This window comes from Burkholderia sp. Ax-1719 (assembly GCF_011753055.1).
GTDB lineage: Bacteria > Pseudomonadota > Gammaproteobacteria > Burkholderiales > Burkholderiaceae > Paraburkholderia.
On sequence record NZ_VWWJ01000004.1, the window covers coordinates 346,029 to 403,699 of the forward strand.

Here is a 57,671-nt window from a genome sequence, read left to right on the forward strand (position 1 = left end):
TGGCTTGCACCGTTGTAGTCATCCGTGAACGGGATGCCTTGTGCTTCGGCGGCAGCAATAAAGCTGGCGTAGAGCGGATTGTGATAATTCGGATTGCTGACCGTAATCGGCCCGCTCCGGCCACGGAAGGCATCGTCGCCGTTTCCAAGTCGACGCTCGGAACGCTGGAAATAGGGCAACACGTCCTCGAAGCTCCAGCCCGGATTCCCGAGTGCGGACCACGCGTCGTAGTCTTGCGGCTGGCAGCGGTTGTAGACCATGCCGTTGATCGAACTGGAACCGCCCAGCACCTTACCTTGCACCAGCGGCACGCGCCGGCCGCCGATCCCCGGAACCGGCGCGCTATGAAATCCCCAGGTCAGGCGAGGGTTGGATACGGAATGGATGAAGCCCGCAGGCACGTGAATCATGATGTTGCGATCGGCGGGACCGGCTTCCAGGACGCACACGCTGTGACCGGCCTCGGCCAGTCTCAGCGCGATGACGCAGCCCGCGCTGCCCGCACCCACAATCACATAGTCGAACGTTTCCATTGTTGTTTTCCTTGGCTGCACACGAGGTTGCGGATGGGCGCTCAATCGGCCATGTTGAAGTTCACGGTTTTGAGTTCAGTGAAGGCTTCGATCGAAGCCCAGCCGCCTTCACGCCCGATCCCAGACCGATGGATGCCGCCCATCGGCGCGTGCGGTGAACTGGCGTAGCCATTGATGCCCACCGAGCCCGTGCGCATCGACCGCGCTACGCGCAGAGCGCGTTTGATGTCGTGGGTGTAGACGCAGCCCGCGAGGCCGAACGCGCTGTCGTTGGCGATGCGGATGGCGTCCTCTTCGGTGTCAAACGGAATGACCGTGAGCACCGGGCCAAAAATTTCCTCCTGGGCGATCCGCATGGCGTTGTCGTCGACGAGAAACAAGGCCGGGTTGACCCAGTTGCCCGCGTCCCATTCGCCGCCTGGCCGATCGCCACCATGCAGGAGTTGCGCGCCTTCTTCCCGCCCGATGCGCACATAGTCGAGCACGCGTTCCATCTGTCGGCGCGACACAAGCGGAGCCGAGGTGGTATGAGGATCGAAGGGATCGCCGAAGCGCACTTCCTTGAGTTGCTCGGCAGCAGCATGCAGGAAGGCATCCAGGACCGAGCGATGCACCACGGCGCGAGAGGGCGTCGAGCAGACTTGCCCCGAAAGAAAGGTCGAGCACAAACCCATCAAGGTCCTGGCCGTGGCGACGATGTCCGCATCGGGGAACACCAGCGCGGCGCTCTTGCCGCCTAGTTCCAGCGAGAGACGTTTCATGTTGCCGCCACTGGCGTGCAGGATGGCTTCGCCAACGCTGGGGCTGCCGGTGAAACTGACCTTGTCGATGCCGGGATGACCTGCGAGCGCCGCGCCGGTGGCTCCATCGCCCGTGACGAGGTTGATCACGCCTCGTGGCAGATCGCTTTCGTGGAGGATTTTCGCGAGGCGCGTCACGGCGATGTTGGTCAACTCCGATGGCTTGATCACGACGGTGCAGCCACAGGCCAGCGCCGGCGCTACCTTCAGCGCGAAAGTCAGAAGCGGCCCGTTGAAAGGCAGGATTGCGGCGACCACGCCAACGGGATCGCGAAACGTCATGTAGTCCATCGGCGCGCTGCTAAAACGCGGGTAGGTTTCGCCATTGATCTTGTCGGTCCAGCCCGCGAAATGATCGAATATGCTCGCGGCCGCCGATGGGGAAAGCCGGGCGCTGCGGCTCAAGTGATAGGGGATGCCGTTATCGAGTGTTTGTAGCGCTGCCAGCTCGGCCTCTTCGGCGAATATCCGCTCGATGATCGGCTGCAGCAGCCGACGGCGATCCGCCGCCGGGATACGTGGCCACGGACCCTGATCGAATGCTCGGCGCGCCGCGACGACGGCGCGATCGACTTCCGCCTCAGTGGCGCTCGCGAACGACGTCATGACTTCCTGCGTCGCCGGATGCAATTGCTCGAAGCGCGGTCCGTCGCCATCGAGCCATTGACCATCGATCAGTAACTGACCGGGCTGGACGCCGGATTTGTCGCGCATGGGCAAAAGGCTGAAGGGCATGACTGTGTCTCCAATAGTGCGCGGGATGAGCTCGCGCGCGGCGCTCAGGCCGTTGAATTTGTCTGTTATGGGCTGAAAAGAGGCGATGGCTTGCGGTGGTCAGCAAATTCGCAGAGAGAATGTAGAGACCGTGATCAAGACGTACAATGCGAGCCAATCTTGATTTCATTCGCGAACGTCTTGGCCGGCAATGGATCCTCTTTCCCAAATCCTGACGCTACTGCGTCCGCGTAGCACCCGGACGGCGGCGTTGGATGTCGCCGGTCCGTGGTCCTTGTTGTTTCCGCCGGATGACGGCGTCAAGTTCTGCGCGGTCGAATATGGGAACTGCTGGATCAGGACGGACACGGATACGCAGTGGCAGCCATTGACGCCGGGAGACTGCTATCTCGTCAGCCAGGGGCGCGCATTCGTGCTGGCCAGCGACCCGAGCCTCGCACCGGTCGAAGCGGCCACGCAGATCACGCTTGGACACAGGGGGTTGAAGTCGATCGGGGGCGGTGGAGACTATCTGATCGTCAGTTGCCTGTTCGAGTTCTCCGACGATCAGGTGGCGAGGCTGCTGCATCCCTTGCCGGGAATATTCAGGGTTCCTGCGGATAGTGAGCAGGCCAATTTCCTGCGCCGCGCCATGGGACGTTTGGCGACGGAGCTGAAGTCGCCCCGTCCGGGTACGGACCTGGTCGCGGAGCATCTTGGGCATTTGATGCTGGTGGAAATGCTTCGTCTGTTTATCGACATGCCGCATTCGACGCTGACGCCCGGCTGGTTGCAGGCCGCCTCGGACCCCCAGATTGCAAAAGCCATCCGGGCCATGCACGACGCCCCAGGCGACCCGTGGCAGTTGGCGCGGCTGGCGGGCATAGCGGGGATGTCTCGTGCCGTTTTCGCGCAACGTTTCAAGCAGTTGATGGGAACGCCTGTGATCGAATACCTGACCCGCTGGCGCATGTTGCTGGCCGGAGAGAGGCTGCACACGACGAACGACAGCATCGCCTCGATCGCCGCCGAGGCCGGTTATGCATCGGAGTACGCGTTCAGTACCGCATTCGCACGGGTAATGGGCTGTCCGCCGGGGCGCTACCGGCGCGAAGCGAGGCAGCCGCCAGCGTGATGGGCGGATATCCGCCGATTCGCCAGAGTCGAATCGGTACTTCGATTTTTCGCCATTGGTCGGGGACGGAGCGCGCGGTAAGCTGAAAAGCCCTTGTCAGGAGGCTTGTCATCATGCGCGAAACCCAAGGCCCGCTGAGCGGTGTGCGGATCGTAGAACTCGGCGGTGTGGGCCCTGTACCGTTCTGCTGCATGTTGCTGTCGGACCTTGGTGCGGAGGTGATCCGCATCGATCGTCCGCCCGGCTATGACGGCGGCGTGCCTGGCGACCCACGTTTCAATCTGCTCAATCGCGGCCGCCGCAGCGTTTCGCTCGATTTGAAGCGTCCCGATGCGGCCGCCGCGGTGCTGAAACTGGTCGGCAAAGCCGATGCGCTGGTCGAAGGCTTTCGACCCGGCGTAGCCGAAAAGCTCGGGCTCGGCCCCGATGCGTGCCTCGCCGCCAATCCGGCGCTGGTCTACGGCCGCATGACGGGCTGGGGACAGGATGGCCCGCTCGCCCAGGCGCCGGGGCACGACATCAACTACATCTCGCTCACGGGCGTGCTGCACGCAATCGGTCCCGCCGAAGGGCCGCCCGCCATTCCCCTGAACCTCGCTGGCGACTTCGGCGGCGGCTCGCTTTACCTTGCGCTCGGCCTGGTGTCGGCGATGCTGGAAAGCCGCCGCTCGGGCAAGGGACAAGTGGTCGATGCCGCGATGGTCGATGGATCGGCTTCGCTGATGACGCTGTGCTACGGCCTGCTGGCGAGCGGCTACTGGAAGGATCAGCGGGCGAGCAACCGGCTCGACTCGGGCGCGCCCTGGTACAACGTGTACGAAACGAAGGACGGACGCTGGCTGAGCGTGGGTTCGAACGAAGCGCGCTTCTGGCGCAATACGCTTGACGTGCTGGGCCTGGCGCACGCCGATATGCCCGATCAGCACGACACTTCGCGCTGGCCGGAGATGCACGCGCAACTCGCCGAGGTCTTTCGCACACGCACGCGCGACGAATGGTGCGCGCTAGCCGAAGGACGCGAGGTGTGCTTCGCGCCGGTATTGTCGATGACAGAAGCGCCGATGCATCCGCATCTGCGTGCGCGCGGCACCTTTGTCGAGCGCGATGGCGTCATCCAGCCCGCTCCCGCACCGCGCTTCAGCCGGACGCCGGGCGCGATCCAATCTGCGCCGGCCAGACCCGGTGAACACACGGAAGAAGCCTTACTTGAGTGGGGATTCAGTGCCGCCGAACTCGATGCCTTGCGCGAGGCGCGCGTCATCGTGTGAGTTGTCGTAATCAAACTCGGTCCTGTGCATTCTATATAAATCGGATTCCTTATCAAATTGATCGACATTCGAAAACTTCGAACTGGTGTTTCGCAATTGATCAGTTGGATCGAGAAAAGCGTGGCCCTAATCTATCTACAGTGATGCCCGGCAAGAACAACGAGGCAAGCACACTAACTGGAGCGAAGACAAATGCAATCGAACTTTCTGGACGAATCGCAGACGATGTGGCTCGACACCGTCAACCGGTTCATGGACAACGAAATTACCGTCGAATACGTGCGCAAGTGCGACATGAATCGCGATTATCCGTACGAGGCTTACGAGAAGATCGCGAATCAAGGCTGGCTTGGCATCCTGATTCCCGAAGAGGAAGGCGGTTCGGGCGGCGATATTTTCGATTATTCGCTGATGGCCGAAGGGCTCGGCAAATTTGGTTTCGACTTCGCGTGCTCGGTGCTGGTGCCGACGTTCACGGCGATGAACATCATCAAGTTCGGTACGCCGCAACAGAAGAAGCAATATGTGCAGCCGTTCATCGACGGCAAGATCCGCTTTTCGGTGTCGATCTCGGAACCCGATGCAGGTTCGGACGCCGCCAATACCAAGACGCGCGCACGCCGTGACAGCAACGGCGACTGGATCGTCAGCGGCCAGAAGCTCTGGTGCAGCGGCGCGGCGGCGAAGAACACCGTGATCGCGATGCTGGTGCGCACGAGCACGGACGACAAGCACAAGGGGTTGTCCGTGCTGCTGATCCCGAACGACACGCCGGGCATGGTCATCAACAAACTGCCGACGCTCTCGCGCCACGCCACGGGCACCACCGAAATCTTTCTCGACGAAGTGCGTGTGCCGGGCGATGCGCTGCTCGGCGAAGAAGGCCAGGGCTGGAAGATCATCACGGAGCACCTCGAACTCGAACGCTGCGCCGTGGCGGCCGCTTACACGGGCAACGCGCAACAGGCCGTGGCGACGGCGTCGCGCTACGCGCACGAGCGTATCCAGTTCGATCATCAACTGTTCGACTTCCAGGTGATTCGTCACATGCTGGCCGACTGCCAGACCAAGGTCGATGCAGCGCGTCTGCTCTGCTATCGCGCCGCGCAAATGGCGGCGAAGCATGTGCCGTGCAGCCGGGAAGTGTCGATGGCGAAACTGTACGGCTCCGAAACGCTCAAGGAGTGCGCGCTCGCGGGCATGCAGATTCTGGGCGGCTACGCGAACCTGCCTGAGGCGGACATGGAGCGCTATCTGCGCGAAAGCATCCAGTCGACGATTGGCGGTGGCACCTCGCAGATCCAGCGCACGATTATCGCGAAGTCGATGCGCCAGTAACGCGCGCGATTCCGTATCGAAACACGCACGAGGCGGATGAAATACGCCGTCTCGCACACGACATTTCAGGAGACATGGCAATGAGCGCAATCAATAACAGCATCAACATTCCGCTGGACGAACTGGAAGTCGGCCACAAATTCCGTTCGCCTGGCCGCACCGTGACCGAAACCGACGTGGTGACGTTCTGCATGTTCACCGGCAACTGGATCGAGATTCACTCGAACAAGGAGTACGCGGAGAAAACCCGCTGGGGCGAGCGTATCGTGCAGGGCATGCTGACATTTACGCTGATTTCGGGGCTGCTGCAATTTGGCCCGGCGATTCAGGCGAATTACGGCGTGGACAAGATGCGCTTCCTCAGTCCGGTGAAGATTGGCGACACGGTCTATGCCACTGCCGAAGTGATCGCGAAGAAAGACAAGGACGACAAATTTGGCGTGGGCACGATGCTGATCCAGGCCTTCAACCAGCGTGGCGAAGTCGTGCAGCGCAGCGAATGGAGCCTGCTGATGCTGCGTCGTCGCGCCGATCTCGAAGCGCTGATCGCCGAAGCGCAGCCTGATTTCAAGGCCTGAGGAGCGCCGGTATGAGTTCCCGTATGAGTCCCGAACCGGTAGCCGCGATCGTTGGCATGGGCGATGCGTACGCGTCGCTCGTGAACAGGAAGGATCCGTTGCAACTGGCTGCGGAAGCAACGCTCAATGCGCTCGCCGACGCGGGCATTCGCAAGGATCAGGTCGATGCGGTGTTCACGGGCCGTTCGCCGTGGGCCGACAAGCGTTCGCAGTGGAGCAACATCTTCATCTCGCACATGCAGATGCCGGTGACGATCACCAGCGAGCTGACGATGCATGGCGCGGGGCTAACGTCCACGCTGGCCATCGCTGCGCAGATGATCGCGGCAGGGCGCGCGCAATACGTGCTGTGCCTGCAGAGCGACGCAACCGAGTTGTTCGTCGACGCGGTTGCCATGGGCGCGGAAGCCGATGCCGATCCGCAGTTCGAGATTCCCTACGGCCCGACGATTCCCGCGCTCTACGCGCAAGCTGCGCAGCGCTATTTCCACGAGTTCGGCATCAGCGAAGCGGATCTCGCCGATGTCGCCGTCGCGAACCAGCGTTGGGGCCGTCATCATCCGCATGCCGCCAAAGCGAAATTCGGCGAAATCGATCGTGCCAAGGTGCTGTCGTCGCCCTATGTAGCGACGCCGCTGCGCCGCTGGATGTGCTCGACGTGGGGCGGCGGCACGGGCGGCGCGCTCGTGGTCACCTCGCCGGAGAACGCTCGCAATGCACGCAATCCTGTCTACCTGATGGGCTATGGATCGGCGACCACGCACGAATACCTCACCGATCGCATGAACATGCGGGAGTGCCGTTACGAAGCGCTCGGCGCGTTTCCCAACCTCACGACGACGGCGACCGCCGAAGCGGCGCGGCAGGCCTATGCGATGTCAGGCCTCGCGCCCACCGATATCGACATGGCGCAGATTTCAGTCAACTTCGCGCATATGGGGCCGATTGTGATGGAAGACCTGGGCTTCGCGAAGAAGGGGCGCGGCATCGATCTCTATCGCGAAGGTCGAACCGGCGTTGATGGCGATCTGCCCACAGATACCAACGGGGGCTGGCTATCGTTCGGACAGCCAGGCATCTCGTGCAATATGGACAGCATCGTCGAGGCGGTGCGCCAGTTGCGCGGCGATGCGCTGGGGCTCGCGCCCGCGCGTCGACCGAAAACCGTGCTCGTGCAAGGGGCGGGCGGGATGCTGGCGGCCGGCGCGGTCCTGCTGTTGTCGTCCGCAACATGACATCCGATTGAGAGCATTCCATGACAGACACGCATTCGCTCAATAGCTGGCCGCAGCCTTATCGCCTGCCGGACGCCGCACCGTACTGGGCGGCCTTGTCGGAAGATCGACTGACCTACCAGCACTGCAATGATTGCGCACAGGCCGTGTGGCCAGCGCATTCCTTCTGCACGCACTGCGGTTCTCGCTCGCTCGACTGGCGGCAATCCAGCGGCGGGGGTTCCGTATGGTCGTTCAGCACGGTGATGCGCGGGCCGACGCCGGTGTGGGCGGCGATCGTTCCGTACACCGTCGGCTTTATCCAGATGGACGAGGGCTATTTCCTGTTCTCGCAAATTGAGGCGGACCCGGAGGCGATCGCCATCGGCCAGCGCGTAACGGTGCGTTTTACGCAGCGTGGCGAACAGAAACTACCGCTGTTCGTGCCAGCCGACCGATAGGAACGCCGCAGCAAGCCGGCCCCTAAGGGGCCGGTCGAGGGCCGGTAAAAAAACGGAGGAGACACCGTGAGACACACTGGCGGCATACGCCACGGCGGGAGGCATCATGGCCGGACCGCTTGAAGGCGTTCGCATTCTCGATCTGACGTCCAATTTCATGGGGCCGTACGCTTCGCTGCTGCTGGCCGATATGGGCGCGGACGTCTGCAAGATCGAATCGCGTGAAGGCGATACCACGCGCAATATCGGCCCGTCCCGGCATCCCGGCATGGGACCGATCTTCCTGCATCTGAATCGCAACAAGCGCAGCATCGTGCTCGACCTCAAGCATCCGGAGGGCATCGGCGCGCTGCGGCACATGGTGCAGCAAGCCGATGTGCTGCTGTACAGCATGCGCCCGCACACCATGACGAAGCTCGGCATTGCCTATGAGCATGTTCGCGAACTCAACCCGCGCATCATTTATTGCGGTGCATTTGGCTTTGGACAGAATGGCCCTTATGCAACGCGTCCCGCCTACGACGATCTGATTCAGGCAGCAGTGGGCATGCCGGTGCTGCAAAGCCGTAAATCAGGGCCGCCCGATTATGTGGCGACGGCGGTTGCGGATCGCGTCGTCGGCATGGCGACCAGCAATGCGGTGGCCATGGCGCTCTACCGGCGCGAGAAAAGCGGCGTCGGCCAGCAGGTTTTCGTGCCGATGCTGGAGACTTTCGCGCATTTCGTATTGGGCGATCATCTTTACGGCCATACCTTCGTGCCGCCCATCGGCGACTGGGGCTACGCGCGCATGATGAATCCCGACCGCCGGCCGTACCGTACGCTTGACGGCTATATCGGCGTGAATGTCTATGCCGATCATCACTGGAAGCGCTTCTTCGTATTGTCTGGCCACGCTGAAATGGCCGACGATCCGCGTTTCGCCACGATTGCCGGGCGCACGGAAAATATCGCGTACCTATACGGTTTTCTTGCGAAGGTCTTTGAAACCCGGACCTCGGCGCAGTGGGTGGAATTGCTGGGCGAGGCGGATATTCCCGTTATCGAAATGAATACGCCCGAAACACTGATCGACGATCCGCATATGAAAGCCGTGGGTTTTTTCGCCGAAGAAGAGCATCCGTCGGAAGGCCTGATCAGAACGCTGGGGATTGCCCAGCAATGGAGTGAGAGCACACCCGAACTGCGCTATCCCGCGCCTCGTCTGGGCGAACAGACGGCACAACTGCTCGCCGAATACGGCTACAGCGCAGACCAGATTGCCGCAATGCTTCGTTCCGGCGGGGCATGGACGCCCGATTCCGCATTCGATTCAAGGGAGAACAACCATGTTGCGTGATTTGCCATTGGACGGCGTGGTGGTGGTGGAGTTGAGTGACAGCGCATCGGCGCCGTTCAGCGGGCGCATACTCGCGGCGCTGGGCGCGCAGGTCTGGAAGGTGGAACGCCCCGCTGGCGATTCGGCGCGAGGCTGGGGGCCGAGCAAATGGAAAGGCACGGGCGCTGCGTATCATGCGCTCAACCGCGGCAAGCGCACGATCTGCATCGATATTAAGGACAAGGATCAGCTCGCGACGCTGCACCGCCTGATTGCCGAGCACGCAGACGTCTTCATTCATAACCTGCGACCCGGCTCAAGCGCGGCTTATGGACTCGACGCGGACAGTCTGCGTGTCACCAAGCCCGAACTGGTCTATTGCGAAGTGGGCGCATTCGGCCACGCGGGGCCGATGAATACGCTGCCGGGATACGACCCGCTCATGCAGGCGTTTTCGGGGATCATGAGCATCACGGGCGAAGAGGACCAGTCGCCCGTGCGCGCGGGCGTGTCGATCGTCGACTTCGGCACCGGCATGTGGGCGGTGATCGGCATTCTTGCAGCGCTGTATCGCAGGCAGATCAAGCATTGCGGCGCAACGGTGCAGGGTTCGCTGCTGGAAACGGCGATTGCGTGGATGACGGTCGGCATCGCCAATTACAGTGCGGATGGCGAAGAGGGCAGCCGCCACGGCTCGGGCGTCGCGTTCATCGTGCCGCATCGGGCGTACGCGGCGGCTGACGGGCATCTGATCGTGAGCGCGGCCAACGATGCGCTGTTTGCGAAGCTCTGCGCGGCGCTCGATCATCCCGAATGGGCGAACGACGATCGTTTTGCCACGAATGCAGGCCGCTTGAAGAACCGCGTGGAAATCGACCGCCTGATTGGCGAACGCCTTGCGACGCAGCCTCGCACAATCTGGCAAGCGCGCCTGCAGGCGGCGGGTGTGCCCGTCGCGCCGATCCAGACGACCGCAGAAGTCGTCGGACACGAGCAGACGCGCGCGCTTGGCATTATTGAAACGCCATCCGATGACGAGATCGGACTCGTTGGCTTGCCGCTTTCGTTCGACGGCAAGCGTCCGCCGCCCCTGCACGCCGCACGTGATATTGGCGCCGATAACGATCAGCTCGAACGTTTGCTGGATTTGCCGCATTGAGCTCGCCATAAAGCGCAAGATGAAGCGCTCGTAACAAACGCCAAACCAGGCGCGATCCCGAGGGCGGAAAAGGGGCGAGGCGGTGTACGATAAACCGCTTCGCCCCGCGCAATTTCGCATCGCGGGCAAGAAGCGCGGACAAGACGCGCGAGCAAGAGAGGAGACATGAGCACCTTCAACCGGCTGCATCTGATACGGCAGGTCGATCTGTTCACGCTGAAGCTTTTTGTTTCGGCGGTGGAGGAACAGCAGATCGGGCTCGCCGCCATTCGCGAGAATATCGCGGCGTCCACGGCGACCAAGCGCATCCAGGATCTCGAAGACATCGCCGGCATCAAACTGCTTGAGCGCGGCCCGAAAGGTGTCGTGCCGAGCCCGGCGGGCGCGGTGCTCGTACGCTATATCCGGCGCATCTTCGAGAATCTCGACGATATGCGCGCCGAAGTCGCGTCGTTCACCGAAGGCATGCGCGGCCAGCTTGCCATCGCGTCGGCGCGCACGATTATCGTGCCGTTCATCGCGCGCGAACTGGGCGAATTCAAGCGTGAATATCCGCTCGTGGATCTGGTGGTGCATGAACTCGAAAACGCCGATATCGTTCAGGCCGTCGCGCGCGGCGAGGCCGATGTTGGCGTGTTCGCTGCATCGCACGATCTCGATCTGGGCTGTGTCGATGTCACGCCTTATCGCACTGATCGGCTGATTGCCGTCGTGCCTCATGGTCACCGGTTGAGCACGCGTTCGAGTGTGACTTTCAGCGATCTGCTGCCGGAAAATATCATTACGATTAACGCCATGCATGGCGCGCTGCGGGTTGCGGCACGGCGTCTGGGCGGGGAATTCGAACCGGCGTTCACCGTGAGCAGCGCGGGCGTGGCGGTGAGCCTTGTCGAAGCCGGTTTGGGGGTGACGATTCAGCCCGAATGTCTGGTCAGCCACGAACTGTTCGGACGCGTCACGGTGATGGAATTCGCCGAATCGTGGGCGGTGCGCCATATTCACATCGCCACCGCGCGCGGTCGTGAAATCGATCCGCTTGCTTCAGCGCTGATACGGCAGTTGCTGGATCGCCCGCGCGACGAAGCGGCGGTTTGAACCGGAGAGGTTCAAACTCGCCGCTGATCGCTGTTAAAGAGGCATCAGCCAGGTTTTAGATAGGCGTGTCGGCCACGCCGCCGTCGGCCCGCAGCGCAGCGCCGGTGGTGGCGGAAGCCTGTGTGGAGCAGGCATAGACCACGAGGTTGGCCACTTCTTCCACCGATGCAAAGCGTTGGCTGATCGACGAAGGCCGCAGCGCCTTTACAAGCTCCGCACCTTGTTCTTCGATGGTTTTGCCGGTGCGGCTGATTTCGGCCTGCAGAAAGGTGTTGACGCCTTCGCTAAGCGTCGGGCCAGGCAAGACTGCGTTCACCGTGACACCGGTTCCCGACATGCGTTTGGCCAGCCCGCGCGATACGCTGAGGAGCGCGGTCTTGGTCATCCCATAGTGCAACATGTCCGGAGGTGTGCTGATGGCGCATTCGGAGCTGATAAACACCACCCGTCCCCAGTTGCGCTCGCGCATGGCAGGTAGATACGCGCGCGCCAGACGCACGCCAGCCATGATATTCAGGTCGAAAAACTTCTGCCACGTTTCGTCGGTGATTTCGAAGAAGTCGGCGGTTTCGTAGATGGCGGCGTTATTGACGAGGATATCGCAATGCGGCTGTTGGGCAACGAGGCTGGCGCAGCCCGCTGCCGTCGACAGGTCGGCCACCACGCCGCGCACCTTCGCGCACGGTACCGCCGCTTCTAGCGAAACGACTGCGGCCTGCACGCGGGCCTCCACCAGATCATTGATCACCACGGCGGCCCCGGCCTGAGCGAGTTGCTTTGCGATGGCGAAGCCAATGCCTTGCGCCGCGCCCGTCACGACTGCGGTTTTGTCGTTTAAAACGATTTGCATGATGTCTCCATGAGTTCGGTTGTTGTTATTGCAGGCGTCTGCATGAAATCGATGGCTTTCTCACGCAGATGAAGCGCACCCAGGCACGGAGTTTAGGCATTGGAAAGTGCGGCGACCATGCTTGAACGTCCGACTTTCTTTTTCGATCGAACATGATTAATTAATATGGAATGCAGATCAATGCGAAATTTGCGATGTACGGAACAACACGCATCGTCAATTGACTTGTGATGTCGTGCGTCGCAAGCTGGCCGATACACAATGAAAATGGAGACACCTCATGCAGGTTCGTCGCGATTCCGGCGATAAGTTATCGGCCAATGTGCAGGCGGACGCTACCGGGTCGATTGCCCGCCATGTCGCCAGCGTCGCCAATGGACGTTTGAGCGAAGTCGATACGGAAGCGATGCGCCGGCTGTTTCTCGACAATTTCATCGTGTCGCTCTGGGGCAGCACGCGGCCCTGGACGCAGCAGATCACGCGCTGGACACGGCGTTTTGCCGGGACGGGCGCGAGTCCCGTGCTCGGCGGCGACTGGTCCGCTGACGCATCCGTCGCCGCGCTCGTGCATGGCACGGCCGCACACAGCTACGAACTCGACGATACCCATAACGAAACGCTCAGCCATCCGGGCGCGGCGGTCATTCCCGCGGCGCTGGCGGTCGCCGCGCAGACGGATGCTTCGCAGGAAAAGCTGTTTCGCGCGGTGACCGCCGGTTACGAAGCGATGGCGCTGATCGGGAGCGCGGCCGGCGGTCTTGAGACCGTGCACCGGGGATTCCATCCCACCGCAATTTACGGCGCGTTCGGGGCGGCTACGGCCAGCCTCGCCCTGCATGCCTATGCGCGCGGCACGCCCGTCAAGGTGGATCAACTGGTGCGCGCGTGGGGACATGCGCTATCGCAGGCGAGCGGCTCAATGCAGTTTTCTACCGAAGCCGTGGGCGGAGAAGTCAAGCGCGTTCACGCCGGCATGGCAGCGCGCAATGGCGTACTGGCGGCGGAGTTTTCGATGATGGAGGCCGTCACCGCGCCGCAACGCGTGATCGAGGGGCAGTATGGCGTTGCGGCGTTGTTCGGCGGTCCGCTACGAACGGTCGAGCCGACGCGCGAGTTGCAGATTCATGCGATCAGTTTGAAGCCGTATGCGTGTTGTCGACTTTTTCATTCGACCATTGATGCGCTGGCAGAGCTGACCGATAACTTCACGATGTCCACGGAAGGCATTCGCGAAATCGTCGTAAGCGGACCGCAACTCATCGCAGATCAGCACATGCTAGCTGAGCCCGTTTCGTCGATGGCCGCGCAATACAGTTGCCCGTACATCGTGGGTGCGACGCTGCGTTATGGTCCGTATCGCTACGATGCCTATGACGAAACGCTGCTGGCGGACCCCGAAATTCGTCGTATCGCACGACTCGTTCGCTTCGAATTGAGCGAAGCGCTGACGCAATACTATCCCGCGCGTTTCGCAACTGGCGTTGAGTTTCGCATGCAAGACGGCACGGCACGTTCGAGCGTGGTGATCGACAGCGTGGGAACGCCCGCCAGGCCATTGAGCATCGAGCAGATTCTCGCGAAGGGCGATGGCCTGGTCGCGCACGGCTTCACGGCATCGGTCAGAAGTCGCCTCGCGGCATTGCTCTGGAACAACGCCAACGATAGTCGCGCACTCGCGCAGACCTTCGCTTACGCATGAATACCTATGACTGAATCACTCAAACCTGCCTCAACGGACAACATCACTCGCGAGCCGATCCATACGCGTCATATCCGATTCGATTGCTTTCGGCGCAGCGATGGTTTATTCGAAGTCGCCGGTACGGTGGAGGACTGCAAGCCGTTCGATTTCGCACCGCCAAGCGGACCGCGCGTGGTGCCTGCGAATGAGCCGATTCATGACATCGGTGTATGCGTGGTGATCGATCTGGATCTGGTGATACATGCGGTATCGACTTTCATGCGCGCATACCCATACCGCGATTGCGTGGGCGGCGGCGAATCCTTGCAGGCGCTGGTCGGCCTGCGAATCGGCGCGGGGTGGAGCGGTGAGGTACGCAAGCGTCTGCCAGCCGGGGAAACCTGCACGCATTTGCGGGAAATCCTTATTCCGCTGGCGACGGCGGCAATCCAGGCGCTCAACCCGCTGCGCGCTCAGTCGCTGATGGACGCAACCGACGCAAACGGCAAGCCGCTCAAGATCGATAGCTGCTATGCCTACGGCGCTTCGCGTGAACTCGTTTTACAACGCTGGCCAGCCTTTCATAAGGAGACGAAATAAATGGAAACCGTGAATCTCGATCTTGACCGAAAAATCCAGTGGTTGATCGACGTCGAGGAAATCAGAACGTTGATGTCGAAGTATTGCCACGGAATCGACAAGCGCGAAGAAGACACGTTTATGAGCATCTGGGCGGCGGACGGCGTCTATGAATTGCCGCGCGGGCAGACCTCGGGGCTGGAAGGCATCCGGCAATTGCTCTACAAGGTATGGCGTGAAGTGCCGAAGTGCCATCACCACATTACGAATCCGCTAGTCGAGGTTCACGGAGACACGGCAACCGCCAGGTCCGATGTGATTTACTATCGCGAGACTTCAGACGGCCTGCTGCAATTGCTGTCGGGCACATATTCATTCAGGTTCGCGAAGCGCGCGGGAGAATGGAAAACGACTTATCTCGCGTTTTCGAGTTTCGACACGATAAGTCCCGTCTTTGCGCAGACCGCGAGGGCCTGATTTTCCACGCTCGCTCTTTCTTTAACTGGCCGCTCGCGCCAGATGCGCGGCGCCCAGCAGAAAGCTCTGAAAGCCGAGGCAACTCACAACCTGCATGACCTGTAGCACCTGGGCGGGCGTTGCGCCGTAACGCAGCGCATTGCGGGTATGAATGCGCACGCCCGGCTCGAACAGGTGAGTGGTGGAGACGTCGATCGCGACGTACAGCAGTTCTTTCACGACCGGCGCCAGCGTGCCATGACGCCAGGGTGTGGACGAAAACGCCGTATAGCCTTCGAAAAACGCCGGTGAACTGCGGACCATCGTCTCCAGCTGGTCGCTCCAGTAGCCGCGTGCTGCGGTGAATTCCGCTTTGACTTTTTCGAATTGCGCGTTGAGCGGAAATAGCGCGTCAACCGAATGTCCCGCCGCCGTGGCTTCTTCGATCAGCGCGGGCACACCCACCATGTACGCGTGAATGCCCAGCACCGAGGCAATCTGCAAGGTCTCGGCTATCTCCTTGCGCGTCGCACCGTGACTTAACGCGCCTTCGATGTGCAGCGCGGTTGCCTCGGCGTTCAAGTGCGTCACGCTTGCGCTCGCGGCGATCATCACCAGATCGCACAGTTTGCGATCGAGATGCCCGCCTTCCAGCGCCGCCCGAGCCATGACGAGGTAATCGCCGAAGAACGGGGCATTTTCCTGCAATGCCTGCTGGCAGGCGTCGCTCCAGAATCCGTGCAGGCGTTCAAATTCGGCTTTGAGTGCGGATTGGTCGGACATAAGAAACTCCATCGGAATGCCTGCAGCGTAGATGGCGCTCTTATGCGCGAGAAGCCATGCGCTATGCGCCATCCGTACTTTGGAATGGCTGTGTTGGCTTGGGCAGAAGATTCGCGTCGCGCGGGTAATCGTCTGCGCCGTCGAAAGGCGAGTCCGATGATTGCCGCCGATATTGCGTCGGTGAACAGGCCATGTTGCGCTTGAATGCCGTGCTGAAAGAGCTTTCGGATTCGTAGCCTAAAGAGAACGCAATCGACGCAATATTTTCTCTGCCGCCGCGCAAGCGGTCAGCAGCGAGCAGCATGCGCCACCGTGTGAGGTAGTCCATGGCTGTGCTGCCCACCAGTGCCTTGAAGCGCTGCGCGAAAGCCGTGCGCGAAATGCCGGCAATGCGCGCGAGCATTTCCAGCGTCCAGCGGCGCGCCGGTTCGGCGTGAATGGCTGCAATTGCAGGGCTGATCTGGCGGTCGGTCATCGCCAGAAACCAGCCTTGCGGCAGTTCGCTGGAGGTTGCCAGAAACAGCCGCAACACCTGCACCAGCATCAGATGCGCAAGATGCGTCGACATCAGGGTGCCGCCTGGCTGTGGATCGCGTAATTCACTCGCCCATTGATCGAGCGACCAGCGCAGAATGCCTGCCTGACTGGAGGCACTGGGAATATTGATGATCGGCGGCAGTGCGTCGAACAATACTTCCGCATGGCGACCCGAAAAGGCAAAGCGGCCGCTGATGAGAAACACTTCGCCGCCGCCGTTGTGCACGGCCACGCCGTCGCGCGCGGCCGCCTGCTGGATGTGTTCGCCGCCTTCTTTCGGCAGCGAGGGATCGGAGGACAGCACGAAGCGACACCCGCTGTTGAGGAGGAAACAGTCGCCTTCCTCGAAATGAATCGGATGTTCCATGCCTTCCGTGGCGCCCCAACAGGCGCCGCGTATCACCGCCGTAAATTTGATGCCCTCGTGGGGCGGGAAATCAAACGACCAGTCTCCCGCAGCGTCAAAACCCGCGTAGAACTGGCTGCGCGGTCGTAGCAGCGAAAGCACGTCCGAAAGAGGATCCATCGTCGTCCTTGTACGATCGGAAAGCAAAGCAGCACTCTAAAGCATAGTTCGTGCTGCGTTCAAGGCGGCGTCCGGCGTTCCAGTGTACGGAAAAGGCCATCAGCCGGAATTGACCGTGCAGGCGCACGGCGGCATTGTTCAAACAGTCCTTGCCGTGCGACGGGCATTGCTTCCATTGCGCGGCTTCGCACTGCAGATCAACAACATAACGGAGACACGCCATGCACGTTCCCAATGCCGGTTCGCCGGCAACCAGGAGCTGACGCACGATGCCGCTCGACCCTGAAATTGCCGCTGTCCTGCAGAGTCTTGAAGCGTCGCCGCCGATGGAGAGCGTTTCGCTCGAAGCGCTGCGCGCGGGGCTCACGTATCCGCCGCTCGAACGCCGTACTTCGGTGGGCGAAGTGGTCGATATCGAAGTACCGCTCGCGGGACGTCTGCTGGCGGCGCGGCTGTATCGCCCCGCGACCTTGCGAAGCCGCGGTGTGACCGTGTTTTTCCACGGTGGTGGCTTTGTGATTGGCAACCTCGATACGCACGATCACGTGTGCCGCGATCTCTGCGCTGGAAGCGGGGCCGCCGTGATCGCGGTTGATTATCGGCTCGCGCCCGAGCATCCATTTCCGGCTGCCGTGGACGACTGCCTGGACGCCGTACGCTGGATTGCAGAACACGGCCCGCTGTTCGATATCGACCCTGAGCGCATGGTGGTCGCGGGTGACAGTGCAGGTGGCAACCTGGCGGCCGTGACCGCGCTGCGGATTCGCGATGAGGGCGGCCCGGCCTTGCGGGCACAGGTGCTGATCTATCCAGTGACGGCCTACCATACGCCGCCCACGCGCTCGTACATCGAAAACCAGTCGGGTTACGCGCTTACCCGCGCCGCCATGATCCGCTTCTGGAGCGACTACCTCACGGACGAGCGCGAGACGCGCCATCCGCATGCGTGTCCGCTGCGCGCAAATTCGCTGGCGCGGCTTCCGCGCACGCTGATCGTCACGGCGGAGTTCGACCCATTGCGCGACGAAGGCGAGGCTTACGCCAATCGCCTGTTCGATGCAGGCGTGCCGGTGATGCATTGGCGCTATGACGGCATGATTCACGGCTTTTTCCGCATGGGGCTGGTGTGCGCGAAAGCGAAGGAAGGTGTGCTGCGCTCGGCGGCTTGGATTGTCGATGCGATGGCGCGATAACGCCGCAGACGGATAAGTCGATTCGAGGAAAACAACATGGACAACGCTATTAACGTGAAAAACATCGGCTTTCTAGGGCTCGGACAGATGGGCGCGCCGATGGCCGAACGCCTGCTCGGGCATTCGTTCCGGCTGCATGTGTACGATCCCTCGCCGGGCGCGTTGGCGCCGTTCGTGGCGGGTGGCGCGGTGATCCACGATTCGCCGCGTTCGGTGGCCGACGCGGCCAGCATCGTATTCGCCTGCCTGCCGTCGAGGGAAGTCTCGCTCGCGGTGGCGCTTGGTGAAAAGGGCGTCGTGCACGGCTCGGCGATCCGCATCTATGCGGAAATGTCCACCATCGGCCAGGACGTGATCGAGCAGATCGGCCTTGCGCTCGCGGAGAAGCATATCGGCATGGTCGATGCACCGATCTCCGGCGGCGCGCCCGCAGCGCGCGCCGGGACGCTCGCGATGCTGGTGTCGGGTGAGCCTGCACTCGTGGAGCAGGTGTCGCCGCTGCTGTCGATCATCGGCAAGGAAGTGTTCGTAATGGGCGACCGGCCCGGCATGGCGCAGGTCATGAAGATCGTCAATAACGTGATCATGGCGACCAATATGGTGGTCTGCGCAGAAGGTCTTGCGATGGGCGCAAAAGCCGGTCTCGACGCCGATATGATGATGCGTCTGCTCGATGCTGGCACGGCGCAAAGTTTTGCCTGCACGAAGATGCTGAGCCGCGCGGTGGCCGGGACCTTCGATTACGGCGCGGCGGTGGCGATCATCGAGAAAGACATGTCGCTAGGTCTTGCCGAGGCGCAGTTGCTGAACGTTGCGTTGCCAACGATCGCACGCGCGCGCGACGTCTGGCAATCGGCCTACGAAGCAGGGCACGCAAGAGAGGACTTCACCTCGATCCTGAAGTTCGTCGCCGAAGAAAATGGCACGCAGGTACGCGGGCGCGGCGCTTGAAGCAGCGAGAGAATAACAAAAACGGGGCATCGTCGCCGATGCCCCGTTTGCATGATGCAACGTCAGCTCACGCTGATCGGATTTTTCATCGCGCCAGGAAACGCCGTATCTTCGGCGCGCGCACGCAAACCCGCGAGGTCCTTGTTGCGTGATGCCACGGTCGCATCCCACAGATCGTAGGCATCCGCACCCAGCATCAGGCGCAGCGGCGGCGTCGCGCTTTCGACCACGTCGATCATCAACTGGGCCGCCTTGACCGGATCGCCAGCCTGCATGCCCGCCTGGGTCTCGAAGTACTGGTGCATCGGCGCAGTGAGCGCTGCGTAGATATCGAGGCTCTGTTCTGGCTGCATGTTGACGTCGCCCGCGAACTCGGTGCGAAACGCGCCGGGCTCAACCAGGGTCACGCGAATACCGAACGGCTTGACCTCGTGATGCAGCGCTTCCGTGAGACCTTCGAGCGCGAACTTCGAGGCGCTGTACAGACCGCAGATCGGGAACGAGACCAGACCGGCGATACTCGTCAGATTCAGGATGTGGCCCGAGCCTTGTGCGCGCATCTGCGGCAGCACTTCGCGAGAGAGTTCGGCGGCGGCGAAGAAGTTGAGTTCCATCTGTTCGCGCAGTTGCGCGGACGTGAATTCCTCGACCGCGCCGCACGAGCCACGGCCCGCGATATTGGCCAGTACGTCGATGCGGCCAAAGCGCTCGATGGCCGTTTTCAACGCACTGGCGCGTGCGGCCGGATCGGTCACGTCGAGCGACACCGGCAGCGCGCGGTCTTCGTGGCCCGCTGCAATGGCTTCGAGCGGTGCGAGGCGGCGTGCGGCGAGCACCGCGCGATCGCCGTTGGCCAGAACCGCTTCCGCCAGTGCGCGACCAAAACCCGACGATGCGCCGGTGATGAACCATACCTTGCTCATGAAAAAACCTCTGATGTTTCGTTGACAGGCGCGGGCGGCGCGTAAGGCGTCCAGATCGACGCCAGGCGCGCCAGCCCGATGCGAGCCATCTTATGCCGCGCGGTGTGAACGATCCATGCGAGACAGTGCGTGGTTCTTTGTGGATCGTACAAAACCCGCGTATTCATCAGATGTTTGATGCATGTGCCGGATCACGCAGAAGAGCTGGCGAGTTCCTGATCGAGCACGATGGTCTTGGATTCGAGAAACGCCTCCAGCCCCTCCACGCCACCTTCGCGCCCGATTCCCGATTGCTTGAAGCCGCCGAAGCCAATCGAGAAATCGGTGCGCGACGCGTTGTGGCCCACGCTGCCCGTACGCAGTTGCCGCGCGACACTGAGGGCGTGCTGGGCGTCGGCGGTGAACACCACGGCGTTAAGACCGAAGATCGAGTCGTTAGCGAGTTCGATGGCGTGCGCTTCGCTGTCCGCCGCAATCACCGACAGCACCGGGCCGAATATCTCCTCCTGCGCGATGGTCGAGCGGTTGTCGACGTTGCCAAACACCGTGGGTTCGAAAAAGAAGCCGCGCGAGAGATGCTGCGGGCGCTGGCCACCGGCGGCCAGCGTACAGCCCTCCGCGATGCCTTTCGCGACGTAGCGCTCGACCGTTTCGCGCTGGCGAGCGGTGGCAAGCGGGCCGATGGTCGTAGCGTCGTCGAACGGGTCGCCCGGCACCATCGCGCGCGCGGCGGCGCTCAAGGCTTCCACCATGGCGTCGTGTTTCGCGCGCGGCACGATGATGCGCGTCAGGCTGTGGCACACCTGCCCGCTCAGGTAACCGAAGTACGACTTGCCGAGCACCTGGGCAGCGGCGTCGATATCGTAATCGTCGAGCACGAGCGCGGCCGATTTGCCGCCCAGTTCCAGCGTGACGCGCGCGATCCGTCCCGCGGCCGCCGCGCTGATGCTGCGCCCCGCGGCGGTAGAGCCGGTAAACGTGATCTTGTCGACGTCGGGGTTACGCACCATCAGTTCCGACACCTCGCGATCCGTGGTCACCACGTTGACCACGCCGGGTGGCAGCCCAATCTCGTCGCAGACCTGCGCGAACAGATACGCCGATGTGGGCGCTTCCGGTGAGGGCTTGATGATGACGGTGCAGCCGGCGAGCAAGGCCGGCGCAACCTTGTAGGCGATCAGCGCGGCAGGGCCGTTCCACGGCACGATCGCCAGCACCACGCCCGCCGCTTCCTTGACGCAATAGGCCTGATGCCCGCTGCCCGAGCGGCGCGGCTCGACAAACGGGTAGGTGTCGGCCATTGCGGCGTACTGGCGAAATGCCGCCCCAAGAAACTGGCCGATGCGGGGTTGGGCGATGCGTTGCAGGATGCCCGATTCGATGCTCCAGCCGCGCGCGAATTCGTCGTTGGCCGCTTCCAGACGCTGCGCGATTTCGTTCAGGTAGACGGCGCGTTCTGCGGGCGTCATGCGCGGCCAGGGCCCATGATCGAAGGCGCGCCGCGCTGCATCGATCGCGCGTGCGGCGGTGGCGGCGTCGGCGCGTGCCACGCGTGCAGCGACGCACTCGGTGCTGCAGTCGAGCACCTCGAAGGTTGGCGCGGAAAGCGTGGACGCAGACGGCGTCCACTGGCCGTCGATATAGAAACAGTCGGGGTGATCGAGCGCAATGGTCCTGGCGTTGTCTTGCATGAGGGATGCCTTGTGTGATGAATCGATCAGGAGTTCAAACAGAAATGGCGCGAGGCGGAACGGCATCCGCGCGGATCATATCGGCGCATTTCTCACCGATCATGATGCACGCCGCGTTGGTATTGCCAGCCACGATCCGCGGCATGATGGACGCGTCGGCGACGCGCAGGCGGCCTACGCCGCGCACGCGCAAGCGCGGGTCGACCACGGCTTCCCGGTCGACGCCCATGCGGCAAGTGCCGACCTGATGCCAGCCGCTGTTGCCATTGGTCTTGAGGTGCGCGAGCCATTGCTCGTCGGTGGTGACGGTGGGGCCGGGCGCGAGTTCGTGGATGATGCGCGCGGCGAGCGGCGCGGTTTCGGCAATGCGCCGCAGCATCCTCAGGCCCGCAAGCGAGCGGCGGATATCGCCGGCATCGCTCAGATAGTTCGGATGGAATGCCGGGGCCTGCAACGGGTCGGGCGACTTCAGCGTCATATGGCCGCGCGAATCGGGCGTGAGCAAAACCATCGACCCGCCGATGGCCGGAAACGCGTCGACTACCGGCTCGCCCGCCGCGTCGAATTTGAACGTCATCGGACTTACCGTCAGTTGCAAGTCCGCCTCCGGCCGTCCGGCTTCGCTACGCGCATAGGCGGTCACGGGCGACGCACCGAGCGCGAGGTAGCCGCCGCCGGTGAGCAGATAGCGCGCGCCTTCAAGGTACTTGCGCAGCCCGCGAAGCCGATGGTTGTACGAGCTTTCCGGCGTGACGCGCCACGCGAGCGAGCCAAACCAGTGATCCTGCAGGTTGCGTCCCACCTCCGGCAAATCGACCGTTGCGGCGATGCCGTGCTGCTGCAGTTGCGCGCCATCGCCGATTCCCGAAAGCATCAGCAGATGCGGCGACGCCAGCGCGCCGCCCGACACAATCACCTCTCGCGCGGCGGCGATCCTGCGTTGCTGGCCGTTTTCGAGCACGTCAATGCCGATGGCCTCGCCGTGTTCCAGCGCCACGCGCAATACGCGCACGCCGGTGCGCACGGTCAGGTTGCGCCGATGGCGAACGGGTTCGATAAACGCGTTGTACGAGGTGTGGCGACGACCGTCGCGGATCGTGTATTGCCGGTAGGCAACGCCTTCGTGCGGCGGACCGTTGAGGTCTTCACTGCGCGGAATGCCGACCTTCTGCGCGGCGGCGATGAAATCATCGGCACTTGGATGGGTGACGGCTGCATCGCTCACATGCAAGGGACCCTGCGCGCCGTGATAGTCGCTCGCGCCGCGCTGGTTGGTCTCCGAGCGGATGAAATACGGCAGCACATCGGCCCAGCCCCAACCTTCATTGCCGAGCGCGGCCCAATGGTCGAAGTCGGCGGGCTGGCCGCGCATGTAGATCATGCCGTTGATCGCACTGCTGCCGCCCAGGCCTTTGCCGCGCGGCCAGTACACGCTGCGCCCGCCCAGCGTCGGCACGGGTTCGGTGTTGAACGCCCAGTTGAAGCGCTTGTCCATGAACAGCTTGCCGCCGCCCGCCGGCGTGCGCACCCAGAAGTTGTCGGTACTCGGGCCGGCTTCGACGAGCAGGACCGTGACGGCGGGATCTTCGGTCAGGCGGCTGGCCACCACGCAGCCGGACGAGCCCGCGCCCACCACGATGTAGTCGTAGATTTCCATGAGATGCGTGGGTTAGCGGGATTTGGGGATCAGCGGCACGACGGTCGCGGCGACGATGGCGGGCAGCGCGAAGGCGTAGAAGTTCCAGTGCAAGGCGAGATTTGCGCCGACGATCCAGCCGCCGATCATCGGCCCCAGAATCGAGCCGAAGCGCCCGATGGCCTGCGCGCCGCCAAGCGCCGATCCCCGGCACGCCGTGGGGAAGTGCGCGGCAATATAGCCGTAGATCAGGCTGCTGGTGCCGATCGAACCCAGGCCCGCGCCGAACACCGCGAGCATCAGCCACGATGGATCGAGCTTCTGGCTCAGCGCGATCAGCGACAGGCCGCCAATCACGAGAAACGGAAACATCACCTGTCGCGAGCCCAGGCGATCGGCCAGCAGCGCGCCGCCCAGCATGCCCACGACCGCGCCGAACTGCATCACCAGCAGAAACTGTAGGGACGAACCGAGCGGATAGCCCGCCGAGCGCATCAACTGAGGCAGCCACGCGTTGAGCCCGTAGACGATCAACTGAACGCAGAAGGTCATGAAAGCGAGCAGAAGCGCCGTGGCGCGGAATTCGCGCGAGAGCACCAGACGGTAGCCTCTCGTGGCCTGGGCGGCGTCGAGCGAGGCGGGCTTGGCCTGCTTTTCCTGCAGGATCTGCTCGAAGTCGAGCGCATAGCGCGCGGCGAGTTTGCGCGCCTCGTCAGTGCGCCCGCGTTCGACGAGGAAATCCACCGATTCGGGCAAGGCGAAGTACATCACGGGGAGGATCACCGCATAGAACGCGCCGAGCGCGTACAACAGGCGCCATCCGTGCTCGCGGATCAAGGCGATGGCCAGCAGGGCGCACACGATGCCGCCCATCGAGTAGCCGGTCAGCGTCAGTGCGTTGTAGAGCTGGCGTCGGCTTTTAGGCGCGTATTCGACCGATAGCGCGACAGCGGACGGCACGACGCCGCCCATGCCGATGCCGGTGACGAAGCGGGCCGCGCCCAGGAAAGTCGGCGACGTCGCGAGCGCGCAGACGATGGAGCCCACCGAAAACCATAGGACTCCTGCCATCAGCAGGCGGCGGCGACCGATGCGGTCGGTCATCGGGCCTGCTGCTGCCAGCCCGACCATCAGTCCCACCAGCGTCCAGCTGCCGATCATGCCCGCAGCGGCGGGGCTCAAATGCCAGCCCGGTTCATTCAGCAGATGGGGGACGGTGGCTCCATACACGATGAGATCGTAGCCGTCGGCCACGAGTGTCAGGAAACATAGAAGAATGACGAATAGACGGCTTCGGACCGGCGGCGTGGCTTGACTCACAGTGTCTCCTTAACTTTGTCGTAGGGTTCTTTTCCGGGCGGACCTTTCACAGCGAGTGCGCCGTCGACGAATCAGGAGCAAAGGCGTTGTTTTAATCAGACCAGCACGACTGGAACCTTGCTCGCATTCGTGACGGACAGGGTAAAAGCATGTCCATGGCGAGCCAATTGAGCGTTTCCGAAGCCGCGATTCGACGCCGGCGAATCGGGCGGAGTGAGTACATTAATATTGGCAGTGCTGATGATAGGAAATGGAATGCGCTTACGCATTCCATGCACGAGCTTACGGTTCGTAGCGAACGTTGCTGAGTAGGTGTTCGAGTTCGGGCGCCGCTTCCTTGAGCGCCGGCACGACGCGCGCCCGGATGGAGTCGAGATCCGGTTCGGAGTGGATCGCGCCGCAGCTCAACGACATCGGCGTCGAATCAGCGCCAACCTTGACCGGCAGCGCAATGCCCCAGGCGCTGCGCTGGAATGCCCCATACGACATGCAGACACCGTTATCGCGGAGGTCAGCGAAGGCTGTTTCCATGCCGCTCTGCATGGTTTCGCGCTGCGCGCCCGCCGCTTCGAGCAGGCGCGCGATATAGGGCTGCCTCGCATGTTCCGGCAGACCCCAGAGCCACGCCCGGCCGATTGCGGTCAAGCCCATCGGCAGCAAGGAGCCAACGCCTAGCCGTAGCGTCGCGATACCCGAGCTCGCCCGATGCGCGATATACAGCATGTCGAGCCCGTCGGGCGCAGCCAGCGCGACGGAGACGTCGAGCCGGTCGGCGAGCCGCTGCATCAAGGGTTGCGCGAGCCGCGTGATGGGATTGGTTTCCAGATACGCATGACCGATGCCGAACACGCCCGTCGCGAGTTCGAAACGCGATCCGCCCGCGACGCGGCGCAGGTAGCCGAGCTGGATCAAGGTGGACGTCAGGCGCGATATCGCGGATTTGGACATCCCCGTGCGTTGCGCGAGTTCGCCGTTGGTCAGCGGCGCGCGGTCGGCGTGAAAGGCGCGCAATAGTTGGAGACCGCGATCCAGCGTCAGCGTGACGTGCGCGGCCTCGGGCGCCTGGTCCGTGGTTTGATGCGAAGAATGCGACATCGTTTTCCCATGCGTTCAGATACGCTCCGTTGCGTTCAACCCCGTTTCGGCACGCGCTCGCGCAGCGTCTGCGCAATCGCCACCAGCCGCGGCCCCAACTCCCGTTCGAGCCTCGCCTGCGCGAGGCGCGCCGTGCGACCAACGCAGCCGAGCACCCACGGCGGCCGATCGGGCAGCAGCAAGGGCGCGGCGACGCACGCCAGCTCCGGCTCCCAGTCGCCATGCAGCATGCCGAAGCCCAGCTCGCGCACCTGGGCGATCTTTTCGTTCATGCGGCGCTCGATGATGGGGCGGTTTTCATCGGGCTGCCGTTCGAGTTCGCCCAGCAGAAAACTGCGCTCCGATTCAGGCAGCGCGGCCAGTAGCGCCCAGCCCATCAGCGAATAGGCGATGTGCATGCGCATGCCCGGTTGCAGTTGCAGATCGAGCACCGCGCGGCTGCCGATCTGCGTATCCAGGATGAGAATGTCGAAACGGTCGCGTGTGCCGAGCAGTACGTAGGCGTCGCTGGCTTCGGCGAGCTTGCGCATTTCGACGCTCGCGAGGCGCTGGAGATCGGGATCGGAAATGGCCGCGTAACCCAGCGCGAGCGATGCGGGCGCCAGCGAATACTTGCGGCTGGCCTTGTCGTGATGCAGGTAGCCGAGCGCAACCAGCGAGCGCAGCAGGCGCAACACGGTGGGGGCGGGAATGCCGGTCGCCTGGGCGATTTCCAGATTGCCGAGCCACGCCTTGCCGGGGCCGAACACCGACAGGATCGACAGTCCGCGTGCGAGCGGCGTCACCATTGCGCTGCTGGGCGCGCGTTCGCCGCGTTGCGGCTTCGGCCATAAGGTGTCAAGGCCATGCGGGCCGTTGCTGGACCTCGCGTCGACATGCGTCGGCAGGCTTCTACCGGGTTGCATGCGTGTCTCCATCTGTTTGTGCGAACCGCGGCCGTGTCCGGACGGGTGAGGGCGCGTGTACATGTTTCAAGCCGAATCCTACTACCATCGCGCCCTTCGCGACGTCGAGGCCTGCAACGGGCCGTCATCGACGTACCCGATCGCGCAGTCGTTCGCAGATGAAGCGGATGCCGCTGCGGCTGCCGGGCAGCAGGCCGACCATCATCAGAAAGCCATGCATCTGCCCCGGCGCACGCAGATGATGAACGGGCACGCCGGCCTGGGCGAGGCGCTGTGCGTAGGCCTCGCCTTCGTCGCGCAGTACGTCGTGTTCCGCCGTCACGACGATGGCTTCCGGCAGGCCGGAACAATCGGCTTCGCGCAGCGGCGAGGCCAGATTCGACTGCCTCGCGGCATCGGCAGGCGCGTAATGGTTCCAGTAGGCCATCATCGCGTCACGAGTCGTCAGAAGCTGATTGTCGGGCGCAACGTATGACGGGCGGTCGAAGTCACAGTCCGTTACGGGATAGACGAGCAGTTGTCCGGCGAGCGGCAGGCTGCGCTCGCGGCGGGCGAGTAACGTGACCGCGATGGCGAGGTTCGCTCCCGCGCTGTCGCCACCGACGAACACCGGCAACTGCGCGCCGAGCAGGGCGCGTTGCTGGCTGGCGAGCCACTGCGCGGCTTGCCAGGCATCGTGCACCGGTCCCGGGAACGGATGTTCCGGCGCTTTCCGGTATTCGACGAGCGCGACCGCGACGCCCGCACCCGCAGCGATTTCCCGGCACAAAGGCGTGAACTCGTCGATGCCGCCCACGACCCAGCCGCCGCCGTGAAAGTACACCAGCAGCGCTTGCGGGTTTTCTTGCGGCACGAACAGACGCGCACGAAGCAGGCCGCCATCGACAGGGATGTCGAGCGCAATACTCGCACGCACCTCCGCGCCCGCAGAGAGCAGCGACGTGATGCGGGAGAACGCGGCGCGCGCCTCTTCGGGCGACATCAGATGACGCGGCTTCGATGCCGATGCTGCGGCAGCTTCGACGAACGCGCGGGTTTCGGCGTCAAGGCTCATGCCGACAAACCCGCGAGCACGTGCTCCACGCCGCCGAACAGATTCCAGCCCATCGTCGCGGTCGCGCCTGCATCCACGACGATGTTCGCGCCGGTGATCGCGGAGGCCGCATCCGAGAGCAGAAAAGCAATCGGCCCAGCCAGTTCGGCGGGTTTGATAACGCGTCCCAGTGCGGTCTGCTGCGCCATGACAGCGGGATCGCGTTCGCCGCGCGCATAGCTGGCTTCGATCACCGGCGTGCAGACCGGGCCCGGCGAAACCGCGTTCACACGCACGCCTTGCCGCCCGAAGTAGACGGCAAGCGATCCCGCTAGATTGATCATCGCGGCTTTCGACGGACCGTAGACGAGGTGCGGTGTCGGCATCATGCCGGCCAGCGAAGACAGCATCACGATGCTGCCGTGTCCGCGCGCGGCCATGCGCAGCCCGATCGAGCGGCACACCGCATATGCACCGCGCGCGTTGATGTCCATGATGCGATCCCAGACCGGCAGGTCGGCCTGCTGCGGACCTTGTGCGGGCGGGATCACACCGGCTGCGAACACCAGACCGTCGATGGGGCCGCAATCGCGCTCGATAGCCGCGATGCACGAGTCGATTACGTCGATCTCGCTGACGTCGAGCGGATACGCGCGCCCGGCCACCTCAGTAGCGACACGCTCGGCGGCGGCCAGATCCCGGTCGACGACGATCGGGTTCCAGTGCGAGGCGAGCGCGGCGCAGCAAGCCGCGCCAATGCCGCCTGCGCCGCCGACCACGACCACGTTTTTACGTGATGCCATTGTTGTCTCCGTTAGATGTTGTTTTGAAGGTATTGCGTCGTATCCGGCGCTTCAGTTCAAGCCGATCTCCGTTCGGACCGCGAACACGGGATCGAGCCGATCGCGACGGCCAAGCGTCCATGCCGGGTTGAGCGCGTTGTCGTTGGCATCAACGGCCTCCGACTGAATCGCGTCGAAAACGGTGCGTCGCTGGGCGATCCGCCACTCGTCGCTGCGCTTTTCGAAGCGGTCGACATAGCGGCCGAATACTTCGACGCGGCTGTTGCCTGCGCTGTCGCCGAGGCGGGCGGCCAGCATCGCGCGGTGCGCGTCGGCCTGCGGCGCGAGTTCCAGACGCGCGACGAAATATGTCTCGACTGCCGCGACGCTGGCGGACGCGAACTCGATGAGGCAATTGCCCAGAAAGTGCGTGGATTTCAGCAGGCTCGGCGCATCGTGCCGTTCTCTCACCCACGCAATGAAATCGTCTCGTGTGCCTTTGAAATCGGCGTGATCGTCGTGGCCATCCTCGAAGAACGCGGCGCGCACGAGCGCCCAGTCGCGGCGGTCGACACCTCGTGCGTAACGCAACAACGCGTCGCGAATCAGGTCCTTGTCGATCAGAAGTTGCAGGGCGGCAGACACGGTGTGGTTCTCCTCTCGTTTGACGGCGTCAACGATGCAGAGCCGCCCAGGGGCGTGTCAACGCGCCTCGCGCGCCTATGCCGTACTTTGAAATCGCCCATGGTCGCTTGCGAGCCGCCGTCAGGCCGATTTCAATGTACGGCAAGGCATCGCCATCGCCGTTGATGCGCATGACCGCGCCGTCATTCAATAAGTCCCTGCAAAGAGCAAATCCGAACAGCAAACACTTTCCAGGAGACAACTCATGAACCAACCACACATGGACGCGGACGTGCTGGACGCTGTCGTCATCGGTGCAGGTTTTGGCGGACTGTATGCGATCAAACGGCTCACCGACGCGGGCTTCAAGATCCAGGCATTCGAATCCGGCGACGGCGTCGGCGGCACCTGGTACTGGAATCGCTACCCCGGCGCGCGCGTCGACCTCGAATGCTGGGACTACTCGTATTCGTTTTCTCCCGAGCTTCAGGACGATTGGGACTGGCCCGAGCGCTATCCGACTTCTGCGGAACTGCTGCGCTACCTGAATCACGTCGCCGATCGCTTCGATCTGCGTCGGCACGTGCGCTTCAATACGCGCGTGGAATCGGCGGCATTCGATGAAACGCGCAATCTCTGGCGCGTAACGACATCGGACGGCGCGGTCACGTACGCACGCTTTTTCGTTCCCGCGACGGGTGTGCTTTCGGTGCCGAAGCCGCCCGAAATTCCCGGCATCGACAGCTTCGCCGGGGAAAGCCATCACACCGGCCGCTGGCCGCATCACGAGCTGGACTTCAGCAACAAGCGGGTGGGGGTGATCGGCACGGGGTCGTCGGGCATTCAGGTGATTCAGGCGCTGGCGGGCAAGTGCAAGCACCTCACGGTGTTCCAGCGCACCGCGGTCTACGTGGTGCCCGCGAAGAATCACCCGCTCACGCCGGAGATGCGCGCTCGCGTGCGCGCAACGTATCCCGAACGACGGGCGATCAGCCGCCTCACGCGCTTTGGCGTCGCGGTGGCGTTTCCGGTGGAGTCCGCGCTCGACGCGACGCCTGAGGAGCGCCTGAAGAAATACGAGAACGCGTGGGAAAACAGTCAGTTGCTGGGCTTTCGCATGTGCTACGGCGACATCCTCTCGAACGAGGCATCGAACGAAACCGTGGCCGAGTTCATTCGCGACAAGATCCGCGCAACGGTGAAAGACCCGGCGACCGCCGAAAAACTGCTGCCGCGCGGCTTCCCCTTCGGCACCAAGCGGCCTTGCCTGGGCGACACCTACTACAGCGTCTACAACCGTGACGACGTCACGCTCGTCGATCTTAAGGCCACGCCAATCGAATATGTCGAGCCGCAAGGCGTGGTCACCAGCGAGGGCCTGCACGAACTGGACGTGCTGATCTACGCAACCGGCTATGACGCGCTGACCGGCGCGCTCACGCATATCGACGTGCGCGGCGTCAACGGCCGCGCGCTGACCGGCAAATGGGCGAGCGGTGCAAAGACGTATCTGGGCCTGATGACGAGCGGCTTCCCGAACCTGTTCACGGTCACCGGGCCGGGCAGTCCCGGGCCGCTGGCCAATATGTCGATGAGCATCGAGCAGCACGTCGATTGGATCACGCGATGCATGGTCGATCTGCGCGATGCGGGCGTCGAGCGCATCGATGCGCAGCCGCAGGCCGAAGAAGACTGGATGCAGCACGTCCAGGACGTGGTGGCGAAGACGCTCTATCTGAAGGCGAATTCGTGGTACGTCGGCGCCAATGTGCCGGGCAAGCCGCAGGTGTTCCTGCCGTATCTGGGCGGACATGGCGCCTATCGCAAGAAGTGCGACGACGTCGCTGCCGCCGGCTATCCGGGCTTCGTATTGACGCAAGCCGACGCGCCGATCGGCACCGCACAACAGGAGGCCGCATGAGCGCGAACCATGGACGTCTTGCGGGCAAGGTTGCCTTCATCACGGGCGCGGGAGCCGGGATCGGGCGCGCGGCGGCAGAACTGTTCGCCAGCGAAGGGGCGAAGGTCGTGGTGGCCGAGTTCGATGCGCAAAGCGGGCAGGCGAGCGTCGACGCCATTCGCGCCGCAGGCGGCACGGCGACCTTCGTACGAACCGACGTCACGAGCGAGGACAGTGTGCGTGACGCCATCGCGGCGGCGCTTGAATTCGGCGGCCGTATCGACGTGCTGTACAACAACGCGGGCGGCTCGACCGCGGTCGATGCGCAGGTGACGGACTGCCCGCCTGACGAATTCTGGCGGGCGATCAAGCTCGACCTGTTTGGCACGTGGATCACCTGCAAGTATGGAATCGCCGCAATGATGAAAAGCGGCGGCGGGTCGGTGATCAACAGCAGCTCGGTGTTCGCGCTGGTCGGCACGCGCGGCAAGGACGCCTACACGGCCGCGAAGGGCGGCATCTCGGCGATCACGCGCTCGATGGCGGTCGAATACGCGCCGCATCGCATACGTGTGAACGCGGTTGCGCCCGCCGTGACGGTGACGGCGCGCGTGGCGGGACTGCTGGCATCGCAGCCCGACGTCATCAACAAGACCGGCGAGCGCCAGTTGCTGGGCCTGATCGACCCGAAGGAAGTGGCGCACACGGCGCTCTATCTGGCCTGCGACGAATCGAAAACCACGACGGGACAGATCTTCCCGATCGATGGAGGATTCTCGATCTCGTAACGGTGAGCGGCCGTCCAGCCAGGCCTTGCGTGCTGGACGGTCGACTACGGTTTGCACCCTCCGCGCGCACGGCCACGCGATTTCAAAGTACGGAACACATGCGCGTAAACCCTTGCTCCGTCGTGGCCGTGCTTTTAATGTCGGGCTGTTCTCCAGTCAGATTGTCATTCCGATGTATTCCGCAGTCGCAGTGTTCTCCCTCCACGCCGATCCGCTCGCCCGCCAACGCGCTTCCTCGTCTTTGCCCGCAGTCCCTGCATCATGAAATTCACGCTTGCCCGCGTGCGCGGGATCACGCTCAGGCACTGGCGCAGCGATCTGCTGCCGTGGGCGATCGCGTTGGCCGTGGCGATCGATTATTTCGACAACACGATTTTCTCGTTTTTCACGAGCTATATCGCAGGCGGCATCAACGCCTCACCCGACGAACTGGTCTGGTCGTCGACCGCCTATGCGACCACGTCTGTGCTTGGCATCGTGCAGCAGCAATGGCTGATCGAGCGTCTTGGCTTCCGGCGTTACCTGAGCGGCTGTCTGTTGATGTTCGCGCTGGGCTCGCTGGCGGCGTCGCTGAGCGAATCGTCGCTGGAACTCGCCATGGCGCGCGGATTTCAGGGCTATTTCATCGGCCCGATGCTGGGCACCTGCCGCATCTTGCTGCAAACCGGCTTCACGCCGCAGCAGCGCGCTCCGGCCACGCGTCTGTTCCTGACCCTGATCCTGCTCGCCAGCGCGCTTGCGCCGCTGGCGGGCGGCTATCTGGTTGGCTACTTCGACTGGCGAGCGCTGTTCACGTGCTCGACCGTGGGCGGTGTCGTGCTTGCGGCGTTTGCGTTTCTGGTGGTGCCGCACATTGGCAGACGCCGTCGCGCCGAGCAGCGTAGCGCGACGCATTTGTGGCCGTATCTGCTGTTTGCAGTGGCATTGGGCGGGCTGCAGATCGTCGCGCAACAGGTGCGTTTCGAATTGTTCAGCACCACGCCGATGTTGCCGCTGCTGACGGTGACTGGGCTGGCGGCCATCGGCTGGTTCGCCTGGCATCAGTGGCACGATCCTCATCCGCTCGTGCGTCTGAATGCGCTACGCGAAGGGCCCTACCGGCTTGGCATCGTGCTTTACGCGTTCTACTACTTCATCAGCAACGCGATGGGCTATCTGGTTTCGCGGCTGCTGCAAAGCGGCCTTGGCTATCCCGTGGAGAACGCAGGTCGTATCGTTGGCTTCACCTCGCTTGCGGCCATTCCGGTGGCGTTTGCCTACTTCCGGTATTCGCAACGGATCCGGCGCAAATGGCTGATCGTGCCGGGCTTCGCGATGGCGGCCTGTGTGGGCCTGTGGGTGCTCAATCTGCCACCCGACGTCAGCACCGGCTGGCTGTTGCCGCCGCTCGTGCTGCGCGGCTGCCTGCTGATGTTTATCGCGTTGCCGACCGCCGGCGCGGCATTCCAGATTTTCTCGAACGATGAATTCACCCACGGCTACCGCTTCAAGAATATCGTCAAGCAACTGGCTTATTCGCTGTCGACGGCGACTGTCATAATCCTTGAGCAGCATCGTACGGCCGTGCATCAAACGCGCCTTGTAGAATTCGCCAGTCCGTATAACCCCGTGTTCCAGAACTCACTTGATACGATGACGCATGCGTTCGAGGCGCAAGGACTGGGGGCAGGCGAGGCGCGTGGTCTCTCGCTCGGCCAGTTGGCGACCATGGTGGCGCACCAGGCCAGTTTTCTGAGCGTACTGGACGGCTTCGAGATGATCGTGGGGCTTGCGCTGATAGGTGGCGTCGTCGCTCTGATGCAACGACAGATCCGCTAACTGGCGGTCACGGGTGAATTAAAGCTGATTTAAAGGCACGATTTAAGGGCAGAGTGTTCAGATGGATAGGTTGCATTGCATGCGCGTATTTGCGCGCGTTGCTGAGGAGGGCAGTTTTACGCTTGCCGCCCAGCACTTCGATACCACGACCGCTGCCGTGTCGCGCGCCGTTGCCAGTCTGGAAGCGCAACTCCAGGCGCGTCTGCTCAATCGCAATACCCGGCGCGTTGCGCTGACCGAAGCGGGCGAACGCTATCTGCGGCGGTGCGAGCAGATTCTTGCTTACATCGATCAGGCCGAAGCCGAAGCCGCCAATGCACAGGCCTTGCCTTCCGGCAGACTGCGCGTGCATGCCACAACGGGTTTCGGTCAGACCTATGTCGTGCCCGCTGTGGTGGAGTATCAACGGCGCCACCGAGCGGTATCGGTGGAACTGACGTTGTCCCAGCACGTGCCCGATATTCTCGACGAAGGATACGACGTCACGGTTCAATTGAGCGACCGGGATTTACCCGATTCAGGACTGATTTCACACGCGCTGGGGGCACTGCATAGCGTGCTGTGCGCAGCGCCTGCCTATCTGAACCAGCGCGGCACGCCTTGCAGTGTCGCGGAACTCGCCGGGCATGAGTGTCTGCAACTGTTTACACCGGTGTTTCCGCGCGATAAATGGCGGCTCGATGGCCCGCGTGGCGTCGAGACTTTCGATCTGCCGCCGCCAACCTTTCAGGTCAACGTCGCCGAAGCCCTGGCCGGTGCGTTGCGCGCCGGCGTAGGCATTGGCGCGCTGCCTATGTCGACGGCGGTGCCGCCGCTGCGCAACGGCTCGCTGCTGCGGGTGCTGCCGGAATACCGTCTACAGGAATTGACCGTCTACGCAATGTACGCTTCGCGGCAGTTTCTGGACGCGAAGATCCGCACCTTTGTCGAGCACTTGAAAGCGTCGATTCCGCTGGCGCTGGCCGCAGACGAAGCGGCGCTCAATCTGCCCGGACATTGCACGAACAGCGTGTGATGCGATACGGCCGCCCCTGCCTGAGCGGCCGATTTTTCTCCCTTCCTCTTGCGCACAGATAACGGTTCCCCGAAGTACGGAACGTTTCGAGTCGCCTCGTTGACCCTCGCCTGACCGGTTGCTCTAATCGACGCAAACGGGGCGCACCAGCGTCTTTCGAATGACCAACAGGTCAAACGATCAATTAATTAATAAGAAATCCTATTCAATTAACGCGTATTAAAAGGCCGCTAATCAAGGCCTTTCTGATCGATTCATGAGGAGGGTCGTCACCGCACTGAAACGGCTGTGCTCCCGTATCACGGGTTTGGAGAAACCGTCATGGAACTGCCAGCGGAGCAAGGGTTTCCCCTCGCGCCATGACGTCAACGAAAAGAAAAAACGATATCTATATGAAGGAGACAACCATGAGTTCGTACGGCGCACTCAGGTCCGCATTCGCGCGGACGGCCATCATTGCGGCGATTTCATCGTTGCCGGTTAGTGTATGGGCGCAGTCCAGCGTCACGCTTTACGGCGTACTGGACGCGGGCCTGATCTACACGAACAAGTCCTACAGTCCGGTCAATGGGCAAAACGGCGGCAAGCAGTTTGCGATGGTCAGCAGCGGACTGGAGCCATCGGTATTTGGCTTGAGCGGGCAGGAGGATCTGGGCGGCGGATTCAAGGCGAAGTTCAAGCTGGAAAGCGGCATCAGTCTGGCAAACGGCGGTTTCGACAATACCAATGGCGGATTATTCGGTCGGCAGGCGTGGCTCTCTCTCGCCAGTCCATATGGCGAACTGAAGGCTGGCTTGCAGTTTTCGCCGTACATTCTCGCGCTCTATGATTCCGATCCGCGCAGTATGGGGCAGTTCGGCAGCAATATTTCCGTGTACGCCAACAATACGTTCACTGGCACCTTCGTTTCTAATGCCATCACCTATATATCGCCGAAAGTTGCGGGATTCACGGCCAGTCTCATGTATGCGCTGGGTGGCGTGGCAGGCGACTTCAAGGCCGGGCGTCAGTATTCCGGCAGCCTGAAGTTCGAAAGCGCGGGCCTGATGCTCAATGCTGCGGTCTACGATGCGAGCGCGGGACGCGACGAAGCGCTAAATAGCACGCTATTCGAAATACCGCTGATCGCGAAGACCTTTGGCGCGGCCTACACGATCTCGTCCTTCACGATCAAAGGCTCGTTCACCAACTACAAGGCGCCGATGACGACACTCGGCGATCTCGTGGGCGGCGGCAACCACGATGTCTGGAACCTGGGCTTCAGCTACTACGTGACGCCGGCGCTCAACATCAATTCGGGCGTCTGGTATCTGCGAGATCCGCATGACTCCAGCACGCATGGCTTGCTGGTTGCGCTGGGCACGCAGTATTCGCTGTCGCGTCGCACGTCGCTTTACGCCCAAGTGGGGATGACCAACAACCGGGGCCGATCCACGCTCGGTCTCGATGTGGACGGCGCGCTGCAAGGCGTGAACGGTACGACGATTGGCGGCGGAGTGGGGGTGATTCACAAGTTCTAGCAACGTTCTAACTACGTCGGCCGTTCCCGCGTTTAAAGTACGGAACGGCCGTAAAGGCTGCGTTGACACTCATGGCCTCGAAATCGCACGATGAACACAGGTCGCAACCCATAGCGCTGCGAGGCTGGTGGAGTCAATGGAGACGGAGATGGAATCGGTTCGGATGTCGTTGCGTGAGGTGGTGGAGCGTTGGCTTATGCCACGTTATGCGGTGCCGGTGAGGGTGCGCCCGTTGCATAACGTCGCGTCTGGCCGCTGTGTTCGGGTGGAAGCGCGGGGGCCATGCGGAGACATCGCCATTTGCTTCTTTCTGCACGAGGATGGCGCGTGGCGCGTCTTCCCGCCTTCGCCGAATCGCTTGACGATGCGCGCAGCCTGACTGACTTGATGGGTTGATTCAGATGTAAATTGAGAGCCGCGCCAGTTGTTCAGGCGCGGCTCGATTGCTCTAAAGCGCCTGCGTCAGATCCGGGACCGCGGTGAACAGATCGCCGACCAGGCCGTAATCGGCCACGCTGAAAATCGGCGCTTCCTCGTCCTTGTTGATGGCGACGATAACCTTCGAGTCCTTCATCCCGGCCAGATGCTGAATGGCGCCTGAGATGCCCACGGCGATATATAACTGCGGCGCGACGATCTTGCCGGTTTGACCGACCTGATAATCGTTAGGCACATAGCCCGCGTCGACGGCGGCGCGCGATGCGCCCAGCGCTGCGTTGAGCTTGTCGGCGAGCGGCTCCAGCACTTGCGTGTAGTTCTCGCCACTGCCCAGACCCCGGCCGCCCGAGACGATGATCTTCGCGCTGGTCAGTTCCGGACGGTCGAGCTTCGTGACTTCGCGGCTGATGAATGCTGCTTTGCCATTGTCGGCCGCCGCTCCGATCTTTTCGACTGCTGCACTGCCGCCAACGTCAGCGACCGGATCGAACGCCGTGGTACGCACGGTGATGACCTTGATCGGATCAAGCGACTGCACGGTCGCAATCGCATTGCCCGCGTAAATCGGGCGCTCGAAAGTATCGGCGCTGTGCACGGCGGTGATGTCGCTGATCTGCGCGACGTCGAGCTTCGCGGCGATACGTGGCGTGACGTTCTTGCCGGCCGCCGTCGAAGGCGCGAGGATGTGCGAGTAATCGCGCGCGATATTCAAAACCGTTGCTTCGATGTTTTCCGCCAGTCCGGCTTCGAGTTGAGGCGCATCGGCCAGCAGCACTTTCGAAACGCTTGCGATCTTCGCTGCTGCATCGGCAGCCGCTTGAGCGTTGTGACCCGCGACCAGCACATGAACGTCGCCGCCAATCTTTTGTGCTGCGGCAACCGTGTTCAACGTTGCGGCCTTGATCGACTGATTGTCGTGTTCTGCGATTACCAGATTCACCAGATTCGTCATTTTCTTCTCGCTCCTTTACAGCACCTTGGCTTCGGTCTTCAACTTCTCGACCAGCGTTTTCACGTCCGCGACTTTCACGCCTGCCGAGCGCTTCGGCGGTTCGGCAACCTTCAGCGTTTTCAACCGCGGAGTGACATCCACGCCCAGATCCGAAGGTTTGATCGTTTCCAGTGGCTTCTTTTTCGCCTTCATGATGTTCGGCAGCGTGACGTAGCGCGGCTCGTTCAAACGCAGATCCGTCGTCACCACGGCGGGCAGCGTCAGCGAGAGCGTTTCCGCACCGCCATCGACTTCGCGCGCAACCGTAGCCTTGCCGTCTGCAACCGTAATCTTCGAGGCGAAAGTCGCTTGCGGCAGGTTGGCCAGCGCGGCGAGCATCTGGCCGGTCTGGTTCGAATCGTCGTCGATGGCCTGTTTTCCCAGAATGATCAGCGAAGGCTGTTCCTTGTCGACCAGCGCCTTGAGCGCTTTGGCAACCGCTAGAGGCTCCACTTCGGCGATCGATTCGACGAGAATCGCGCGATCGGCGCCAATGGCGAGCGCGGTGCGCAGCGTCTCTTGAGACTGCGTGCTTCCCACCGAAATAGCGACCACTTCGCTTGCCACGCCCGCTTCCTTCAATCGCACGGCTTCTTCAACGGCGATTTCATCGAATGGATTCATCGAGAATTTCACGTTCGCGATATCTACGCCCGTACCATCCGATTTCACGCTCACCTTCACATTCGCGTCGACGACGCGCTTGACCGCGACGAATACTTTCACCTTACGTCTCCTTTTTCAATTAGCCGCGTTGACTGTATGACAGCGCATCAGCGCGGGGAAGGCCGCAGAGGGCGACGTTCCGTACTGTGGAGAGCGATACGCCGTAGGCGATGGCGCGCAATAGAGCACGCTGCAATCGAAGTACGGAACGACAGCAAATGGCGCGTTGACGCTCACATACGCCGATGATGCAATGTTCACCGAAACGAATTGGTTAGATAAAACGGATTCCTGTGTAATTTCCGGTTCAATTTTTTGAAATCTCATTCCATCGCGCATGAACCACGTTGATTTCCCGTCCGCGCAAGCCGTCGATTCGATCGATCTCGCCCGCCTGATTCGTCCGGGCGATACCGTGATGTGGGGGCAATCGCATGCGGAGCCCGTGACGCTGATGCGCGCGCTGGTTGCGCAGCGCGAGAAACTGAAGCGCATCCGCATTTTTCTCGGCATTGGTCTCGCGGATGTTCTCGCGCCGGAACATGCGGACGCATTCGACTTTCTCGCCTACTGCGGCAGCGGCGCGAACCGCAAGCTAGCCCGCGCCGGCGTGCTCGATATCCTGCCCGCCCACTATTCGCAACTGCCATCGCTGATCAGTAGTGGTGCGTTGCGCGTCGACGTGGTTATGTTGCAGGTTTCGCCGCCCGACGAACAGGGGCGCTACAGTCTTGGGCTGGCGCGTGAGTATCTGGTGGACGCCGTCAAGCACGCGCGCGTGATCATCGCGGAAGTGCATCCCGACGTGCCGTGGACCTATGGCGGCCCGACGCTGCAGGCAGCGGATATCGACCTGCTCGTCGTGTCCGATACGACGTTCGCCGACTCGCCCGCCTCGCAGCCTGGCGAGATCGAACGGGCGATAGGGCGCCACGTCGCCGGATTCGTGGAAGACGGCGCGACCTTGCAAACGGGGATCGGCGCGATTCCGGATGAGGTGCTGGCGCAACTGCACGACCGTCGCGATCTTGGCGTGCATACCGGCAGCATTGGCGACGGGTTCGCCGCTTTGTGCGAAGCTGGCGTAGTCACGAACGCGAGGAAGAGCATCGACGCGGGGATTACCGTGGGCGGCGTCATCATTGGCTCGACGCGCATACGTCGATTTGCCCACCGCAATGCCGCGCTCGAACTGCGCGGCACGAATTACACCCACAACCCCGCGGTGCTCAACCGGATCGAGCGCTTCGTGGCGATCAATTCCGCGGTGGAGGTCGACTTGACCGGACAGGTGAACGCCGAAGTGGCGGCGGGCAACTACGTCGGCGCGGTCGGCGGCGTAGGCGACTTCCTGCGCGCGGCGCAGCGCAGTGCGGGCGGTGTGCCCATCGTCGCGTTGCCGTCCACGGCGGGTGCGCACAGTCGCATCGTCGTGCGCGTGAGCGGCCCGGTCACGGTGCCGCGCAGCGATGCCTGCGTGATCGTGACGGAATCTGGCGCAGCGGATTTGCGGGGCCTGTCGCTCGCTCAACGTATTCCGCGCATGATCGCCATTGCTCATCCCGAGCATCGCGAGCGGCTTGAGCGTGAGGCGGCGAAGTCTGACTGACAAGGAAAAAATCCCATGATCCCGACCACTGGTGACGCCGCCACGGCGCTGGCCGCCATTCAGGCCAACTGGAATGAAGCTGCCGCGCGCTGGGACGCCGGCGAATTGACGGGCGTGTATGCCCGGGACGCACTGTTCTTCGGCGGCCGGCCAGGACACTCGGTGGGCGCGAGCGAGATTCACGAATATTTTGCGTCGTATGAAGGCGTGATCGCATCGGCCACGCTCAAGCTGGTCGAGCAGCAGTTCATCTGGCTTGCTCAGGACAGCTTCCTCGCCCAGGGTTATGGCGAATTTTCGTTCACGCTGGGCGACGGGGCGTTATCGCATTCGCGCCTGCGCACGACCCTGATCGTGGCGCTCCAGCATGGAGAATGGAAAATCCGTCAACATCACTTTTCGACCACGCCTGAAGCGCCGCCGATCTAACGGCTGCGCGCATGTTCCGTACCGTGATAGCGCGTCTGTTCCGGGCCAAAAAAATACGGTAACCTTGCAGTCAGGTTTCCGATGTGCAGCGCGACGTGAAGCGCGCATCCGGGCGTCGGCGAAGAACAGGACAGCGCAAAGCTGATAAAGAGACGTGCGAAAGCGAAATGTAAATCCCAGTGCAGATACCCGAGAAACGCTGTTGCGGCTTGCCGCGCGGCTGTTTGCGACACAGGGATATACGGCCACGACGATGCGCGTCATCGCGGAACAGGCGGGTATCGAGGCCGCGAGCATCTACTATCATTTTTCGTCGAAAGAAGAACTGGTCGACGTGGTGATGGAACATGGCGCGGACAGCATCGTCCAGCACATCAATGACCATTTCACCGCCTTGCCTGCCGAAGCGAATGCGTTGGATCGCTTCAAGGCGGCGCTGGTCGGCCAGATGAGCGCCTTGCTCAAGTTCGGCGACTACGCGCTGGCGCACAATCGCCTGCTGACCCAGTTGCCGGACACCGTGCGCGAGCGTCAGATCAAACGGCGCGAGCGGCACCAGCGCCTGTGGACCAAGGTTTTCGACGATCTGCGTAGCGAAGGCTTTTTGCGCGAGGATATCGATATTGCGCTGAGCCGTGTCTTCGTGCTGGGTTTTATCAATTCGGTGCAGACGTGGTTCGACCCGAAGAAAGGATCGCTGGAAAAGATCGCCGATCAATTCATGACGATGTACTTCGAAGGCGCCGCGCCCGCAACCAGGCCGCGGCGCACCCGCAAGAAGGAACTGGCCGCGTCCTGAGCGCCAGCCTGGATCCGGGCCTGTGCCCGCCGCTCGCGTAAACCCCGAATGACTTTGTTTCGTTGGTCATCGAAACTAACTATCGTTTGTTAGGTAAAATCTGACGGGTATTAAGTCGGCGCACGAGGTACAACTATCCGAATGTATCGTGCACTTCTAATCGATAAGGATTCCTTTTAAATGAACCTCGATACTCCCGATCTCGCGGCATTCGACCGCTTGACGAATGGCCGATCGACCTGCCGCGCGTATCAGAACACCGCACTCGATGCAGAGCTGATCCGCAGCATCGTCGCCATGGCGGGTCGCTCGGCCTCCTGGTGCAACGTGCAGCCGTGGCAACTGGTCATCACGGAAACCCTCGACAGCACGGAGCGGTTTCGCGAGGCGCTGATGACGCGTGTGCGCAGCCACCCGGAAAACGAATCGGATCTGCCGTTTCCTCCGCGCTATGAAGGCGTGTACGGGGAGCGTCGGCGTGGTGCCGGGATCGCGCTGTATTCGGCACTGGGCATTGGACGCAAGGACACAGAGAGCACAGCTGAGCAGGCGTTCCGCAACTTCCGCATGTTCGACGCGCCGCACGTGGCGATCGTCACGGTGCCGGCGGAGTTGGGACCGTATGCGCTCGTCGATGCGGGCGGTTTTGTTTCCTCGTTCCTGCTGGCTGCCTTTGCGCATGGCGTCGCGACCACGCCGCAGGGCGCACTGGCGCGTCACGCGCATTTCGTGCGCGAGTATTTCGACATTCCGGATACGCAGCACATGATTTGCGGCATCGCATTCGGCTACGCGGAGGTGGAGCACCCCGTCAACCAGTTCCGTACCACGCGTGCGGGCGTGGACGATCTGGCGCGATTCGCGTGAAGCTGCGCGAATCGCAGAGGATTACAGGCCGCTCGTACAATCCGCCAGATACGCTTGCAGTTGTGCGGCGGTTTGCTTGAGCGCGGGCGCGATGCGATCGCGTTCGGCCTCCAGATCGAAATCGACATCCGCCTTGCCGCAACTCATGCTCATCAGTTTGCCTTCGCGGCCCAGGCGTACCGGCAGCGAGACGCCAAACGTGCTGCGCTGGAAGCCGCCCAGCACTGCGCAGGTGCCAGTTGCTTGCAGCTCACTGAACGAGGCGCGAATGGCCTGTTCCAGCGCGGCGCCCTGCGGCCCGGCGCGGCGCTTGAATTCATCGATCAGCAATTGCCGCTCGTCTTCAGGCAGCCCCCAGAGATACGCGCGGCCAATCGACGTGGTGCTCATCGGCAGCACGGAACCGATGCCCAGACGCAGCGTTGCGACCTTGCGGCTCACGCGATAATCGACGTAAAGCATGTCGATGCCATCCTGAGCCGCGAGGGCCACCGAAACGTCCAGCCGATCCGCCAGATCCTGCAGAAGGGGCTGCGCGGATTGCAGCAGGTCGTTGGTGGCAAGATAGGCATGGCCGATGCCGAGCGCGCCGACCGACAATTCGAACTCGCGCTTGCCGGGCACGAGGCGCAGAAAGCCGACCTGGATCAGCGTGGATGTCAGGCGCGAAACCGTGGCTTTGGATAAGCCTGTGCGCCGCACGAGTTCTGCGTTGGTCAGCGGGGCGCGATTGGAGCGGAACGCGCGCAGTACTTCGAGCCCGCGTTCGACTGTCATTAGCGTAGAAGTATCGGATTCCTGATGAATGGCAGTGTTCATCACAAGGTCCTCGCATGCTGGATGTCCTGCGCCATGCGCACCAGCGCCGGGCCCAGTTCGCGCTCGCTGCGGGCACGTCCCACCAGCATCGACGGCCCCATGCAGCTGACGGCCAGGGGCGCTTCACCAGGCAAGCGCACCGGCGCGGCCACCATGGTCATGGGCTGGCCCGATTGCCCGAGCGCCACGCAAAAGCCGCCTTCGCGCACTTGCCCGATGGCCTCGCTGGGGCGGCGGCCCAGATGCCCCCACTTCTGGCTCCAGTCGCAGGCGGGCAGTTGTTCCGCGCTTCTGAGCAGATAGTCTCGCTCGATATCGGGCAGGCTGGCGAGCAGCGCCCAGCCTGCCGCCGACGAAGCCAGCCCCAGCCGCGTGCCGATCCCTGGTTGCAACGAAGCCGGGATAGCGCTGGTGCAGCAGCTATCGATCACGACCACGTCCAGCCGATTGCGGGCGCAAAGATGTACATGCACGTGGTGCTGCTCGGCGAAGCGGCGCATGCGTTGATGCGCGGCCTCGTGAATTTCAATCTCGGCGGCGGCGCGGTAACCTAGCGCCAAAGCAGATGGCCCGAGACGAAAACGCCGCCTGGTGCCGTCATAGTGCAGATAGCCCAGCGCGACCAGCGTACGGGTCAGGCGCGTGACCGTGGAAGGGGGAATGCCCGCGCGTTCGGAGAGTTCGCCGTTGGACAGCCAGCGATCGTTGGGCGTGAAGGCGCACAGCAAGGCGAGGGCGCGGGCGAAGGGCATGACGATGGGACCTGGCTTCGCACCGCGTGTCGCGCGATCGAGGCGCGGGGCCGTCAACAGCGCGGCATCGACGTGGGTGGAATCGGAACAATACATGGCGTGTCTCTATGCAACACTGCGTGAAACCCGACGAATTACGATCACCAAACTAACGATCATTAGAATAAATGCCCAGACCAATGTCGATTGGGGTTAACGCAATCGTGCCTGGATGCCGGCGGCAATGTGCTGGAACCCGCCTGCCGCCGGCTTTGTGCGTATGCGCGTTATTGCGCCTCGCGAATCATGTTGCGGGCAATCACGATCTGCTGGATCTGCGTCGTGCCCTCGTAGATGCGGAACAGGCGCACATCGCGGTAAAAGCGTTCGATGCCGTATTCGGACATATAACCCGCGCCGCCGAAGATCTGCACCGCGCGGTCGGCCACGCGGCCGCACATTTCCGATGCGAACAGCTTGGCGCAGGACGCTTCGGTGCTTACGGGCAGCTTGGCGTCGCGGCGGCGCGCGGCGTCCAGCACCATGCTGCGGGCTGCGTAGATTTCGGCCTTGCTGTCGGCCAGCATGGCCTGAACGAGCTGGAAATCGGCGATAGGCGCGCCGAACTGCTTGCGCTCCATCGCATACGACAGCGCCATGGCCAGCATGCGTTCGGCCACCGCCACGCAGACCGCGGCGATATGGATGCGGCCCTTGTCCAGCACCTTCATCGCGGTCTTGAAGCCCTGGCCTTCCTTGCCGCCGATCAGATTCGCTGCGGGCACGCGCACATTGTCGAAGATCACATCGCAGGTATGCGCGCCTTTCTGGCCCATCTTCCGGTCGAGCTTGCCAAAGCTGATGCCGGGCGTTTTCGCATCGACGATAAAGGCCGAAATGCCGCCCGAACCCTTGTCGTCGGGATTGGTGCGCGCCATCAGCGTGAAGATGCCGGCATGCGGCGCATTGGTGATGAAGCGCTTGGTGCCGTTCACCACATAGTGGTCGCCGTCCTTGATGGCGGTGGTGCGCAGCGACGCCGCATCGGAGCCCGATTCGGGTTCGGTCAGCGCGAACGAGGCGATCAGTTCGCCCGTGGCGAGGCGCGGCAGATACTTTTCCTGCTGCTCGGGCGTGCCGTCGAACAGAATGCCCTGTGAGCCTATGCCCACCGTCGTGCCCAGCAGCGAGCGGAACACGGGCGACGCGCGGCATAGTTCGAACACGGCCAGCACTTCTTCTTCCATGGTCAGTTCGAGGCCGCCGAAGCGCTCGGGAATCGTCAGGCCGAACAGGCCCATGTTTTTCATATCGGTGACGATGTCCTCGGGGATGTCGTCGGTTTCGGCGACGCGCTCCTCGTTGGGAATCAGCCGCTCGCGCACGAAGCGGGCGATGGTGTCGAGCAATCCGTTGAGCGTTTCCTGGTCGCGAATCATGTCGGCGTGTCATTCATTGGGTGAGGATGGCCCATGCTGCGTCAGCCACCCGCGCGAGGCAACGGGTTTGCGCAGGCTGTTCCGGAAAATGGAATTTCTCTGAATCACGCGGCATGCGGGTTGACTCGCGTCCCATGGCGCTGGCGGATCGCCGCAGCGAAACCCGCGCCAGGAATCAACCGGCAGCCGATGCCAAGGTACGGAACAGACCGTGCAAAGCCGTTGACCGGGAATGGCGCCGGTTTCATCGTGTGGTCTGGTTATCACAGCCGTCATGCACGCCATGTCACTCAATCCCGCTCAACTGCTGGCACGCCGCTTTCCTGTTATCGAACACGCGTTTTCCCAGCGCGAAACCCAGCTTTATGCACTTGGACTCGGTTTGGGCGCGGACCCGCTCGACGCGGGGCAATTGCGCTATGTCTACGAAGGAAAAGACGGCCAGTCGCTGCGCGCCATGCCGACCATGGCGAACGTGCTGGCCTATCCCGGCTTCTGGGCCCGCGAGCCGGACACCGGCATCACCTGGCAAAAGCTCCTGCACGCCGAGCAGGAAATCCGCATTCATGCACCGCTGCCCGCCAGCGGGCGAGTGAAGGGCGCAACCCGTATCACCGGCCTGTGGGACAAAGGCGCGGGCAAGGGCGCGTTCCTGCAGCAAACACGCGACATCACGGATGCTGCAACAGGCGAGTTGCTGGCAAGCGTCGTGCAATTGAGCCTGCTGCGCGGCGACGGCGGTTTCGGCGAAGGCGGCACGGACGGCGCGCCGCCCGCAGCGCACGCCATGCCCGAAGGCGAACCGGACCACCTATGGGATCTGGCCACGCCTGCGCAACTCGCCTTGATCTACCGGCTAAGCGGCGACCTCAATCCTTTGCACGCGGATCCGGCTGTTGCCACCGCTGCGGGCTTCGAGCGGCCGATCCTGCACGGCATGGCGCTCATGGGCGTGGCCGCGCATGCTGTGCTGCGCACGGTGCTGAATTACGACGATGCGCGCTTCGCGGGCATGCGCGTGCGCTTTACCGCGCCCGCCTGGCCGGGCGACACCTTGCGCTGCGAGATGTGGCTGCGCGGCAGCACAGTGTCGCTGCGCGTGACGGCGGTGGAGCGCGGCGTGGTCGTCCTGAACAATGCACGGGTCGATCTGGCCTGACAATCAAATACCAGGAAATACTAAGGAGTCAAAAATGGATCTGGGTCTGACCGGCAAGGTTGCTATCGTGACAGGTTCGGCGCGCGGACTGGGCGCGGCGACTGCGCGCCGTCTCGCACAGGAGGGCGCAAAGGTCGTCATCACCGATATCAATGCGGAACTCGCGAATGCGACCGCCAAAGCGCTGCAAGAAGAAGGCCTTGCCGCGCACTGCATCGTGGGCGACATCACCAAAGCCGCGGACGTCCAGCGCCTCGTCGATGAAACCGTCGCGCACTTTGGCGGCGTGCATATCCTCGTCAACAACGCGGGCGCGCCGCGCGACAAGTACCTCGTCAAGATGAGCGAGGACGACTGGGATTTCGTCATGAACGTGATGCTCAAGGGCGCATTTCTGGCTGCCAAAGCCGTCATGCCGCATTTCATCGATCAGGGCTGGGGCCGCCTCATCAACATCAGCTCGCGCGCGCATCTGGGCAATCCCACGCAAGCCAATTATTCGGCGGCGAAGGCGGGTTTGATCGGCATGGCAAAGGCGCTGTCGCTGGAGGAAGGCCGCTACGGCATCACCGCGAACTGCGTAGCGCCCGGCTTCATGGAAACGGAAATGGTCCAGGCGCTGCCGACCTACGAAACCATCAAGGAGCGCGCCGTGGCGGCGCAGCCGATCAAGCGCGTGGGCCGTCCCGACGATATCGCCGATGCCGTCGCCTTCCTCGCCAGCGAGCGCGCGGGCTTTATCAGCGGCGAAGTGCTGCATGTGACGGGTGGGCGCTACGGCTGATCGCGCATTGGCCGCAAGAGCGGCAACATCGACGAAAGTATTCGAGCTATTCAGGAGGCAATGAAAATGAAACGAGCAGCCATCGTCTCGCCGCTGCGCACGCCGGTGGGCGCATTCGGCGGAGCATTGAAGGGCGTTCCCGTCGAAGCGCTGGGCGCAACCGTGGCGCGCGCGATCGTGGAGCGCACGGGCATCGACGCGGCGCGCATCGACGACGTGGTGTTCGCCCAGAGCTATGCGAGCGGCGAAACACCGTGCACGGGCCGCTGGGTCGCGCTGCAGGCGGGCTTTCCGATCGAGGTGGCAGGCATGCAGCTCGACCGCCGTTGCGGCGGCGGCGTGCAGGCGCTCGCCACCGCGGCGATGATGGTGCAGACCGGCGCGGCCGATGTGGTGATGGCCGGCGGCGTGGAAAGCATGAGCAACGTCGAGTACTACACGACCGATATGCGCTGGGGCAAGCGCGCGGGATCGGTGAAGTTTCATGACCGTCTGGACCGGGGCCGCGAGCGTTCGCAGCCCGAGGAGCGCTTTGGCCGTATCAGCGGCATGATCGAAACCGCCGAGACGCTGGCGCGCGAATATGGCATCTCGCGCGAGGCGTCCGACCGTTTCGCGGTACGCAGCCATCAACGCGCCGCAGCGGCGCAGGCGGCGGGCAAGCTGGATGCCGAGATCGTTGGCGTGTCGGTGCCGCAGCGCAAGGGCGACGCGATTCTGGTGAGCAAGGACGAAGGCGTGCGCGGCGAAACCACGGTCGAGAGCCTGGCGAAGCTCAAGCCGGTGATGAAGGAAGGCGTGGTGACGGCGGGCAACGCCTGCCAGCAGAACGACGCGGCCGCCGCCTGCCTGATCGTGGCGGAAGACAAGCTCGAAGAACTGGGCCTCACGCCGATGGGCTGGCTGGTCGGTTGGGCCGCGGCGGGCTGCGATCCGGCGCGCATGGGCATCGGCCCGGTGCCTGCGGTGCAGAAAGTGCTGGCGCGCACGGGTTTGACGTTCGACCAGATGGACCTGATCGAACTGAACGAGGCCTTCGCCTGCCAGGCGCTGGCGTGCGTGTCGGGTTGGGGGAGTTCGATGGAGGCGCTGGAAGATCGCCTGAACGTCAACGGCTCGGGCATTTCGCTGGGCCATCCGGTCGGCGCCACGGGCGTGCGCATCATGACCACGCTGCTGCACGAAATGCAGCGCCGCAAGGCTCGCTACGGGCTGGAGACGATGTGCATCGGCGGCGGTCAGGGCATCGCCATGATCGTCGAGCGCGCCTGATGAGCAAAAACCAGATCGATCAAGAGCAGAGACAGATCATGAATCACCCCGAATCGAGCCATACCGAATCGAGCCATACCGAATCGAGCCATACCTGGCAGCCGGGCGAGCGCGAATTGCAGAACGCCGGCATCGTGAAGCTGATGCAGGCGCTGGACACGCCTACATACGAAGCGCTGCTGCGCGTGTCGATCGACGACCCCGAACGCTACTGGAACACCGTGATGCGCGAATGCGCCATCGCCTGGGACGAAGCGCCCCAAGGTTACGTGGATCTGTCGCGCGGCCCGCAGTTTCCCAGCTGGTTTCCCGGCGGCAAGCTCAACTGGGTGAACACGATCTACGCCTGGGCGCATCACCCGGCGACGGCGCAGCAGAACGCCGTGGTGGCCGAGCGCGAGGACGGCAGCGTCAGCGCGCTGACCTATGCCGAGCTGGAAACGCGCGTGCGCGACTTCGCGGCGGGTCTTGCCCAGCGTGGCCTCAAGCAGGGCGACCGGATCGGCCTGTTGATGGAAAACGGCATCGAGGCGACCATTTCGCTGCTGGCCATCGTGCATCTGGGCGCGCTGGTCGTGCCGCTGTTCAGCGGCTTTGGCGTCGATGCGATCGTGGCGCGGCTCTCTGCCGCCGAGGCGCGCATGGTGATCGCGTCGACAGGCTTTTCGCGCCGCACCAAACGCGTCAATGTCGAAGGCGCACTGCGCGACGCCTGGCGACAACTGCCGCTCGTCGAACACGTGATCTGGAAGCGCGCCGAAGGCGAAACCGCCCAGGACGCGCGCGATCTGGACTGGCAGGACATCGCTGCCGCTGCGCGCGGTCAAGGCACGCCTGCGGTTTCGGTAACGCCCGATACGCCGTTCATGGTGATCTACACCTCGGGCACCACGGGCAAGCCCAAGGGCGTGGTGCATACGCACGGCAGCTTCCCGATCAAGATCGCGCACGATTCACTGATCCATTTCGACGTGCATCCCGGCGACGTCTTTTGCTGGCCCGCCGACATGGGCTGGATCGCGGGCACGCTGGTGCTGGGCTGCGCGCTGCTGCGCGGCGCAACGCTGGTGTGCTACGACGGCGCGCCCGACTATCCCGACTGGTCGCGCATGTCGCGTATCGTCGAGCGCCACAAGGTCACGCATTTCGGCTCCGCGCCCACGCTCATTCGCGGCATGGCGAGCCACGAGGCCGTGGCGCTTCAGGGCGACCGTTCGACGGTGCGCCTGCTCATCACGGCGGGCGAAGGCATCGCGCCGGAGCACTTCAACTGGTTCCTGGAGCGCTTCGGCGACGGCAGCGCGCCCGTCATCAACTACACGGGCGGCACCGAAGCCTCGGGCGCGCTGCTGGCGAGCGTGCCGATCCGCCCGATCCCGCCCAGCGGCTTCAATACCGTCTCGCCTGGAGTGGCGGCGGACGTGGTCGATCCCGCAGGCAACAGCGTGAGCGGCGAAGTGGGCGAACTGGCGATCCGCGCGCCGTTCGTCGGCATGACGCATTCGTTCTGGCGCGACGACGAACGCTATCTGGAAACCTACTGGCAGACCATTCCCGGCATCTGGGTGCATGGCGACCTGGCGCTGCGCACGCCCGAGGGCAACTACTTCATGATGGGCCGCTCCGACGACACGCTTAAGGTCGCGGGCAAGCGTCTGGGTCCCGCCGAAGTCGAGGAAGTGGTGCTGGAACTGGCCGATGTCGCCGAAGCCGCCGCCATCGGCGTGGCCGACGCGGAGAAGGGGCAGAAGCTGGTGGTCTTCGTGGTGCCAAAGCCCGGTGCGGCAAGCGCACACGCGGATCTCGAAGCCGCTGTGTCCGGTCACGTCGATAAACGTCTGGGCCGCCCGTTCCGGCCCGGCCGCGTGCACGTGGTCGAGCAGTTGCCGAAGACGCGCAGCTCCAAGATCATGCGCCGCGTGATCCGCAGCGTGTATTGCGGACTGCCACCGGGCGATCTGTCATCGCTCGACAACCCGGCTGCGCTCGATGAAGTGCGCGCGGTGGCGGCAAACGCTGCGCCTTCGGCCTGATGCATCCCACGCCATGAACGCCAGCCGGGCGCTTGCCCAGACTGCTCAGCCGCAGACCGCGCAGCCCGATGCACCAGCGCCACGGCCAACCGTTGCGTTGCGTGCCGGGCCAGGGGCGAAAGTCGTCGCGCCGCTGGTGCGCGCGCTGTCGATGATCGCCGCGTTCACGCCCCAGGAGCGCTGGCTGGGCAACGGCCAGCTCGCACAGCGCACGGGTTTGCCGCCTTCGACGGTGTCGCGGATCGCGCACTCGCTGGTCTGCCTCGGCTATCTGCTGTACGACGGCTCGCGCCGCAAGTACCGGCTTTCGCCAGCCGTGCTGGGTCTGGGCTACGCGGCGATCGCCCACTCGGCGATCCAGGGCCTGGCCGGCGAGCGCATGGCGGCCTTCGCGCGCGAGCACCGGCTGCACGTTTGCCTGGCGATGCGCGACCGGCTCGATCTCGTCGTGCTCGAATGCCGGCGCAGTCTCGAATCGCCCGTCATGCTGCCGCTGCATGTGGGCATGCGGGTGGGCATCGCGCTGTCGCCGATGGGCTGGTCGCTACTCGCGGCGCTGCCCGAACTTGAGCGCAGCTATCTGCTCGACAACGTCGAGCGGCGCATTCCGCGCGACTGGACCCGGCTGCGCCGACGCGTGCTGGAGGGCATGGCGCAGGTTGGCGAGAAGGGGTATTGCACGGCCATCGGCGAATGGGAGCCGGAGCTGGGCGTGCTGGCCGCCTCGGTGCCGCTCGAAGGCAACGCGCCCTTCGTGCTGACCTGCATCGGCGCGAGTCACCTCATGACGCGTGCGCGCGTGGAGCGCGAACTGGGGCCGCGCCTGCTGGCGATGGCTCATGAACTGCAAGCGGAATTCAACGTGATCGGGCAGTGACCGCGAGGCAATGATTGCGCGGTCGGATCGACACTTATGCGAGACAAACAATGAAAGTGCTTGATGGCATCAAGGTCCTCGATTTTGGTCGCTTTATCGCCGGGCCGTTCTGCTCGGCGCTGCTGGCGGACTATGGCGCCGAGGTGATCCGCATCGACCGCGTGGGCGGCGGCGAGGACCGCTTTATCGTGCCGGTCACGGAACAGGGCGAGGGCGCGCTATTCCTGCAGGTCAATCGCAACAAGCGCTCGATGACGCTGGACCTCGATAGCCCGGAAGGGCGCGACATCGTGCGACGCCTGCTGGCCGACGCCGACGTGGTGATCGCCAACATGCCGCCGCGCACGCTCAAAAGTCTGGGGCTGGATTACGAGAGCCTGTGCGCCATCAAGCCGGACATCATCCTCGTGGCTGCGAACGCGTTCGGCAACAGCGAGGCGGTGCGCGACCGGCTGGGTTTCGATGGCGTGGGCCAGGCGCTCAGCGGTGCGGTGCATATCGCGGGCACGCCGCAGCAGCCGCAAAAGGCGATGGTGCCGGTGGTGGATTTCGCCACGGCGTTTTCCTGCGCGCTCGGCACGATGCTCGCGCTCTACGAACGGCAGCGCAGCGGCAAGGGCCAGGAGGTGAGCGCGTCGCTGCTGTGCACCGGGCTCAATATGGCGAGCGGCGCGCTGATCGAGGAAGCGCTACTGGGCCTCGACCGCGCGGCCACGCTCAACCGCGCCTCCAGCTATGCGCCATCGGATATTTTCAAGGCGAAGGACGGCTGGTTCATCACCCAGGTGATCGGCGCGCCCATGTTCAAACGCTGGACGAGGCTGATGGAGCGGCCCGAACTGCTCGACGATCCGCGTTTCGCCGACGACAAACTGCGCGGCGAACACGGCGAGTATCTGAGCGAGGTGATGTCGGCGTGGTGCCGGGACCTGTCGCTCGCCGAAGCGCTCGCGCAACTGGAAAAGGCGCGCATTCCCGCCGCGCCGGTCAATTCGCCGCGCCAGGCGCTGGAAGACGAAACGATCAAGGCGGCCAACCTGATCCAGTGGATGGATTACCCCGGCGCGCCAAAGAAGGTGCCGATCTTCGCCACGCCGGTTTCGCTGTCGCGCACGCCGCCCGAGATTCATACGCGCCCGCCGCTGACCGGCGAACACACAGACGAAATCCTCGCCGGCATCGGCATCGATGCGCAGACCATTGCCGATCTGCGGCAGCGCAGCATTGTTTAACCGGGCAGCCCCACTTACGCAAAAGAACAGATGAACAGCAAAGACCTTCTGGCCCAGTACGGCCCGCGCGAAGCTATGGAGTACGACGTGGCGGTAGTGGGCGGCGGCCCCGGTGGGCTGGCCACGGCCATTCGCATCAAACAGCTGGCGGCGGAGCAAGGCAAGGACGTGTCGGTCGTCGCGCTCGAAAAGGGCTCCGAGCCCGGCGCGCATATTCTGTCCGGCGCCATCATGGATCCGCGCGCGCTGAATGAGCTTTTTCCGGACTGGAAAGCGCGCGGTGCGCCGCTGAATCAACCGGTCACCGAAGACGCCTATGTGTTTCTCGGCGAAAAAACATCGTGGCGCGTGCCGAACCTGATGCTGCCGCCGTTCGCGCACAACGAGGGCAACTACATCATCAGCCTGGGCGCGCTGACAAAATGGCTGGCGGAACAGGCGGAAGCGCTGGGCGTCGAGATTTTTCCGGGCTTTGCCGCGGCGGAAGTGCTCTATCACGACGATGGCTCCGTCAAAGGCGTGGCCACGGGCAATATGGGCATCGGCAAGGACGGCGAGCCGACCGATCACTTTCAGCTGGGCATGGAACTGCACGCCCGCTACACCATCTTCGCCGAGGGCGCGCGCGGGCATCTGGGCAAGGAGTTGATTGCACGCTACAAGCTCGACGAAGGGCGCGATCCGCAGAGCTTCGGAATCGGCATCAAGGAGTTGTGGGAAATCGATCCCGCGCGTCATCAGCCGGGTTTCGTGATGCACACCGCCGGCTGGCCGATGGACAGCAAAACCTATGGCGGGGCATTCCTTTATCACCTGGACGGCAACAGGATCGCCGTGGGTTTCGTCACGGGCCTCGGCTACAGCAATCCGTGGCTCAGTCCGTTCGAGGAATTTCAGCGCTGGAAGACGCATCCCACGATCCGCCGCTTCTTCGAGAACGACAAGGGCGAAGTGACCGCGCGGCGTCTCTCGTACGGCGCGCGCGCCATTAACGCCAGCGGCATGAGCGCGTTGCCCCGCTTCGTGTTTCCGGGCGGCGCGCTGGTAGGCTGCGACGCGGGCTTTCTCAACGTGAGCCGCATCAAGGGCAGCCACGCCGCGATCAAGACCGGCATGCTGGCGGCCGAGGCGGCGTATGCCGCCGTCACGGCAGGACGCGGGCATGACGAACTCACGGCCTACACGGAAGCCTTCGAGTCAAGCTGGCTGCATACCGAACTGAAAAAGGACCGCAACTTCAAGAACTGGTTCCGATACGGCCTGACAGTGGGTACCGTCATGAACGGTTTCGAGCAACTGGTGCTGCGTGGGCGTATGCCGTGGACGCTGCGCCGCCACAAGGCGGACCACGCCTACCTGAAACCCGCCAGCGAGTGCGAACGCATCGCCTATCCCAAGCCGGACGGCAAGCTGACTTTCGATCGTCTCTCCAGCGTATTCATCAGCAATACGAATCATGAGGAGAATCAGCCCGCGCATCTGACGCTCAAGAATGCCAGCGTGCCGACGAGTCTCAATCTGGCGAAGTATGGCGGCCCGGAAGCACGTTATTGCCCGGCTGGCGTGTACGAGTTCGTGGAAGACGAGGCGAACGGCGGCGAGCGGCTGCAGATCAACGCGCAGAACTGCGTGCACTGCAAGACCTGCGATATCAAGGACCCTTCGCAGAATATTGTCTGGGTGACGCCGGAAGGTGGGGGCGGTCCCAACTACTCGGGCATGTGATGCGCCTAGGAAAAATTGGCTAAAAAAACGGCGCGGGAGCGATCCCGCGCCGTTTCAGCTTCAACATTACATCGACCACATATTGGTGAGTTCCGCCGTGGGCATGGCGGGATCGAGTGCGCGCAAGGTGGTCAGCAGGCTTTCTGCGCGCGGCGCGCCTAGTACATCGGCGGTCAACTCCATGAACTTGGCGTCCTGGTCGTGTTCGGGCATGGGATTGCGGTCGGTGTTGACCGGTTCCTCCACGAACACATGTTGCGTGCGGCCATCCTTGAAGGTGACCGTTACATCGGCGACAAACCTGCCCGGATACTGCTTCTCCAGCACCGGTTCTTCGCTGATGCGGATGCCGCGCGCCATCGCGATCACGGGCGCCATATCCACGTTGCCAGCCAGATAATCGCGGTGGACGCGATAGCCGTTGCCCATGCCGAGCAACGCGAACGCGGCCTGGATCGGCAGGCTGAACTGCACGTGCTCGATATTGTGCGGCTCGTAGGCATTAGCGTTGGCCGTGCCGACCACCACGTTGAAGTGCGGCGTGATCTTCAGATGCACATCGGTGATTTCGTCGCGCTGCGAGGCGAACGGGCGCAGCGCGTCGATATAGGCATGCGTGCAGTAGCAGGCGCAATACGCCTTGAGCCAGACCGTGCCAATTTCAAACGGGCGATTCAGCGCGAAACGTCGCTCGGGCGCATCGCCCGCCGCGCGTTGCAGGTAAGTGCGGAAAAAGCCCTTGTTGCCGCTCAGGAAGGCGCGCGGCCCGGTGATGCCTGCACGTGCCATGTCCGCCGCCACCATGCCGTTGCGCGTGCCGATGCCGGCGTGGATGCGCTTGATCGAGCCGCCCGTCGAGGTGTACTCGGTGGTGCCCGAGACGTGGCTCAGTGCGATCGACAGCGCGTGCAGCGTGGTCTCGGCGTCAAAGCCGTACAGCTTGGCGGCTACAGCGGCCGCGCCGAAGTTCGAAAGCGTGCCGTGCGGGTGGAATCCGCGCTGCAGGAGATCCGGCTGGGCCAGCACGCCAAGGCGCGCGTAGACCTCGTATCCCGCGACCATCGCCGTGATGACGTCTTCGAGCGGCGAGCCCAGTTCCTCGCCAATGGCCAGCGCCGCCGGGATCACGCAACTGCCGGGATGGCTGTAGCTGGGACCATGGGCGTCGTCGTATTCGAAGCCGTGGCCGTAAGAGCCGTTGACGAATGCGGCGTCGGCCGCGCTCATCGTCAGCGCCGAAGCGCTCACGCGGCTCTTGCCCGGTCGCTGTTGCGCCCTGGCATATTTCAGCAATTGTGCGGACCACGGCATCTTCGAAATACCGATCTGCAAGGCGATCTGGTCGCGCATCAGGCGGTTCATGCCCGCAAGCGCCTGGGCGTCGAGGTCTTCGTACTTGAGTTCCTGAATGAAGCGAACCACCGCCTGCTCCAGTGGCGGGCAGTTGGCGGGCGCGGCGGCCGGGTTGTCGTGAACGGTTGCCACGAATGTCTCCTTTTTATAGCTGCGATGCAGGGTTCGGAATCAGAACAGGAACACGCCTTTGCCGCCGGCCTGGCCGTCGAACAGACGATAGGCCTCGTCGGCCTGTTCGAGCTTCCAGCGGTCGGTGAAGAGCTTGTCCACGTCCACGCCATGATCGGCGACGAAGTGGATGCAATTTTTCATGCTGACTTCGGACATCGTGTACGAGCCGATGATGGTGCGCTGCTTGCCGATCACGTCCTTCATGCCGTCGACATTGAGATTGCCGCCCACAGCCACCAGCGCGATGCGCCCCCACGCACGCGTGCAGCGCACGGCCTGCTGTTTGGGAATGTCGCCGCCCGCGCAGTCCATCGCGCAGGTGGCGCCCTGACCGCCGGTGAGCTTGAGGATCGCTTCGATCGGGTCTTCCTTGCTGCCGTCGATCACATGGGCGGCGCCGAAGTCTTTCGCGCGCTCGACGCGGTCGGCGGCAATATCGATGCCGATCACTTCCGCACCCATCGCCGACGCCAGTTGCACCGCCGAAAGTCCAACCGGCCCGAGCCCGAACACCGCGAGCGTGTCGCGTGCGGTGATGTCCAGCCGCAGCAGCGCGCCCCACGCTGTGCCCGTGCCGCACGAAATGGCCGCACCGGTGGCATACGACACTTCGTCGGGCAGTTGCACGAGCGACGTCACGGGCACCTGCATATAGTGCGCGTGGCCGCCGTGCTTGATGATGCCGTGAATATCCGCGCCGTGGCTGCACATCTGCGTCCAGCCGGTGCGGCAGTGGTCGCAGTGCTGGCAGCCTTCGTAGTGGAACACCGCGACGCGATCGCCCACCTTGAATGCGCGCGGATCGACGGCCACGCCGAGCGCCACGATCTGCCCGCAGGGCTCATGGCCGCCGATGATCGGCGTGTCCTCCGACATGCCGCGCGAGGCGAGGTCCTTGAAACCGAGCGACTTGATCACATCGGCAGGCTTGTTGCGATAGAAATGCAGATCGCTGCCGCACATGCCCGAGGCCTTCATTTCGATGATGGCGTCGAGCGGGCCGGGCGTGGGATCGTCGAAATCGAGAATCTCCAGCTTCCTGTCGCCTCTGAAAACGATGCCTTTCATGATTGTCTCCTGTGTTTTTCTTGTGACCGGTCATCAATCCAGGTTGATATAGGTGGCCTTCGGATAAAGGAAGCTTTCGACATGTTCCTTGCCACCTTTCCAGCCATAGCCGCTCATCTTCGTTCCGCCGAAGCCCACGGCCGGATCGATCACGCCGTAGCAGTTCACCCAGACCGTGCCCGAACGAATGCCCTGAGAGGCTCTGTGCGCGGTGGCAAGGTCGCGCGTCCACACGCCGCCTGCGAGGCCGTAGGGCGTATCGTTGGCGATCTGCAGCGCATCCTCCAGAGTGTCGAATGGAATCACCGAAGCCACTGGCCCGAAGATTTCCTCCTGGGCGATGGTCATGTCGTTGCGCACGTCGGCGAATACCGTCGGTTCGACGAAATAGCCGTTCGCAAGCCCGCCGCTGAGTCGCTGACCACCGTGCACCAGCTGCGCTTCCTTGCCGCCGATATCGACGTAATGCATGACGCGTTCGAGCTGGCGCTGCGAGATCAGCGGGCCGATCTGGGTGCCGGGCTCGCGGCCGTCGCCGATCTTGATGGTTTTGGCGAACGCGGCCATGCGTTGCACGAACTCGTCGTGAATGGCGCGCTGCACGAGAACGCGCGTGCCTGCCACGCAAACCTGACCGCTGTTGGTGAAGACGCCCATCGCCGCGCCGGGCACGGCCTTGTCCAGATCGGCATCGGCGAAGATGATGTCGGGCGACTTGCCGCCCAGCTCCAGTTGCAGCCGCTTGAGATTGCCCGCCGAAGCGCGCACGATCGCCTGCGCGGTGCCCACGGAACCTGTGAAGGCGAGGCGATCGACGCCCATATGGCCCGACAGCGCCTCGCCCACGTCCTTGCCATAACCGGTGACGACATTGATCACGCCGTCAGGCACGCCCGCTTCCATCATCAGTTCCGACACCCGCAGCGACGACAGCGATGCATCTTCGGCGGGCTTGAGCACTGCCGTGCAGCCAGTCGCCAGCGCCGG

General features: G+C 63.0%; 53 protein-coding genes (2 of these 53 cut by a window edge). 30 read left to right on the forward strand and 23 right to left on the reverse strand.

Annotated features, from left to right (window positions below; translation table 11 throughout):
• Positions 1 to 578, reverse strand: the 5' end (the start) of a protein-coding gene (locus F3J17_RS11065) for an FAD-dependent oxidoreductase (RefSeq protein WP_345891168.1). 1,093 nt of this gene lie to the left of the window's left edge; 578 of the gene's 1,671 nt are visible here — the first part of the coding sequence; its start codon is at positions 576 to 578; its stop codon lies beyond the left edge, outside the window.
• A complete protein-coding gene (locus F3J17_RS11070) occupies positions 575 to 2,068 on the reverse strand; it encodes an aldehyde dehydrogenase family protein (RefSeq protein WP_167057423.1) in 1,494 nt (497 codons plus the stop codon). The genes F3J17_RS11065 and F3J17_RS11070 overlap by 4 nt, the downstream gene beginning before the upstream one ends.
• 190 nt (positions 2,069 to 2,258) lie before the next feature.
• On the opposite strand from F3J17_RS11070, the gene F3J17_RS11075 reads away from it, so the two are divergent.
• The 9 genes from F3J17_RS11075 (at position 2,259) to F3J17_RS11115 (ending at position 11,613) form a co-directional block, all read left to right on the forward strand.
• Positions 2,259 to 3,182 (forward strand): AraC family transcriptional regulator, encoded by a 924-nt coding sequence (locus tag F3J17_RS11075; RefSeq protein WP_167057426.1) that lies wholly within the window; start codon positions 2,259 to 2,261, stop codon positions 3,180 to 3,182.
• A 113-nt stretch (positions 3,183 to 3,295) separates the two neighbouring features.
• Positions 3,296 to 4,450: a CaiB/BaiF CoA-transferase family protein gene (locus F3J17_RS11080; protein ID WP_167057429.1), complete on the forward strand. Its 1,155-nt coding sequence runs from the start codon at positions 3,296 to 3,298 to the stop codon at positions 4,448 to 4,450.
• A gap of 192 nt (positions 4,451 to 4,642) precedes the next feature.
• Entirely contained in the window at positions 4,643 to 5,788 is a 1,146-nt protein-coding gene (locus tag F3J17_RS11085) for an acyl-CoA dehydrogenase family protein (RefSeq protein ID WP_167057432.1), read from the forward strand.
• Positions 5,789 to 5,868: 80 nt separating this feature from the next.
• Entirely contained in the window at positions 5,869 to 6,366 is a 498-nt protein-coding gene (locus F3J17_RS11090) for a MaoC/PaaZ C-terminal domain-containing protein (protein ID WP_167057435.1), read from the forward strand.
• A 23-nt stretch (positions 6,367 to 6,389) separates the two neighbouring features.
• A complete protein-coding gene (locus F3J17_RS11095; RefSeq protein WP_167057833.1) occupies positions 6,390 to 7,601 on the forward strand; it encodes a thiolase family protein in 1,212 nt (403 codons plus the stop codon).
• A 20-nt stretch (positions 7,602 to 7,621) separates the two neighbouring features.
• Positions 7,622 to 8,041 (forward strand): OB-fold domain-containing protein, encoded by a 420-nt coding sequence (locus F3J17_RS11100; RefSeq protein WP_167057438.1) that lies wholly within the window; start codon positions 7,622 to 7,624, stop codon positions 8,039 to 8,041.
• Between the two features lie 106 nt (positions 8,042 to 8,147).
• Complete coding sequence (locus tag F3J17_RS11105) at positions 8,148 to 9,380, forward strand: CoA transferase (RefSeq protein ID WP_167057441.1); 1,233 nt, start codon at positions 8,148 to 8,150, stop codon at positions 9,378 to 9,380.
• Complete coding sequence (locus F3J17_RS11110; RefSeq protein WP_167057444.1) at positions 9,370 to 10,518, forward strand: CoA transferase; 1,149 nt, start codon at positions 9,370 to 9,372, stop codon at positions 10,516 to 10,518. Before F3J17_RS11105 ends, F3J17_RS11110 begins: the two co-directional genes overlap by 11 nt.
• 165 nt (positions 10,519 to 10,683) lie before the next feature.
• Entirely contained in the window at positions 10,684 to 11,613 is a 930-nt protein-coding gene (locus F3J17_RS11115; RefSeq protein WP_167057447.1) for a LysR family transcriptional regulator, read from the forward strand.
• 55 nt (positions 11,614 to 11,668) lie between these two features.
• Here the strand turns inward: F3J17_RS11115 and F3J17_RS11120 are convergent, their stop codons facing one another.
• On the reverse strand, positions 11,669 to 12,463 hold the full coding sequence (locus F3J17_RS11120) for an SDR family oxidoreductase (RefSeq protein ID WP_167057449.1): 795 nt from the start codon (positions 12,461 to 12,463) through the stop codon (positions 11,669 to 11,671).
• Between the two features lie 280 nt (positions 12,464 to 12,743).
• Here F3J17_RS11120 and F3J17_RS11125 point away from each other — a divergent pair, with 280 nt between their 5' ends.
• The 3 genes from F3J17_RS11125 to F3J17_RS11135 are packed head-to-tail and all read left to right on the forward strand — an operon-like array spanning position 12,744 to position 15,200.
• A complete protein-coding gene (locus F3J17_RS11125; RefSeq protein WP_167057452.1) occupies positions 12,744 to 14,162 on the forward strand; it encodes an MmgE/PrpD family protein in 1,419 nt (472 codons plus the stop codon).
• A 6-nt stretch (positions 14,163 to 14,168) separates the two neighbouring features.
• Complete coding sequence (locus F3J17_RS11130; RefSeq protein WP_167057455.1) at positions 14,169 to 14,744, forward strand: DUF2889 domain-containing protein; 576 nt, start codon at positions 14,169 to 14,171, stop codon at positions 14,742 to 14,744.
• Positions 14,745 to 15,200, forward strand: a complete 456-nt coding sequence (locus F3J17_RS11135) for a nuclear transport factor 2 family protein (RefSeq protein ID WP_167057458.1) — start codon at positions 14,745 to 14,747, stop codon at positions 15,198 to 15,200.
• A 21-nt stretch (positions 15,201 to 15,221) separates the two neighbouring features.
• Here the strand turns inward: F3J17_RS11135 and F3J17_RS11140 are convergent, their stop codons facing one another.
• Positions 15,222 to 15,962 carry a carboxymuconolactone decarboxylase family protein gene (locus F3J17_RS11140; protein ID WP_167057461.1) on the reverse strand — a complete coding sequence of 247 codons (741 nt, stop codon included), beginning with the start codon at positions 15,960 to 15,962 and terminating at the stop codon, positions 15,222 to 15,224.
• A gap of 61 nt (positions 15,963 to 16,023) precedes the next feature.
• Entirely contained in the window at positions 16,024 to 17,025 is a 1,002-nt protein-coding gene (locus tag F3J17_RS11145) for an AraC family transcriptional regulator (protein WP_167057464.1), read from the reverse strand.
• 269 nt (positions 17,026 to 17,294) lie between these two features.
• Between F3J17_RS11145 and F3J17_RS11150 the strand changes: the two genes are divergently transcribed.
• Positions 17,295 to 18,218 carry an alpha/beta hydrolase gene (locus F3J17_RS11150; RefSeq protein ID WP_167057466.1) on the forward strand — a complete coding sequence of 308 codons (924 nt, stop codon included), beginning with the start codon at positions 17,295 to 17,297 and terminating at the stop codon, positions 18,216 to 18,218.
• A gap of 36 nt (positions 18,219 to 18,254) precedes the next feature.
• Entirely contained in the window at positions 18,255 to 19,169 is a 915-nt protein-coding gene (locus F3J17_RS11155; RefSeq protein WP_167057469.1) for an NAD(P)-dependent oxidoreductase, read from the forward strand.
• Positions 19,170 to 19,231: 62 nt separating this feature from the next.
• On the opposite strand, the gene F3J17_RS11160 is transcribed toward F3J17_RS11155, so the two are convergent.
• The 10 genes from F3J17_RS11160 to F3J17_RS11205 all read right to left on the reverse strand — a co-directional run bounded on the left by F3J17_RS11160 (position 19,232) and on the right by F3J17_RS11205 (position 29,422).
• Entirely contained in the window at positions 19,232 to 20,092 is an 861-nt protein-coding gene (locus tag F3J17_RS11160) for an oxidoreductase (RefSeq protein ID WP_167057472.1), read from the reverse strand.
• A gap of 191 nt (positions 20,093 to 20,283) precedes the next feature.
• Positions 20,284 to 21,783 carry an aldehyde dehydrogenase gene (locus F3J17_RS11165; protein WP_167057475.1) on the reverse strand — a complete coding sequence of 500 codons (1,500 nt, stop codon included), beginning with the start codon at positions 21,781 to 21,783 and terminating at the stop codon, positions 20,284 to 20,286.
• 34 nt (positions 21,784 to 21,817) lie between these two features.
• Positions 21,818 to 23,440, reverse strand: coding sequence for a GMC family oxidoreductase N-terminal domain-containing protein (locus F3J17_RS11170; RefSeq protein ID WP_167057478.1), 1,623 nt, complete (start codon positions 23,438 to 23,440; stop codon positions 21,818 to 21,820).
• A gap of 12 nt (positions 23,441 to 23,452) precedes the next feature.
• Entirely contained in the window at positions 23,453 to 24,739 is a 1,287-nt protein-coding gene (locus tag F3J17_RS11175; protein ID WP_167057481.1) for an aromatic acid/H+ symport family MFS transporter, read from the reverse strand.
• Between the two features lie 282 nt (positions 24,740 to 25,021).
• The gene (locus tag F3J17_RS11180; RefSeq protein ID WP_167057484.1) at positions 25,022 to 25,834 is read right to left on the reverse strand and encodes an IclR family transcriptional regulator; all 813 of its coding nucleotides are present in this window, start codon (positions 25,832 to 25,834) and stop codon (positions 25,022 to 25,024) included.
• A gap of 35 nt (positions 25,835 to 25,869) precedes the next feature.
• On the reverse strand, positions 25,870 to 26,739 hold the full coding sequence (locus tag F3J17_RS11185; protein WP_167057487.1) for an IclR family transcriptional regulator: 870 nt from the start codon (positions 26,737 to 26,739) through the stop codon (positions 25,870 to 25,872).
• A gap of 124 nt (positions 26,740 to 26,863) precedes the next feature.
• Positions 26,864 to 27,793 (reverse strand): alpha/beta hydrolase, encoded by a 930-nt coding sequence (locus F3J17_RS11190; protein WP_167057490.1) that lies wholly within the window; start codon positions 27,791 to 27,793, stop codon positions 26,864 to 26,866.
• Complete coding sequence (locus tag F3J17_RS11195) at positions 27,790 to 28,575, reverse strand: SDR family oxidoreductase (RefSeq protein WP_167057493.1); 786 nt, start codon at positions 28,573 to 28,575, stop codon at positions 27,790 to 27,792. The genes F3J17_RS11190 and F3J17_RS11195 overlap by 4 nt, the downstream gene beginning before the upstream one ends.
• A 51-nt stretch (positions 28,576 to 28,626) precedes the next feature.
• A complete protein-coding gene (locus tag F3J17_RS11200) occupies positions 28,627 to 29,199 on the reverse strand; it encodes a nuclear transport factor 2 family protein (RefSeq protein ID WP_167057495.1) in 573 nt (190 codons plus the stop codon).
• A 28-nt stretch (positions 29,200 to 29,227) separates the two neighbouring features.
• Positions 29,228 to 29,422 (reverse strand): hypothetical protein, encoded by a 195-nt coding sequence (locus F3J17_RS11205; RefSeq protein ID WP_167057498.1) that lies wholly within the window; start codon positions 29,420 to 29,422, stop codon positions 29,228 to 29,230.
• A gap of 21 nt (positions 29,423 to 29,443) precedes the next feature.
• Here F3J17_RS11205 and F3J17_RS11210 point away from each other — a divergent pair, with 21 nt between their 5' ends.
• From F3J17_RS11210 to F3J17_RS11230, 5 genes are all read left to right on the forward strand, one after another.
• Entirely contained in the window at positions 29,444 to 31,099 is a 1,656-nt protein-coding gene (locus F3J17_RS11210; RefSeq protein ID WP_167057501.1) for an NAD(P)/FAD-dependent oxidoreductase, read from the forward strand.
• A complete protein-coding gene (locus tag F3J17_RS11215) occupies positions 31,096 to 31,866 on the forward strand; it encodes an SDR family NAD(P)-dependent oxidoreductase (protein ID WP_167057503.1) in 771 nt (256 codons plus the stop codon). The genes F3J17_RS11210 and F3J17_RS11215 overlap by 4 nt, the downstream gene beginning before the upstream one ends.
• Before the next feature lie 261 nt (positions 31,867 to 32,127).
• Positions 32,128 to 33,684, forward strand: a complete 1,557-nt coding sequence (locus F3J17_RS11220) for an MFS transporter (RefSeq protein WP_167057506.1) — start codon at positions 32,128 to 32,130, stop codon at positions 33,682 to 33,684.
• A 61-nt stretch (positions 33,685 to 33,745) separates the two neighbouring features.
• Entirely contained in the window at positions 33,746 to 34,699 is a 954-nt protein-coding gene (locus F3J17_RS11225; RefSeq protein ID WP_167057509.1) for a LysR family transcriptional regulator, read from the forward strand.
• 407 nt (positions 34,700 to 35,106) lie between these two features.
• A complete protein-coding gene (locus F3J17_RS11230; protein ID WP_167057512.1) occupies positions 35,107 to 36,219 on the forward strand; it encodes a porin in 1,113 nt (370 codons plus the stop codon).
• Positions 36,220 to 36,667: 448 nt separating this feature from the next.
• Here the strand turns inward: F3J17_RS11230 and F3J17_RS11235 are convergent, their stop codons facing one another.
• Positions 36,668 to 37,600, reverse strand: coding sequence for an FAD-binding protein (locus F3J17_RS11235; protein ID WP_167057835.1), 933 nt, complete (start codon positions 37,598 to 37,600; stop codon positions 36,668 to 36,670).
• 24 nt (positions 37,601 to 37,624) lie between these two features.
• Complete coding sequence (locus F3J17_RS11240; protein ID WP_167057515.1) at positions 37,625 to 38,374, reverse strand: electron transfer flavoprotein subunit beta/FixA family protein; 750 nt, start codon at positions 38,372 to 38,374, stop codon at positions 37,625 to 37,627.
• Between the two features lie 277 nt (positions 38,375 to 38,651).
• Here F3J17_RS11240 and F3J17_RS11245 point away from each other — a divergent pair, with 277 nt between their 5' ends.
• The 4 genes from F3J17_RS11245 (at position 38,652) to F3J17_RS11260 (ending at position 42,018) form a co-directional block, all read left to right on the forward strand.
• Complete coding sequence (locus tag F3J17_RS11245) at positions 38,652 to 39,923, forward strand: acetyl-CoA hydrolase/transferase family protein (protein ID WP_167057518.1); 1,272 nt, start codon at positions 38,652 to 38,654, stop codon at positions 39,921 to 39,923.
• A 15-nt stretch (positions 39,924 to 39,938) separates the two neighbouring features.
• A complete protein-coding gene (locus F3J17_RS11250; protein ID WP_167057521.1) occupies positions 39,939 to 40,352 on the forward strand; it encodes a nuclear transport factor 2 family protein in 414 nt (137 codons plus the stop codon).
• 199 nt (positions 40,353 to 40,551) lie between these two features.
• On the forward strand, positions 40,552 to 41,151 hold the full coding sequence (locus F3J17_RS11255; RefSeq protein WP_205194749.1) for a TetR/AcrR family transcriptional regulator: 600 nt from the start codon (positions 40,552 to 40,554) through the stop codon (positions 41,149 to 41,151).
• Positions 41,152 to 41,331: 180 nt separating this feature from the next.
• Positions 41,332 to 42,018, forward strand: a complete 687-nt coding sequence (locus F3J17_RS11260) for a nitroreductase family protein (protein ID WP_167057527.1) — start codon at positions 41,332 to 41,334, stop codon at positions 42,016 to 42,018.
• Positions 42,019 to 42,039: 21 nt separating this feature from the next.
• On the opposite strand, the gene F3J17_RS11265 is transcribed toward F3J17_RS11260, so the two are convergent.
• The 3 genes from F3J17_RS11265 to F3J17_RS11275 form a co-directional block, all read right to left on the reverse strand.
• Positions 42,040 to 42,837: an IclR family transcriptional regulator gene (locus F3J17_RS11265; protein WP_167057530.1), complete on the reverse strand. Its 798-nt coding sequence runs from the start codon at positions 42,835 to 42,837 to the stop codon at positions 42,040 to 42,042.
• Complete coding sequence (locus F3J17_RS11270; protein ID WP_167057533.1) at positions 42,837 to 43,685, reverse strand: IclR family transcriptional regulator; 849 nt, start codon at positions 43,683 to 43,685, stop codon at positions 42,837 to 42,839. The genes F3J17_RS11265 and F3J17_RS11270 overlap by 1 nt, the downstream gene beginning before the upstream one ends.
• Before the next feature lie 170 nt (positions 43,686 to 43,855).
• Positions 43,856 to 45,007, reverse strand: a complete 1,152-nt coding sequence (locus tag F3J17_RS11275) for an acyl-CoA dehydrogenase family protein (RefSeq protein ID WP_167057536.1) — start codon at positions 45,005 to 45,007, stop codon at positions 43,856 to 43,858.
• 283 nt (positions 45,008 to 45,290) lie between these two features.
• Between F3J17_RS11275 and F3J17_RS11280 the strand changes: the two genes are divergently transcribed.
• From F3J17_RS11280 to F3J17_RS11310, 7 genes are all read left to right on the forward strand, one after another.
• Positions 45,291 to 46,166, forward strand: coding sequence for a MaoC family dehydratase (locus F3J17_RS11280; RefSeq protein ID WP_167057539.1), 876 nt, complete (start codon positions 45,291 to 45,293; stop codon positions 46,164 to 46,166).
• Positions 46,167 to 46,200: 34 nt separating this feature from the next.
• Positions 46,201 to 46,950, forward strand: coding sequence for a 3-oxoacyl-ACP reductase FabG (fabG, locus tag F3J17_RS11285; RefSeq protein WP_167057542.1), 750 nt, complete (start codon positions 46,201 to 46,203; stop codon positions 46,948 to 46,950).
• 66 nt (positions 46,951 to 47,016) lie between these two features.
• Positions 47,017 to 48,222, forward strand: coding sequence for an acetyl-CoA C-acetyltransferase (locus F3J17_RS11290; RefSeq protein WP_167057545.1), 1,206 nt, complete (start codon positions 47,017 to 47,019; stop codon positions 48,220 to 48,222).
• 38 nt (positions 48,223 to 48,260) lie between these two features.
• Positions 48,261 to 50,255 carry an AMP-binding protein gene (locus F3J17_RS11295; RefSeq protein ID WP_167057548.1) on the forward strand — a complete coding sequence of 665 codons (1,995 nt, stop codon included), beginning with the start codon at positions 48,261 to 48,263 and terminating at the stop codon, positions 50,253 to 50,255.
• A gap of 13 nt (positions 50,256 to 50,268) precedes the next feature.
• Entirely contained in the window at positions 50,269 to 51,132 is an 864-nt protein-coding gene (locus F3J17_RS11300; protein WP_167057551.1) for an IclR family transcriptional regulator, read from the forward strand.
• 50 nt (positions 51,133 to 51,182) lie between these two features.
• Positions 51,183 to 52,364, forward strand: a complete 1,182-nt coding sequence (locus tag F3J17_RS11305) for a CoA transferase (RefSeq protein ID WP_167057554.1) — start codon at positions 51,183 to 51,185, stop codon at positions 52,362 to 52,364.
• 30 nt (positions 52,365 to 52,394) lie between these two features.
• Complete coding sequence (locus F3J17_RS11310) at positions 52,395 to 54,089, forward strand: electron transfer flavoprotein-ubiquinone oxidoreductase (protein ID WP_167057557.1); 1,695 nt, start codon at positions 52,395 to 52,397, stop codon at positions 54,087 to 54,089.
• Between the two features lie 66 nt (positions 54,090 to 54,155).
• Here F3J17_RS11310 and F3J17_RS11315 read toward each other — a convergent pair whose 3' ends face one another.
• The 3 genes in view from F3J17_RS11315 to F3J17_RS11325 are tightly spaced (at most 39 nt apart) and all read right to left on the reverse strand, a layout consistent with a single transcriptional unit that may run on beyond the window.
• Entirely contained in the window at positions 54,156 to 55,574 is a 1,419-nt protein-coding gene (locus F3J17_RS11315; RefSeq protein ID WP_167057559.1) for an MmgE/PrpD family protein, read from the reverse strand.
• A gap of 39 nt (positions 55,575 to 55,613) precedes the next feature.
• Positions 55,614 to 56,684, reverse strand: coding sequence for a zinc-binding dehydrogenase (locus F3J17_RS11320; RefSeq protein ID WP_167057562.1), 1,071 nt, complete (start codon positions 56,682 to 56,684; stop codon positions 55,614 to 55,616).
• A 33-nt stretch (positions 56,685 to 56,717) separates the two neighbouring features.
• On the reverse strand, positions 56,718 to 57,671 hold the 3' portion of the coding sequence (locus tag F3J17_RS11325) for an aldehyde dehydrogenase family protein (RefSeq protein WP_167057565.1). The gene runs 516 nt beyond the window's last position; 954 of the gene's 1,470 nt are visible here — the last part of the coding sequence; its start codon lies off the right edge, out of view; it ends in the stop codon at positions 56,718 to 56,720.

Bases quoted from the DNA above. Each gene is read 5' to 3' on its own strand.
- F3J17_RS11070 (WP_167057423.1), bottom strand. From the start codon at position 2,068: ATGCCCTTCAGCCTTTTGCCCATGCGCGACAAATCCGGCGTCCAGCCC.
- F3J17_RS11075 (WP_167057426.1), top strand. From the start codon at position 2,259: ATGGATCCTCTTTCCCAAATCCTGACGCTACTGCGTCCGCGTAGCACC.
- F3J17_RS11080 (WP_167057429.1), top strand. From the start codon at position 3,296: ATGCGCGAAACCCAAGGCCCGCTGAGCGGTGTGCGGATCGTAGAACTC.
- F3J17_RS11085 (WP_167057432.1), top strand. From the start codon at position 4,643: ATGCAATCGAACTTTCTGGACGAATCGCAGACGATGTGGCTCGACACC.
- F3J17_RS11090 (WP_167057435.1), top strand. From the start codon at position 5,869: ATGAGCGCAATCAATAACAGCATCAACATTCCGCTGGACGAACTGGAA.
- F3J17_RS11095 (WP_167057833.1), top strand. From the start codon at position 6,390: ATGAGTCCCGAACCGGTAGCCGCGATCGTTGGCATGGGCGATGCGTAC.
- F3J17_RS11100 (WP_167057438.1), top strand. From the start codon at position 7,622: ATGACAGACACGCATTCGCTCAATAGCTGGCCGCAGCCTTATCGCCTG.
- F3J17_RS11105 (WP_167057441.1), top strand. From the start codon at position 8,148: ATGGCCGGACCGCTTGAAGGCGTTCGCATTCTCGATCTGACGTCCAAT.
- F3J17_RS11110 (WP_167057444.1), top strand. From the start codon at position 9,370: ATGTTGCGTGATTTGCCATTGGACGGCGTGGTGGTGGTGGAGTTGAGT.
- F3J17_RS11115 (WP_167057447.1), top strand. From the start codon at position 10,684: ATGAGCACCTTCAACCGGCTGCATCTGATACGGCAGGTCGATCTGTTC.
- F3J17_RS11120 (WP_167057449.1), bottom strand. From the start codon at position 12,463: ATGCAAATCGTTTTAAACGACAAAACCGCAGTCGTGACGGGCGCGGCG.
- F3J17_RS11125 (WP_167057452.1), top strand. From the start codon at position 12,744: ATGCAGGTTCGTCGCGATTCCGGCGATAAGTTATCGGCCAATGTGCAG.
- F3J17_RS11130 (WP_167057455.1), top strand. From the start codon at position 14,169: ATGACTGAATCACTCAAACCTGCCTCAACGGACAACATCACTCGCGAG.
- F3J17_RS11135 (WP_167057458.1), top strand. From the start codon at position 14,745: ATGGAAACCGTGAATCTCGATCTTGACCGAAAAATCCAGTGGTTGATC.
- F3J17_RS11140 (WP_167057461.1), bottom strand. From the start codon at position 15,962: ATGTCCGACCAATCCGCACTCAAAGCCGAATTTGAACGCCTGCACGGA.
- F3J17_RS11145 (WP_167057464.1), bottom strand. From the start codon at position 17,025: ATGGATCCTCTTTCGGACGTGCTTTCGCTGCTACGACCGCGCAGCCAG.
- F3J17_RS11150 (WP_167057466.1), top strand. From the start codon at position 17,295: ATGCCGCTCGACCCTGAAATTGCCGCTGTCCTGCAGAGTCTTGAAGCG.
- F3J17_RS11155 (WP_167057469.1), top strand. From the start codon at position 18,255: ATGGACAACGCTATTAACGTGAAAAACATCGGCTTTCTAGGGCTCGGA.
- F3J17_RS11160 (WP_167057472.1), bottom strand. From the start codon at position 20,092: ATGAGCAAGGTATGGTTCATCACCGGCGCATCGTCGGGTTTTGGTCGC.
- F3J17_RS11165 (WP_167057475.1), bottom strand. From the start codon at position 21,783: ATGCAAGACAACGCCAGGACCATTGCGCTCGATCACCCCGACTGTTTC.
- F3J17_RS11170 (WP_167057478.1), bottom strand. From the start codon at position 23,440: ATGGAAATCTACGACTACATCGTGGTGGGCGCGGGCTCGTCCGGCTGC.
- F3J17_RS11180 (WP_167057484.1), bottom strand. From the start codon at position 25,834: ATGTCGCATTCTTCGCATCAAACCACGGACCAGGCGCCCGAGGCCGCG.
- F3J17_RS11185 (WP_167057487.1), bottom strand. From the start codon at position 26,739: ATGCAACCCGGTAGAAGCCTGCCGACGCATGTCGACGCGAGGTCCAGC.
- F3J17_RS11190 (WP_167057490.1), bottom strand. From the start codon at position 27,793: ATGAGCCTTGACGCCGAAACCCGCGCGTTCGTCGAAGCTGCCGCAGCA.
- F3J17_RS11195 (WP_167057493.1), bottom strand. From the start codon at position 28,575: ATGGCATCACGTAAAAACGTGGTCGTGGTCGGCGGCGCAGGCGGCATT.
- F3J17_RS11210 (WP_167057501.1), top strand. From the start codon at position 29,444: ATGAACCAACCACACATGGACGCGGACGTGCTGGACGCTGTCGTCATC.
- F3J17_RS11215 (WP_167057503.1), top strand. From the start codon at position 31,096: ATGAGCGCGAACCATGGACGTCTTGCGGGCAAGGTTGCCTTCATCACG.
- F3J17_RS11220 (WP_167057506.1), top strand. From the start codon at position 32,128: ATGAAATTCACGCTTGCCCGCGTGCGCGGGATCACGCTCAGGCACTGG.
- F3J17_RS11225 (WP_167057509.1), top strand. From the start codon at position 33,746: ATGGATAGGTTGCATTGCATGCGCGTATTTGCGCGCGTTGCTGAGGAG.
- F3J17_RS11230 (WP_167057512.1), top strand. From the start codon at position 35,107: ATGAGTTCGTACGGCGCACTCAGGTCCGCATTCGCGCGGACGGCCATC.
- F3J17_RS11245 (WP_167057518.1), top strand. From the start codon at position 38,652: ATGAACCACGTTGATTTCCCGTCCGCGCAAGCCGTCGATTCGATCGAT.
- F3J17_RS11250 (WP_167057521.1), top strand. From the start codon at position 39,939: ATGATCCCGACCACTGGTGACGCCGCCACGGCGCTGGCCGCCATTCAG.
- F3J17_RS11260 (WP_167057527.1), top strand. From the start codon at position 41,332: ATGAACCTCGATACTCCCGATCTCGCGGCATTCGACCGCTTGACGAAT.
- F3J17_RS11265 (WP_167057530.1), bottom strand. From the start codon at position 42,837: ATGAACACTGCCATTCATCAGGAATCCGATACTTCTACGCTAATGACA.
- F3J17_RS11270 (WP_167057533.1), bottom strand. From the start codon at position 43,685: ATGTATTGTTCCGATTCCACCCACGTCGATGCCGCGCTGTTGACGGCC.
- F3J17_RS11275 (WP_167057536.1), bottom strand. From the start codon at position 45,007: ATGATTCGCGACCAGGAAACGCTCAACGGATTGCTCGACACCATCGCC.
- F3J17_RS11280 (WP_167057539.1), top strand. From the start codon at position 45,291: ATGTCACTCAATCCCGCTCAACTGCTGGCACGCCGCTTTCCTGTTATC.
- fabG (WP_167057542.1), top strand. From the start codon at position 46,201: ATGGATCTGGGTCTGACCGGCAAGGTTGCTATCGTGACAGGTTCGGCG.
- F3J17_RS11290 (WP_167057545.1), top strand. From the start codon at position 47,017: ATGAAACGAGCAGCCATCGTCTCGCCGCTGCGCACGCCGGTGGGCGCA.
- F3J17_RS11295 (WP_167057548.1), top strand. From the start codon at position 48,261: ATGAATCACCCCGAATCGAGCCATACCGAATCGAGCCATACCGAATCG.
- F3J17_RS11300 (WP_167057551.1), top strand. From the start codon at position 50,269: ATGAACGCCAGCCGGGCGCTTGCCCAGACTGCTCAGCCGCAGACCGCG.
- F3J17_RS11305 (WP_167057554.1), top strand. From the start codon at position 51,183: ATGAAAGTGCTTGATGGCATCAAGGTCCTCGATTTTGGTCGCTTTATC.
- F3J17_RS11310 (WP_167057557.1), top strand. From the start codon at position 52,395: ATGAACAGCAAAGACCTTCTGGCCCAGTACGGCCCGCGCGAAGCTATG.
- F3J17_RS11320 (WP_167057562.1), bottom strand. From the start codon at position 56,684: ATGAAAGGCATCGTTTTCAGAGGCGACAGGAAGCTGGAGATTCTCGAT.